This window comes from Micromonospora citrea (genome assembly GCF_900090315.1).
In the GTDB taxonomy this organism is placed as follows: Bacteria; Actinomycetota; Actinomycetes; order Mycobacteriales; family Micromonosporaceae; genus Micromonospora; species Micromonospora citrea.
The window spans coordinates 1,829,912-1,887,313 of sequence record NZ_FMHZ01000002.1; the positions used below are offsets into that span (position 1 = coordinate 1,829,912).

The window sequence follows — 57,402 nt, forward strand, 5'->3', positions numbered from 1 at the left end:
CGCGGCGACCTTGTTCTTCACGACCTTGACCCGGGTGCGGTTGCCGACCACGTCGGTGCCGTCCTTGAGGCTCTCGATGCGGCGCACGTCGAGCCGGACCGAGGCGTAGAACTTCAGCGCCCGACCACCCGTGGTGGTCTCGGGGCTGCCGAACATCACACCGATCTTCTCGCGGAGCTGGTTGATGAAGATCGCCGTGGTGCCGGTGTTGTTGAGCACACCGGTGATCTTCCGCAGCGCCTGGCTCATCAGCCGGGCCTGGAGACCCACGTGGCTGTCGCCCATCTCGCCCTCGATCTCGGCGCGCGGCACCAGGGCGGCCACCGAGTCGATGACGATGATGTCGAGGGCGCCGGAGCGGACCAGCATGTCGGCGATCTCCAGCGCCTGCTCGCCCGTGTCGGGCTGGGAGACCAGCAGGGCGTCGGTGTCGACGCCGAGGGCCTTCGCGTATTCCGGGTCGAGCGCGTGCTCGGCGTCGACGAAGGCGGCGATGCCGCCGGCCCGCTGCGCGTTGGCCACGGCGTGCAGCGCGACAGTGGTCTTACCGCTGGACTCCGGACCGTAGATCTCGACGACCCGGCCCCGGGGCAGGCCGCCCACGCCGAGCGCCACGTCGAGGGCGATGGAACCGGTGGGGATCACCGCGGTCTGGATGACCGGGCGCTCACCCAGCCGCATCACCGAACCCTTGCCGAACTGCTTGTCGATCTGAGCGAGAGCAAGGTCGAGTGCCTTCTCCCGGTCGGGCCCTGCGGCCATGTTTGCCACCCCTGCCTTCGCCGGCGTCTTTCCTGAGCTTCGCGTCACGCGGACACGCTAGGCGCTGGGTCCGACAGAAAACCAGCCGACCGGCCGTGAGCTGTGGACGAGCACCCCGCTGTGGACAATAGCCGAACAGGTGTACGAGTCGGCAAGCGACACGCGGAAGCGACGAAACGGCTGCTCAGCGTAGTCGCGCGGGCACTCTGTCGGGATAGGCGGCGCAGACCGCCCGCCACACGACGTGCGCCTGCTCACCCGAGGCCAGCGCCTGCTCGACGGTCCGCCCGCCGAGCTGGGAGAGCACCTGGTCGCGGGCGATACTGGCCGCGTAGGCGGAGCCGAACGCCTCCTCCAGCCGGGACCAGAAGTCGGTCAGCCGCACGTGATCATTCCTCCTCGTCCGGTGCGCCCGCCGGCACCGGCCGCAACGCTAGCGCCACCAGGGGCACCGCCGCGAGCGCCGCGAGCAGGGCGAGCACCGGATAACCCGCCACCTCCATGACAAACCCGCTGAGCGCCCCCGCGCCGGCGCCCGCCAACCCCATGGTCAGGTCGGACAGCCCCTGCACGCTCGGCCGGATGCCCACCGGCACCGACTCCGACAGCAGGGTGGAACCGGCCACCATGGTCCCCGACCAGCCCAGTCCGAGCAGGAACAACCCGATCGAGAGCCGGGTCGTGTGGTGCCCGGCGGTGCCGGCGACCGCGCACGCCACCAGCAGCAGCCCGACGCCGCCGAGGATCACCGCCCGGCGGCCGAACCGGTCCGTGAGCCAGCCGGCCACCGGGGCGAGGGCGTACATGCCGGCGATGTGCAGGCTCAGCACGAGGCCGACCACCCGCAGCACGTCGGCGTCGGCGTGCCACTCGTGCAGGCGCACCGGCGTCATCACCATCACCGCGACCATCACCAGGTGCCCGACCGCCACCGCGGCGATGCCCAGCCTGGCGGCCGGGCGCGCGCGTACCACCGACCAGGCGGCCCGCATGCCCGCGCCGCGCCGGCCGGTCGACGCGGGCGTGGCGACGGCGTCCGGCGGCGGGGTGCCGGCGGGAACTGCGTCCGGCGCGACGGCGACGGCGGCGTCCGGCGGCGGCGCGGCCGGCGGAGCGACGGCCGCCGCCAGCCGGCGCGCGGTGAGCAGCGGGTCGGGCCGCAGCAGCGCCAGGATCACCACGGCGGCCAGCCCCAGCGCGACGGCGCTGAACGCGAACGGACCGGCCAGCGTCGGCAGGCCCCAGCCGCTGGTGGTGCGATCCGCGATGGACGCGAAGTTCGGGGCGGCGACCGCGCCGATGGTGGTGGCCCAGACGATCAGCGAGAGCTGGCGGCCCCGGCGCGCCGGCTCGGCGAGGTCCACCGCGGTGTAGCGGGCCTGGAGGCTGGCCGCGCTGCCGCCGCCGAACAGGAGCATGCCGAGGAAGAGCAGCGGAACCCAGCGGGTGGCGGCGGCCAGGACCACCAGGCCGCCCCCGACCGCGCCGGCCAGGTAGGCCACCACCAGGCCGGGCCGCCGACCGTGGCCGTTCATGATCCGGGTGACCGGTACGGCGAGCAGCGCACCGCCCACGACGGCGGCGCTGGTGACCAGGCCGGCCACGGCGGTGCCGGCGATGTCGGCGGCGAGCAGCGCCCCGACGGCCACCCCGACCGTCACGCCGATCCCGCCGACGATCTGGGTCACGAAGAGCAGCCGCAGGGTACGCCGCTGGATCGGCGCGACGTCGGGCGCGGTCTGTGGCGCGGCCAGGTCGGTGGCCATCGGCGGCTCCTCCGTAGGTAAGGGGCGGGTGCCCGTTCCATCCTTGCGCACCGGCTCGGCCGCCCCGCAGCCGGTGCGCTACAGGCCGAGGCCGCGGCCGATGATCTCCTTCATGATCTCGGTGGTGCCGCCGTAGATCGTCTGCACCCGCCCGTCCAGCCAGGCCTTCGCCACCGGGTACTCCAGCATGTAGCCGTAGCCGCCGTGCAGTTGCACGCAGCGGTCGGCGACCCGGTTCTGCAGCTCGGTGGTCCACCACTTCGCCTTGGCGGCGTCGGTGACCGAGAGCCGGCCGGCGTTGTACTCGGCGACGCAGTGGTTGACGAAGGTGCGCGCGATGGTGATCTCGGTGTCCAGCTCGGCCAGGAGGAAGCGGTTGTGCTGGAACGCCCCGATCGGCCGCCCGAACGCCTCCCGGGTGCGGGCGTGGTCGAGGGTGAGCGTGAGCAGCCGCTCGCAGGCGGCCACCGCGGCGACCGCGATGCTGAGCCGCTCCCTCGGCAGGTTGGCCATCAGGTGGTAGAAGCCCTGGTTCTCGGTGCCGACGAGGTTCTCCGCCGGCACCCGGCAGTCGGAGAAGAACAGCTCCGCGGTGTCGTTGGCCTTCAGGCCGACCTTGGCCAGCCGCCGGCCCCGGGAGAAGCCGGGCGTACCGGCCTCCACCGCCACCAGGCTCACCCCGTGCGCACCCCGGTCCGGCGCGGTACGGACGACCACGACCACCAGGTCGGCCAGCTCCCCGTTGGTGATGAAGGTCTTCTGGCCGTTGAGCACCCAGCTGTCGCCGTCGCGGACCGCGCTCGTACGGATGCCGGCGAGGTCGGAGCCGGCGCCGGGCTCGCTCATCGCGATCGCTGTGACCAGGTCGCCGGCGCAGAACCCGGGCAGCCAGCGCTCGCGCTGCTCCTGGGTGGTCAGCTCGGTCAGGTACGGCGCCACCACGTCGTTGTGCAGGCCGAAGCCGAGCCCGGTGCAGCCGGCGGCGACGATCTCCTCGTCCAGCACCGCGTTGAACCGGAAGTCCCGCTGCCCGCCGCCGCCGTGCTCCGGGTCGACGTCCATGCCCAGCAGGCCGGCCGCCCCGGCCCGGCGCCACACCTCGCGGTCGACGATCCCGTCGGCCTCCCAGCGCTCGTGGTGGGGCACGGCCTCCCGGTTCAGGAACTCGCGGCACAGCGCGCGGAAGTCCTCGTGGTCGCGCTCGTAGAGATGCTGCTCCATGGCGGCCAGTGTGGCACCGCCCACCCGCCCTGCCCAGGGCCCGTCGGGCAGCCTCGCCCCGGGCTGCCCGACGGCTCCCCGCCAGGGCCGACAGCTCAGACGCCCGTGCCGACAGCTCAGGCCCGGAGCCGACAGCTCAGGCCCGGAGCCGACAGCTCAGGCCCGGAGCCGACAGCTCAGGCCCGGAGCCGACAGCTCAGGCCCGGAGCCGGCAGCTCAGGCCGGCGACTCGGCCCCCGGGGCCGGCGGGCTCAACTCCACCAGGCGGCGTCGGTGATCGGGAGGAAGCCGAGGGACTCGTAGAGCGGCCGACCGGCCCGGGCCGCGGTCAGCGTGACCGGCAGGCCGGCCAGGTGCGCGAGCGCGCCGTGCAGCAGGGCCCGCCCCACGCCGCGCGAGCGGTGCTCGGGCAGGGTCGTCATCCAGTAGATCCCGCCGACGCCCCCGCCGGTCACGGTCAGGCAGGCGCCGGCCGGTGCGTCGCCGGCGCGGGCGAGGAGGAAGCGTACGCCCGGCCGGTCCAGCAGGCTGACGGGGAACGCCTCGCCGGGCCGGCGCGGTTGCAGCGCGCCCAGCGGGAAGCCGCGGACCACCACGTCCTCGACGGCCGCGAGCTGCTCGGCGGTCGTGACGGCGGTGACCGTCGCAGGCGGCGCGGGGGCCGGGACGGGACGGCGGATCATGACCGGCAGCGGGCGGGGGGTCAGCCCGGCCCACGTCAGGTCCACGGTGCCGAACGGGTCCTCCACGGTCAGCCGGCCCGGCAGCCGTCGACGGACCAGCCCGGCCAGCGCGGCCAGCTCGTCCGGCCCGGGATCGGGGCCGAGCATGAGGACCCGCAGGCCGGTGCGCGCGCTGCCGTCGACGACGAGGTGGCCGGGACGGCGGATCACGTCGTGGCCGCGGGCCTCGCCCAGCGCGGTCCAGAGCGCCGCCGCGTTGCGGGTCGCCAGGTGGAGATCGGAGGTCGCCAGGTGCAGGTCGGAAGCGGTCATGCGGCCACGCTAGGCATCGCCCTTGGCCCGCCTGAAGGTCCGATTCCCGTCGCCGGGAGCGGGCCACTCGACGCAGCCGCCACACCGTGGCGGAATCCGGTCGCCGCGCGTCGCGTGGTACGCCCACGAGGCCCACCGGTACCGGACGCCGTCGCACGGCGGGCGGATCGTCGCCGAGGCCGGCCACGGCAGGATCACGACCGGCGGCCGGCGGCCCCACCGTCGAGGGCGCGGGCGGCCACGGTGAGGTCGGCGACCAGCCCTTCGTACGCCTGGTCCTGGTTGTCGGCGCGGAGCACGGCGGACGGGTGGATGGTGGCCAGCAGACGGGCCGGCGGCGCGTCGGCCACGGTGCCCTTCGCGTCCACCGGCACCCGCCGGAAGTCCTCCGGATGCTGGGCCGACGCCGGCCAGGGCAGCAACTCGCCGCGCTGCCGGGTGACCCGGAACGCCGGCCCGAGCAGCGCCTTGGCCGCCGTCGCGCCGAGCGCCACCACGACCTCGGGGCGCAACTGGGCGAACTCGGCCACCAGCCAGGGCCGGCAGGCGGTCACGTGCACCCGGTCCGGGGTCTGGTGGATGCGCCGCCTGCCGCGCAGCTCGAACCTGAAGTGCTTGACGGCGTTCGTCAGGTAGATGTGTCGCGGGTCGAGCCCGGCGTCGTCGACCGCCCTGCGCAGCAGCCGGCCGGCGGGGCCGACGAACGGCAGGCCCTTCTGGTCCTCCATGTCGCCGGGCTGCTCGCCGACGAAGACCACCCGGGCGTCGGCGTCGCCCCGGCCGAACACGGTCTGCGACGCGTCCCGGTAGAGCTCGCAGCCGCGGCAGCCGCCGGCGGCGGCGCGCAGGTCGTCGAGGGTGTCGGCCTGCGGCGGGATGAACTGCTGCGCGCCCGGCGCGGTCTCGGTCTGCTCGGCCATGGCGACTGTTCTACCCCGTCCGCCGCCGGGCACGCGCGGGGACCCGCCGCGACGCCCCGCCCCGGGGCACACCGAGGGCCGGCAACCGCCGGCGATCGACGGCCCGCCGCCCCGGGGGCCAGTTCCACCAGGCCGGTGCGGGCCAGCGGCCTCACGCAGTGAAGCCGCCCGGCGGGCCGGGCCGGACCGCCCGGGCCACCGCCTCGGCCAGCGCCGGGATCTCCGCCGCGTCGAGCGGGCTGACGGTGATCCGCAGCCCGGGCGGGCCGGCGATCCGGTAGAGCGCGCCGGGGGCGACCGCCCAGCCGGCGTCGCGCAGCGCGGTCAGCGCGCTGGTCTCGTCGGCCACCGGCAGCCAGACGTTGATGCCGCTGCGCCCGTGGGCGGCGAGGCCGTGGCCGGCGAGCGCGTCGAGCAGGGCCGCGCGCCGCAGCTCGTAGCTGGTGGCCGCGTCGTCCACCAGCCGGGCCGCGGCGGGGTCGCGCCACAACGACAGGACAAGCCGTTGCAGCACCGTGGAGACCCAGCCGGCGCCGACCCGGGCGCGGCCCGCCACCCGGGCCACCGTGGTCTCGTCCCCGACCAGCACGGCAAGCCGCAGGTCGGGCCCGAGGGGCTTGCTCACCGAGCGGACGAAGGCCCACGCCGGGGTCGCTCCGGCGAGCGGATGCAGCGGTACGCGGGCCAGCTCGGCGGCGTGGTCGTCCTCGATCAGCAGCAGATCGGACCGGCCGGCGAGCAGTACGCGCAGCTCCTCGGCCCGGCCGGCGGAGACGGCCGCCCCGGTGGGGTTCTGCGCCCGGCTGGTCACGATCAGCGCCCGCGCGCCGGCGGCGAGGGCGGCCCCGACCCCGCCGACGAGGGGGCCGTCGTCGTCGACCGGCACGCCGATCGGCCGCAGCCCCAGTGCGGCGACCAGGTCGAGCAGGTTGGCCCAGCCCGGATCCTCGACCGCGACCGCGTCGCCGGGGCGCAGGTGCGCGCCGAGCAGGCGCTCGATGCCGTCCAGCGCGCCGCCGGTGAGGGTGAGTTCCGCCGCCGGCACGCCGTCGGCGGCCAGCCGCTCGCGGGCGGCCTCGGCCAGCTCGGGCAGCACCCCGGCGGCGGAGTAGCCGACGGGCGGGCCGGCGTCGGCGGCGAGGCCCGCCAGATGCGCGCCCAGCGGCGGCAACAGCCGCGCGTCCGGCTCGCCCAGGGAGAGGTCGCGCAGGCCGGGGGCGGGCGGCGGGCGCAGCGCGGAGCGGCGGGCCGCCACCGGCGGGCGGGGCCGGACCCGGGTGCCGTGCCGGCCGGCGGTCACCACCAGGCCCCGCTGGCGCAGCTCCTGATAGGCCCGGGCGACGGTGGCCGGGCTGACCGTGAGCTGGGCGGCGAGCGCGCGCACCGCCGGCAGGGCGGCGCCGGGTGGCAGGGCGGCGGAACGGATGCCCGACTCGATGCTGGCCGAAATCTCGACGGCCGTCGTGCCGGTGACCTGATAGCGTTCTGACACAATTCAGGGATTGTACTAGAACAAAGGCGGGAGCATGTACGCACGCACCGAACGGACCACCGCCAGCCGCTCCCGGGACCGGATGAGCTACGACGCCGACGCCGCGCACGCGGTCCTCGACGAGGCGTACGACTGCGCGCTCGGGTTCACCGTCGACGGCGAGCCCCGGGTGCTGCCCACCCTGCACGTGCGCGTCGACGACACCCTCTACCTGCACGGCTCCACCGGGAGCCGGCCGCTGCTCGCCGCCCGGGGCGAGGGGCTGCCGGTCTGCGTCGCGGTGACGCTGCTCGACGGCCTCGTCTACGGCCGCTCGCAGTTCCACCACAGCGCCAACTACCGGTCGGTGGTCGCGCACGGCACCGCGCGCCTCGTCACCGACGAGCAGGAGAAGGCGCGGGTGCTCACCGCCCTGGTGGAGAAGGTCGGCGCCGGACGCAGCGGCGACAGCCGGCCGCCGAGCCGCAGGGAGCTGGCCGAGACCGCCGTGCTGGCCCTGCCGCTGCGCGAGGTCTCCGTCCGCGCCCGCACCGGCGGCGTACGCGACGAGGAGGCCGACCTCGCCCTGCCGCACTGGGCCGGGGTGGTGCCGCTGCGACTCACCCGAGGGCTGCCCGAGCCGGACGCCGGGGTGACCGCGCCGGTGCCGGCGTACCTGCGGTCGGCCCGCCCGCCGTGGCTCGACCCGGCGGCGCTGCGCGGTGAGCACGTGGTGCTGGAGCCGCTCGACCTCGCGCACGCCGACGAGTTGCACTCGGCGACCGCCGACCCGGAGGTCTGGCGGCACCTGGGCAACGCCATGCCGGTCGACCCCGCCGGCACCGCCGAGGTGGTCGCCGCCGCCCTGGCCGCCCATCGGCGCGGCGAGCGGGTGCCCTGGGTGCAGCGCTGCGCCGTCACCGGCGCCGTCGTCGGCACCACCTCCTACTACGAGGTGGACCCGGAACGCCGGTCGGTGGCGATCGGCTACACGTTCCTCGGCCGGCCCTGGTGGCGCACCGGGATCAACACCGAGGCGAAGCTGCTGCTGCTCACGCGGGCCTTCGACGAGCTGGGGGCGGTGCGGGTGGTGTGGCACACCGACATCCGCAACGAGCGCTCGCAGCGGGCCATCGAGCGCCTCGGCGCGACCCGCGAGGGCGTGCTGCGGATGCACAGGCGGCGCCCGGACGGCTCGTGGCGGGACACCGTGCAGTATTCGATGACCGTCGACGAGTGGCCGAACGCACAGGTCGCGCTGCGGGAAAGGCTTCGCCGGACGGCACCGGCGACCCGATGATGGCGGGCGTGCTGGGAATCACCGACATCTGGACGTACGTGCTGGGCACCGTGGCGATCATCCTGCTGCCGGGGCCCAACTCCCTCTTCGTGCTCTCCACCGCCGCGCAACGGGGCGTCGCCGCCGGTTACCGGGCCGCCGGTGGGGTCTTCGTCGGCGACGGGGTGCTGATGTTCCTCTCCGCCGCCGGGGTGGCGTCGCTGCTCAAGGCGTACCCGCCGCTCTTCCTGGTGATCAAGTACGCCGGCGCCGCGTACCTCGGCTATGTGGGCCTGACGATGCTGCGCGGGGCCTGGCGGCGCTGGCGCGACCGCAACGACCCGACCACGCCGCGGCTGATCGACGCCGCGGAGCCGGCGGCGATGCGCAGCCCGTTCCGCAAGGCGCTGGTGATCAGCCTGCTCAACCCGAAGGCGATCCTCTTCTTCGTCTCGTTCTTCATCCAGTTCGTCGACCCGGGCTACGCGTGGCCGGCGCTGTCGTTCCTGCTGCTCGGGCTGATCGCCCAGGTCACCAGCGCGCTCTACCTGACCGCGCTGATCTTCGCCGGTACGTTCCTGGCGGCGCAGTTCCGTCGGCGTCGCCGCCTCGCCGCCGGCGCCACCACCGGCGTCGCCGCCCTCTTCCTCGGCTTCAGCCTCAAGCTCGCCACCGCCACAGTCTGACCCAAACCCTCCCCCTCCCCCCTTCCCCCACCCGCCCCGTCCCGCCCGTCCCGCTCGGCTCCGCGATCTTGCAGCTTCTGCCCCCGTTATGGGGTGAAAGCCCGAAATGCCGGGGCAGAAGGTGCAAGATCGCCGTGAAGGTGGGGTGAGGGCGGGTGGGGAGGGGCGGTGCGGGGCGGGTGGGGGTCAGGTGCCGTCGCCGCCGCCGGAGCCGCCGATGCCGGCTCCGCCGGCGGTGCCGCCGAGCCCGAAGCCGGGGCGGACGGGCTGGTCGGGCGGGCGGCTGACGTGCGCCGACTCGGAGATGGTGGCGGACCAGTCGGCGTGCGCGGCGGCCGTCGCGTGCCGGTTGATGGCCTCGCGCAGCCAGCCGTCCACCGTCGCCACCCAGTCCCGCTTCTCCGCGTCCACGTGCCAGATCCGGAAGCGGCTGATGCTCTGGTGGGTGATCCCGGCCAGGGCCAGGCGGCGATCCGCCCAGAAGATGACCTCCAGCCCCGCCGGGTTGGCGACGAAGACGACCTCCAACTCGGTGATCGGCCCGGCGTAGAGCGGCGCCACCCAGAATCCGAGCCGCTGGTGCAGGGGCAGGGTCTGCTCCACCCCCGGCAGCCGGGCGTCGACCAACCCGGCCTGGCGCATGCTGAAGCCCAGCGTGTCCAGGGCGGCCAGGACGTGGGCCTGGGTGGGCAGCGGGTGCACGAAGACCGGCACCATCGCGCCCTGGTCGAGCTGCGGTTCGATTGCCACCTCGGTACGCAGCCCCATCCGCAGGCTGAGCAGGGGCACCCCGCCGAAGACGGTCACCGGGGTCTCCCACGGCAACGGGAACTCGAACGGGATCGAGCGGCCGCGCCCCGCCCGCAGCACGAAGCCGTCGGCGACGGTGGCCTGGTGGAACTGCACCAGGCGGCGGGGCGCCTCCGGGTCGTCCGGCTCGGCCGTGGTGACCAGGCCGAGTCGCACGTGCAGCACCGGCACGTCGGCCGAGCCGGCGACGACCGTGACCCGGCCGGGCAACCGCAGCCCGGGGCGGGTGCTGGGATTGGCCAGGGCGGTCCGGACGGACAGCCCGGTCCACCCGGACTCCGGTGACACCCCGGTCAGCCGCACCCGCTCTCCCCCGTCGTCTCCGCCCCGCCCGGACCAGCACGGGACGAGGTCCGCGCGGACCCGCCGTGGCCGACTCCGCGCGGACCCGCCGTGGCCGACTCCGCGCGGACCGCCTTCGACGGGCACCATCCGGCGGCCCCGCGGACCCGTTCCGAGCGGGCTCCGCCCGCGTCCGGCGTGGCGGATCCGTCCAGGACCAGCCTGGCGGACCGGGCGGGCGTCCGTGCGGCACTTCGGCGAAGTACCGCACGGACGCCGACGGCTCACCTCATGCGCCGGCCGCGCGGCACCGGGTCGGTCTCGTCGTCGAACTCGCCGATGACCTCCTCCAACAGGTCCTCCAGCGCGACGAAGCCGATCGGCCGGGTCGGCCCGCCGCCGTTGCGGACGAGGGCGAGCTGGGACTGCCGGGCACGCATCGCCGCCACCGCGTCGGTCACCGTGGCGGAGGCGGGCAGGGTGAAGGCGTTGGTCATCAGGTCGCCGGCGGTGGCCGTACGACCCGTGGTGGTGGCCCGCACCGCCTCCCGGACGTGGACGAGGCCGCAGACGTCGCCGCTCGCGTCCAGCACGGCCAGCCGCGACCGGCCGCTGTCCCGACTGACCTGCTCGATCCGGGCGGCGTCCTCGTCGCGGCGGACCGTCACCATCTGGTGGAACGGCTCCATCACCTGCGCCACCGTGGTGCCCTGGAGTTCCAGCATGCTGGTCAGCATCTCGTGCTGCTCGGCCCCGAGCAGGCCGTGCTCACGGGACTGCTCCAGCAGGATGCGCAGCTCGTCGGGGCCGTGCACCTGGGCGAGCTGGTCCTGCGGGTTGACCTTGACCAGCCGCAGCATCGCGTTGGCCAGCGCGTTCATCACCGACAGCACCGGCCGGGCGACCCGCGCGAAGGCGCGGAACGGCAACGCCAGCAGCATCGCCGAGCGCTCCGCGTCGGTGATCGCCCATGACTTCGGCGCCATCTCGCCGACCACCAGGTGCAGGAAGGTGACCACGCTGAGCGCGAAGACCAGCGCGATCGCGTGGCTCGCCGCGTCCGGCAGCCCGACCGCGTGCAGCAGCGGGCTGAGCAGGTGCTCGATCGCCGGCTCGGCGAGCGCGCCGAGCCCCAGCGTGCACAGCGTGATGCCGAGCTGGGCGCCGGCGAGCATCAGCGACAGCTCGCGCACCCCGTCCAGCGCGGCCCGGGCGGCCCGACCGCCCCCGGCGGCCGCCTGCTCCAGCCGGTAGCGCTTGCTGGCCACCAGGGCGAACTCGGCGGCCACGAAGAATCCGTTCAGCGCCAGCAGGATCACCGACGTGAACAGGGCGATGCCGGGACTCACGCGGACACCTCCCCCGGCCCGGCGATCCGCAGCCGGACCGAGTCGGCGACGTGCCGGTCGACGGCCAGCACCTCGACCAGGGCGCGCGGCTCGACCGAGCCGTCCTCGCCGTCGGCGGGCAGGCTGATCTCCAGCCGGTCGCCGACCTCGGGCACCCGGCCCAGCTCCCGCATGACCAGGCCGGAGAGGGTGTCGTACTCCGGGCCCTCGGGCAGCGCGATGCCGGTGCTGTCGGCGACCTCGTCGATGCGCCAGCGGGCCGGCACCACCCAGGAGCCGTCGTCCTGCCGGGCGGGGGCCCGCTCCGGCGGGTCGTCCTCGTCGCGGATCGGGCCGACCAGCTCCTCGGCGATGTCCTCCAGCGTGATCACGCCGGCGAAGCCGCCGTACTCGTCGACCACGCAGGCGAGCTGTCGGTGGCCGGACCGGAGCCGGTCCAGCACCGTCGGCAGCGGCAGCGTCTCGGGTACCAGCAGCGGCGGGCCGGCGACCGCGCTGACCGGGGTGGTCGCGCGAAGCTCCGGGGGCACCCCGAGCACGTCGGCGATGCCGATGACGCCGACCAGGTCGTCGACGCCCTCCGCCCCGCGTACGGGGAAGCGGCTCTTGCCGGTGTCCAGCAGCTCGACCACCCGGCTGACCGGCTCGTGCGCGCGTACGGTGTGCACGTCGACGCGGGGCACCATGGCCTCGCCGGCGGTCAGCTCGCGGAAGTCGAGCCCTCGGTCGAGCAGCGTGGACATCTCGGCGCTCAGGTGCCCCTCCTGGCGGGACTCGGCGATGATCTGCTCGAGGTCCTGCGGGGTGGCGCCGCTGGGCAGCTCCTCGATCGGCTCGATGCCGACGCGGCGGAGCAGCCGCACGGCGGCCCGGTCGAAGAGCTTGATCAGCGGGCCGGCCACCTTGAGGTAGACCAGGGTGGAGCGGCTCAGCGCCTTGGCGAGGGGTTCGGGCCGGGCGATGGCGAGGTTCTTCGGCGCCAGCTCGCCCAGGACCATCTGGACCACCGTGGCGATGACCAGGGCCAGGGCGACCGAGAACGGCAGGCTGACCGCCTTGGAGACGCCGGCCACGCCGAGCAGCTCGGCCAGCCCGGCGCCGAGGAACGGCTCGGCGACGTAACCGACCAGCAGGGCGGTGACGGTGATGCCGAGCTGCGCGCCGGAGAGCATGAACGAGAGCCGCCCGGTCACCTCCAGCGCCCGGGCGGCGGCCTTGTCGCCGTCGTCGGCGAGCTGCTTGAGCCGGCCCCGGTCCACGGCGACGTAGCCGAACTCCTGGGCCACGAAGTATCCCGTGGCGGCGGTGAGGACGATGATGAGAAGAAGACCGACGACGATCAACACGGGTCGCTCAGGGCTCCCGGGGTCGTCGGGGTCGGGAATCGCCGGGCACGACCCGGCTGGCTACTGCTGCCCTCCTGGGCAGAAGAGTCGATCATGCAGCCATTTTATCCGCGCCGGCTGTATGCCCGCTGAGGGTGCGCCGAAGGCCCCCTGTCGTCCGGTTCACCGGCCTGGACAGGGGGCCGCGCCGGCTCAGCTCTGGGTGATCTTCACGTCGTCCACGGCCGCCTCGACGAGGCTGGCCCCGCTCGCGTCGGCGGCGTCGACCACGATCCGTACGGTCTGCCCGCGCAGGGCGGAGACGTCGACGGCGGTGTTCTGCCATGCCGCCGCCCGGTTGCTGGCCGCGCCGGTCGCGTTCAGCGCCGTGACGGTGCTGGTCCCGACCACCCGCACGCGCAGGTAGTCGGCGCTGCTGGCGTTGTTCAGGTGCGCCAGGTACCAGGAGAGGGAGAGGTTGAGCGTGCCGGTCGACGGCAGCGTGATCGCCGGCGACTGGATGGTGCTCACCCCGCCGTCGAGGTCGTACGCGCCGGCGCCGCTGCCGGCGAGCGGCCCGGTGACCAGGTCGTAGCTGCCGCTGACCGTCGTACCGAGCTGGGTGGTCACGCCCGAGCTGCTGGTGGCCGCGGGATCGCCGCGTTCCCACCGGCCGACGGTGGCGGTGTCGGTGCCGGCCGGGTTGGCGGTCCACCCCGTCGCCGTCTCGAAGTTGTCGCTCCACACCGTGGTGCCCGGCGGGGTGCCGGTGCCGGCGAGCGCCCACACCGTGTACGCGATCGCGTCGGCGTTGCGGTCCAGCGCCGTGTCGTTGATGTTGGTGATGGTGTCGCAGGAGCGGTGGTAGCACGGGTCGAACGCCTGGCCGGCCGTGCCGCCCCAGAGCGAGGCGTGGGTGCTGGACTTGATGCCCTCGGCGCCGGTGAAGGTGCCGCCGGCCGGGATGCCGACGCTGATGAAGGGCCCGTAGTCGCTGCGGCCGTCGAAGTCGGTGCCCCGGGTCGGCACGCCGATCGAGGTGAAGTACGTCTGGATGGTCTGCTCGATCTGGGCTGAGCCGACGGGGCCGGGCCCGGAGCCGACGCCGTCGGAGTTGTCGCCGTCGTAGACGAAGTAGCCGGCGTTGGGCGAGCCGACCATGTCGAAGTTGAGGTACTGCTTGATCTTGCTGCGCTCGGTCGACGGCAGGTTGTTCACGTAGTACTGCGAGCCCCGCAGCCCCAGTTCCTCCGCGCCCCACCAGGCGAAGCGCAGGTGCTTGGTGGGGGTGAAGCCGCTGCGCGCCACGGCGAGCGCGGTCTCCAGGATCGCGGCCGAGCCGGAGCCGTTGTCGTTGATGCCGGGGCCGGAGGAGACGCTGTCCAGGTGCGCCCCGGTCATCACCACCTGGTTGGTGTCCCCGCCCGGCCAGTCGGCGATCAGGTTGTAGCCGGTGGCGCCGTTGTAGGTGAACGACTGCACCACGGTGCTGAACCCGGCCGCGTCGAGCTGCCCCTTCACGTAGTTGACCGAGGCGAGGTAACCGGGACGGCCGTGCGCCCGGTTGCCGCCGTTGGCGGTGGCGATCGACTGGAACTGGGACAGGTGGGCCTTCACGTTGGCCAACGGGACGTCCGGCGCCGCGGCGTTCGCCGCCGGTGCGGCGGCGGGGGCGGCGACCCGGACGGTGGCGGTGGGCGCGGCGGTCGCCGAGGAGGCGGTCACGACCGTCGCCGCCGCCACGGCCAGCGCGGCCAGCCAGGCGGATCGGGGGGTGGGGGTTCTCATGGGTCCTCCGGGTGGGGTGGGTCCGGCTCCGCCGGGTGGGCGGTCGCCGAGGGACGGCCATTGATCGATGACCATCACTGGCGAAAGAGTGCAGCGAAGTGGACCCGCCGGCAATACGCAAGACTCAGATTCGCCGCATTCCCCGAATTGGGACGCCCGCCCGGGCCGCGCCGCCCGAACGGCCGGCCCTGCTCAGTGGTCGACCTGCGCAGCAGTCGGCCTGCTCGGCTGTCGAGCTGCGCAATGGTCGACCTGCTCAGCGGTCGGCGAGCTCGTCGGCGTCGAGCAGCTCCGGATCCACCCGGCCGGCACGGTAGGCGGCCCGACCGATCATCTGCGCCGCCACCGGCGCGGTGGCCAGCTGGAAGATCCCGACCAGGGCCAGCATGCCCAGGTCGGCCGGGTTACGCAGGCGCAGCGCCACGCCGACCAGCAGGAGCAGCACCCCGAGCACCTGCGGCTTGGTGGCCGCGTGCATCCGGTCCAGCGTCGTCGGGAAGCGCAGCACCCCGACCCCGGCGGCGAGGCTCAGCAGCGCGCCGGCCACCAGGCAGCCGGCGCCGACCCAGTCCGCGACCGTGCCGAGCATCACGCCTCCTCGTCCTCGCGGGCGGCGAAGCGGACCAGCGCCACCGAGCCGACGAAACCGAGCAGGGAGAGCACCACCAGCACCGGCAGGGTCGTGGCGTGCCGGTTGACCGCCGCCTCGGCGCCGACCGCGCCGACCATGGTGGCGAGCAGCATGTCGGCGGCGACCACGCGGTCGATCAGGGACGGCCCCCGGTAGAGCCGGATCAGCGCCAGCAGGGCGGTCACCGAGAACAGGCCGGTGAGGACGACGGCGAGGAAGGCGGTCACGATCCGGGTCCCCTCTCGACGGGATCGGCCTCCACCCGGCGCAGCTCCGCCGCGGAGCCGATCACCCGCACGATCCGCCGCTCGACGGCGAGGATCCGCTCCCGGCTGCCGGTCAGGTCCTGCGGGCCGTGGACGTCGAGCACGTGCACGTAGAGGATCCCGGCGTCCCGGTCCGCCTCGACGATCAGCGTGCCCGGCACGAGCGAGACCGCCTCGGCGGTGAGCGCCAGGTTGAGGTCGGTACGCACCCGCAGGGGGACCGCGATGATCGCGCCGCGCGGCAGGTAGCCCGGCTGCACGGCGATCCGGGCGACGTGCGCGCTGGCGCTGACCAGTTCCCCGACGAACCGCGCCAGGAAGACCAGCAGCGCCCAGGGCCGCAGCCGTCCGCCGAAGCTGACCGGCGGCAGCGGGAAGAACAGCAGCACCGCCCCGGCCACCAGCATCCCCCCGGCCAGGTTGCCCCAGGAGAAGTCGCCCCAGAGCAGGTTCCACACCAGCACCAGCCAGCCGAGGGCGATCACCTGGTCGCGCCACCGCGCCACCCGACCGGGCGGCGACGCGGCCGGTTCCGGGCTCACGGCGCGCCGCCGGGCAGCACGGAGCGGATGTAGGGGGTGCGGGCACGCAGGTCGACGGCCGCGTCGGCGGTGACGTCGAAGAGCGGCCCGGCGACGACGGTCAGCGCCAGCCCGAGCGCCACCAGCGCGACCGTCGCGCCGACCATCAGCCCGGGCAGCCGCACCACCGGCTCGGCGGTGGCCAGTCGCGGGGCGCGCCAGAAGGCGATGTTCCACACCCGGGACGCCACGTAGAGGGTGAGCAGGCTGGTCGCCGTCCCCGCCGCGACCAGCGCGCCGGGCAGCGGGCCTCCGGCCGCCACCCCGGCCTGGAGCAGGCCGAGCTTGCCGAGGAACCCGGAGAACGGCGGCACGCCCGCGAGGTTCATGGCCGGCACGAAGAAGAGGACCCCGAGCAGGGGCGCCACCCGGGCCAGCCCGCCGAGCCGACGCAGGTCGGTGCTGCCGGACCGCTCCTCGACCAGCCCGGCGACCAGGAACAGCGTGGTCTGGATGGTGATGTGGTGCACCACGTAGAAGATCGCGCCGGAGAGCCCGGCCACGGTGCTCAGCGCCACCCCGAAGATCATGTAACCGATGTGGCTGACCAGGGTGAACGAGAAGAGCCGCTTCATGTCGGACTGGGCCACCGCGCCGAGGATGCCCACCACCATGGTCAGCCCTGCCACCACCATCAGCAGCCCGGCGACCTGCCCGTCGGGGAAGAGCAGTGTCTCGGTCCGGATGATCGCGTAGACGCCGACCTTGGTGAGCAGGCCGGCGAAGACCGCCGTGACCGGGGCCGGCGCGGTCGGGTAGCTGTCCGGCAGCCAGGCGGAGAGCGGGAAGACCGCCGCCTTGATGCCGAAGGCGAGCAGCAGCGTCAGCTCCAGAGCCAGCCGTACGCCGTCCGGCAGCGCGTCCAGCCGGTGCGCGAGCTGGGCCATGTTGAGCGTGCCGGTGGCCGCGTACACCAGGCCCGTCGCGGTGAGGAATAGCATCGAGGACAGGAGGCTGACCACCACGTACGTCGAGCCGGTGCGGATCCGCGTCTCGGTGCCGCCGAGGGTGATCAGGACGAAGCTCGCGGCCAGCAGGATCTCGAAGCCGACGAAGAGGTTGAACAGGTCGCCGGCGAGGAACGCGTTCGTCACGCCGGCGGTCAGCACCAGGTAGGTCGGGTGGTAGATGGTCACCGGGACGGTCTCGCCGAAGTCCCCCTGGCCCTGGCCGACGGAGTAGAGCAGCACGCAGAGGGTCACCGCCGAGGAGACCACCAGCATCAACGCGGCCAACTGGTCGGCGACCAGCACGATGCCCACCGGCGCCGGCCAGCCGCCGACCTGCACCACCACGGGCCCGTGCCGGTACGCCTGCACCAGCAGCAGCACCGCGATCACCACCGTGGCGGCCAGGCAGGTCACGCTGACGGTGCGCTGCAGGTGGGGCCACCGGGCCAGCAGCAGGGTCAACGCCGCGCCCAGCAGCGGCACCACCACCGGCAGCGGCACGAGCGCGCTCACCGGGCGGCCCGTTCGGCGTACCCGGTCATCCGGGACCGTCCCCGGGCCGGAGCCGGCGCGGCAGCTGGGGGTCGACCTGTTCGGGGTCGGCGTCCGCGCCCTCGCCGCCGAGGTCGGCGGTGGCCGGCTCGTTGCGCTCGGCCGCCCGCCTGACCTGCCGGTCCTCGATGTCGTCGGGCACCTCGTCGTCGCCGGTCAGGTACCAGCTGCGATAGCTCACCGCCAGCAGGAACGCGGTCAGCCCGAAGGTGATCACGATGGCGGTGAGGATCATGGCCTGCGGCAGCGCGTCGCTGAGCCGGCCGGCGGGCGCGACCCCGACCACCGGCGCGGCGCCCGCCCGCCCACCCATCAGGATGAGGGCGTTGACCCCGTTGCCGAGCAGGATGACGCCGAGCAGGATCCGGGTCAGGCTGCGCTCCAGCAGCAGCACGACCCCGCAGCCGAAGAGCACCCCGACGGCGACGACCAGGACCAGGGTCGGCCCCTCCACGCCCGGCCTCACGTCCGCCTCCCCTTCCGGTCGACGCGCAGCCCGCCGCCGGAGCCGCCGGCCGCCTCGATGTGCCGGTCCACCTCGGCGCCGAGACTGCGCAGGATGTCCAGCACCAGCCCGACCACGACGAGATAGACCCCGACGTCGAAGAAGAGAGAGGTGACCAGGTAGAACTCGCCGATCAGCGGCAGCCACAGGTCGACCCGGGCGCTCTCCAGCACGGACCCGCCCGCGAGCAGCGCGATCGCGCCGGTGCCGACCGAGACGAGGAGGCCGGCGCCGAGCACCGTGCCCGCGCCGACCGGCGCGGCCTCGGCCAACTCGTCCCGGCCGCCGGCCAGGTAGCGCACGACCAGCGCCAGGCCCGCCACCAGGCCGCCGGCGAAGCCCCCGCCCGGCGCGTTGTGGCCGGAGAAGAGCAGGAACAGGGAGAACACCACCACGGTGTGGAAGATCAGCCGGGTGACCACCTCCAGCACGATGGAGCGGCGCCGCTCGTGCAGGGTCACGCCGCCGCGCAGCCAGACCGGGCGGCCCGGCCGGTGCGGCCGGGCCGACGGCAACGGCCGGCGCGGGCGCGGCTCGGTCCGCGACCGCTGGAAGACCAGGCTGGCCACGCCGGTCGCGGCCACCACCAGCACCGCCAGCTCCCCCATCGTGTCCCACGCGCGGATGTCGACCAGGGTCACGTTGACCACGTTGCGGCCGTACCCCTGGGTGACCGCCAGGTCCGGGAACGCCTCGGAGATGGTGGGCGCCCGGCGGGCCGCCGCCGCGGTCAGCGCCAGCCCGGCCGCCACCACGCCGGCCGCCACGCCGATCGCCCGGCGCACCCAGCGGCGGCGGCGCGGGCGCGCCGAGAAGCGCTCGGGCAGCCGGCGCAGCACCAGCACGAACACCGCGATGGTGGCGGTCTCGACGAGGAACTGGGTCAGCGCCAGGTCCGGCGCGCCGTAGAGGACGAAGAGCATCGCGCTGCCGTAGCCGGTCATCCCCACCAGCAGCATCGCCGTCAGCCGCCGGCGGGCGCCCACCGCGAGCACCGCCGCCACGGCGATCACCGCCACCACCACGACCTGCAGCGGGTTGTCCCACGCGTCGATCCGGTCCCGCCAGGGCCGGGTGGCCAGCATCGCCCCGCCGGGCAGCACCGTGAGGGTGAGCAGGATGACCCCGAGATACTGGGGCAGGGAACCGCGCTGGGTGACGCTGGTGACCTCGATGGCCAGCCGGTCGAACCGGCTGATCACCCACTCGTATCCCTGGTTGCCGCTGACCGGGACGTGCAGCCGGGCCAGCACCGGGGCGAGCGGGCCGCGCAGCGCGAACAGCGCCCCGCCGCCGGCCACGGCGAGGGCGGAGAGGCCCAGCGCGGGGGTGAGGCCGTGCCACAGCGCCAGGTGCCCGCCGACCGTGCCGAAGAGTTCGGCGTACGGGCTGAACAGGTCGTCGAGGAGCCCGGCGGCCGGGCCGGCGACCAGCCCGAGGACGGCGAGCAGGGCCGGCGGGACGAGCATCGGCGCGGCGATCCGGCCCACGCCGGTCGGCTCCACCCCCGGCCGGGTGGCGAACGCGCCCCAGACGAACCGGGCGCTGTAGGCGACGGTGAGCGCGGTGCCGGCCACCAGCCCGGCGAGCACCCAGGGCCGGTCGGTGAAGGCGGCCAGCACGGCCTCCTTGGCGACGAAACCGACCAGCGGCGGCAGGCCGGCCATCGACGCGGCGGCGAGCACCGCGACGGTCGCGAGCAGCGGCGCCCGCCGGCCCAGGCCGGACAGTTCCCGCAGGTCGCGGGTGTCGGCGCCGTGGTCGACGATGCCGACGACGAGGAACAGCGCCGCCTTGAACAGGGCGTGGGCCAGCAGCATGGCCGCGCCGGCCAGGGCGGCGTCCGGGGTGCCCGCGCCGACGACCACCGCGAGCAGGCCGAGCTGGCTGACCGTGCCGTACGCCAGCAGCAGCTTCAGGTCGGTCTGACGCAGCGCCGCCCAACCGCCGGCGAGCATGGTCGCGAGGCCGGCGACCACCACCACCGGCCGCCACGGGCCGACCGCCGCCAGCACCGGGGCGAGCAGCCCGATCAGGTACACGCCGGCCTTCACCATCGCCGCGGCGTGCAGGTACGCGCTCACCGGCGTGGGGGCCGCCATCGCGACCGGCAGCCAGGAGCTGAACGGCAGCACCGCCGACTTGGACAGCGCCCCGGCGAGGATCAGCAGCACCGCCGTGACCAGGTACGCCCCGCCCGGCAGCGGGCCGGCGGCGATCTCGGACCACCGGTAGCCGCCGGCGTGGTCGCCGAGCATGATGAACCCGACCAGCATGGCGAGCCCGCCGAGGGTGGTCACGGTCAACGCCTGGGCGGCCGCCCAGCGGCTGGCGCGCCGCTCCGTGCTGTGCCCGATCAGCAGGTACGAGAAGATCGTGGTCAGCTCCCAGCAGACGTAGAGCAGCAGCAGGTCGTCGGCGAGGACCAGGCCGAGCATCGCCCCCGCGAAGGCCACCAGGACGGCCGCGAAGCGGGCCAGCCCGGCCGACCCGGGGGCGAAGTAGCGGGCGCTGTAGACGAGCACCAGCGCGCCGACGCCGCCGACCAGCAGGGTCATCAGCCAGGACAGGGTGGTCAGCCGCAGCGCCAGGTCGAGCCCGAGCTGCCGGATCCACGGGTACGTCTCGACCACCGCCCCGCCGTCGCGGACGGCGGGCGTGCGGGCCAGCGCCCAGCCGGCGGCAGCGGCCGGCGCCAGCGCGAGCGGGTAGCAGGCGCGCGGACCCCACCACCGCACCAGCAGCGGCGCCACGAGGGCCGCCACGAGGTGGAGGATCAGCAGTACGAGCACCCGCACTCCCGGTCGAGGTGGCAGCGGCGCGCGCCGGAACGGGCCGGCGCCTAGCTGCGATCAGACGCCAGATGACCGCCCGGCGGGCCGTTTTGCGGGAATTCGTCCGTTCACCGGCCGACCCGATCTCGCGGTGCGGCGCGGTCAGCCGACGGCGACGTCGGCGGCGGGCACAGCGGTCGGGCGCGGTCAGCCGACGCCGACGTCGGCGGTAGGGACGGCGGGCTCCCGGGCGGGGCGCTCCCGGCGGGCCTCCACCAGCAGGTCGGGGCGGCCGAGCTGGAGCACGACCTTGTTGACCACCCGCTGGGCGGCGGCGAGGGACCGCACCGAAAGCAACCGGCCACGGCTCTCCCGGCGCAGCACGAAGTAGTGCACCGCGGCGCGGACCTGGCCCCGGTCGGCGGCGCTGGACTGGGCGGTGGAGACGACCAGCTCGCGCAGCACGGCCGCGAGCCGCTCGGCCAGCTCCAGCTCCGCGCCGGCCAGGCCGGCGCGGACGGCGGCGAGATGGCTGTCGACCTTGCGGATGAGCACGTCGGTGCCGGGCTCGAAGCTCCGCTGCTCGACGGTCATCCGATCCCTCCACCCCGGCCGACTCCGAGTGAAGTTACTTTATGTTGCGCGCCGCAAGCAAGCAGTTAAGTAAGACTTAACGCATTCAACGGCACAACCATCGCGTATGGACCAGGACCGGACACAGTAAGCGTCCGCCAGCGGCCGGATGTCACACCGTCGGGGCAGGATGGATGGCGTGACGGATGCGATGGCGGGTTTCGGCGCGGCCACCCGGGAGTGGTTCACCGCCGCCTTCGCCGCGCCCACCGCTGCCCAGGTCGGCGCCTGGAAGTCGGTCGCCGCCGGCCGCAACGCGCTGGTGGTGGCGCCGACCGGCTCCGGCAAGACCCTGGCGGCCTTCCTCTGGTCGCTCGACCGGCTGGCCCGCGAGCCCGCCCCCGCCGACCGCCGGCACCGCTGCCGCGTGCTATACGTCAGCCCGCTCAAGGCGCTCGCGGTCGACGTCGAGCGCAACCTGCGCGCCCCGCTCGCCGGGATCCGGCAGGCCGCCAGCCGGCTCGGCATCGCCCCGCCGGAGATCACGGTGGGGATGCGCACGGGCGACACCCCGGCCGACGAGCGGCGCGCGTTCGCCCGCACCCCGCCCGACATCCTCATCACCACGCCCGAGTCGCTGTTCCTGCTGCTCACCTCCGCCGCCCGCGACTCCCTGCGCGGCGTCGAGACGGTGATCGTCGACGAGGTGCACGCGGTGGCCGGCACCAAGCGCGGGGCCCACCTCGCGCTCTCCCTCGAGCGCCTCGACGAGCTGCTGCCCGCCCCCGCCCAGCGGATCGGCCTGTCCGCCACGGTCCGGCCGGTCGACGCGTGCGCCCGCTTCCTCGGCGGCGCCCGGCCCGTCGACGTCGTGGCGCCGCCCACGGCCAAGACGATCGAGGTCAGCGTCCAGGTCCCGGTGGAGGACATGACCCGCCTCGACGAGCAGGAGCCGCCGGAGGACGATCTCGGCGGGCTCGGGCCGCGCCGGGCGTCGATCTGGCCGGCGGTGGAGGAGCGGGTCCTCGCCCTGATCCGCGCGCACCGCTCGACCATCGTCTTCACCAACTCGCGCCGCTCGGCCGAGCGGCTCTGCGCCCGGCTCAACGAGCTGGCCGCCGAGGAGCCGACCGGCCCTGGCGGGAACGACGCGCCGGCCCGGGGCGCCGCCGAGCCGGGTGGCCCCGGTCCCGCCGCCGGGGCACCGGGAGGTCCCGGCCCGGTGCGGCGGACGCCGGCGGAGATGATGGCCCAGGCGGGCGGGGCGGCCGGCGCGCCGCCGGTGATCGCCCGCGCTCACCACGGCAGCGTGTCGCGGGAGGAACGCAGGCACATCGAGGAGGCGCTCAAGTCCGGCCAGTTGCCCGCCGTGGTGGCCACCTCCAGCCTGGAGCTGGGCATCGACATGGGCGCGGTAGACCTGGTGGTGCAGATCGAGGCGCCGCCCAGCGTGGCGGCCGGGCTGCAGCGGGTGGGCCGGGCCGGGCACCAGGTCGGCGCGGTCTCGCGGGGTGTGGTCTTCCCGAAGCACCGGGGCGACCTGCTCTCCTGCACGGTGGTGGCCGAGCGGATGGGCGGCGGCGCCATCGAGGAGCTGCACTACCCGCGCAACCCGCTCGACGTGCTGGCCCAGCAGGTCGTCGCCATGGTCGCGCTGGAGCCGTGGCAGGTCGGCGACCTGGCCGCCGTGGTCCGCCGGGCGGCGCCCTTCGCGGAGCTGCCCGACTCGGCGCTGCACGCCGTGCTCGACATGCTCTCCGGCCGCTACCCGTCCACCGCCTTCGCCGAGTTGCGGCCCCGGCTGGTCTGGGACCGCGCCACCGACACCCTCACCGGACGGCCCGGCGCCCAGCGCCTCGCGGTGACCAGCGGCGGCACCATCCCCGACCGAGGGCTCTTCGGCGTCTTCCTGGCCGGCGCCGAACGGGCCGCCCGGGTCGGCGAGCTGGACGAGGAGATGGTCTACGAGTCGCGGGTCGGCGACGTGTTCCTGCTCGGCTCGTCCTCCTGGCGGATCGAGGAGATCACGCCCGACCGGGTGCTGGTCTCCCCCGCCCCGGGGCAGGCGGCGAAGATGCCGTTCTGGAAGGGCGACCAGCTCGGCCGCCCCGTCGAGCTGGGTCGCGCCATCGGCGCACGGGTGCGGGCCCTGCTGCGGCAGGACGACGAGGCCGCGGTCGCCGCGCTGCGGGCCGGTGGGCTCGACGACTGGGCCGCCGGCAACCTGATGGCCTACCTGCGCGAGCAGCGCGCCGCCACCCGGTCCCTGCCCGACGACCGCACGGTGGTGGTCGAGCGCTTCCGCGACGAGCTGGGCGACTGGCGGCTGGCCGTGCACAGCGTGCTCGGCGCCCGGGTCAACGGGCCCTGGGCGCTGGCGATCGGGCGCCGGCTCGCCGAGCGCTACGGGGTGGACGCCCAGGTGATGCCCTCCGACGACGGGATCGTCGTCCGCCTGCCGGACACCGCCGACGAGCCGCCGGGCGCCGACGTGGTGGTCTTCGAGCCGGAGGAGGTCGCCCAACTCGTCGAGGAGTCCGTCGGCACCTCCGCGCTCTTCGCGTCCCGGTTCCGGGAGTGCGCCGCCCGGTCGCTGCTGCTGCCCCGCCGCGACCCGCGCCGCCGCCAGCCGCTGTGGCAGCAGCGCCAGCGAGCCGCCCAGCTGCTCGACGTCGCCCGCGAGTACGCGGACTTCCCGGTCACCCTGGAGGCCGCCCGGGAGTGCCTCCAGGACGTCTTCGACCAGCCGGCGCTGGCCGAGCTGATGCGCGACCTGGCCGCCCGCAGGGTGCGCCTGGTCGAGGTCGAGACGGCCCAGCCGTCGCCGTTCGCCCGGTCGCTGCTGTTCGGCTACGTCGGTGCCTTCCTCTACGAGGGCGACGCCCCGCTGGCCGAGCGTCGGGCCGCCGCGCTCGCGCTGGACTCGGCCCTGCTCGGCGAGCTGCTCGGCCGCGTCGACCTGCGGGAGCTGCTCGACCCGGCGGTGCTGGCCGAGACCGGGCGGCAGCTGCGCTGGCTGACCGAGCAGCGCCGCCCGCGCGACGCGGAGGACGTGGTCGAGCTGCTGCGCGTGGTCGGCGACCTCTCCGAGGCCGAGCTGGCCGAGCGGGGCGCGCCCGTGCGGTGGTTGACCGAGCTGGCGGCCGCCCGCCGGGTGCTGCGGGTGCGCATCGCCGGCGAGGAGCGCTGGGTCGGCGTCGAGGACGCGGCCCGGCTGCGCGACGCCCTCGGCGTGGCCATGCCGGTCGGGGTCGCCGAGGCCCACCTCGCGCCGGTCGCCGACCCGCTCGGCGACCTCGTCGCCCGCTACGCGCGTACGCACGGCCCGTTCGCGGCCGCCAGCTGCGCCGCCCGCTTCGGGCTCGGGGTGGCGGTGGTCGAGCAGGCGCTGCGCCGGCTCGCCGCCTCCGGGCGCATCGTCTCCGGCGAGTTCACCCCCGACACGGCCGGCACCCAGTGGTGCGACGCCGAGGTGCTGCGTCTGCTGCGCCGCCGGTCCCTCGCCGCCCTGCGCCGGGAGATCGAGCCGGTGCCGCCCCGCGCGCTGGCCGCGTTCCTGCCCCGCTGGCAGCAGGTCGGCTCGTCGGCGCGCGGGGTGGAGGCGCTGGCCGCCGCCGTCGAGCAGTTGCAGGGGGCGGCGGTGCCGGCGTCGGCCCTGGAACGCCTCGTGCTGCCCGGCCGGGTCGCCGACTATTCTCCCGCCCAGCTCGACGAGCTGTGCGCCAGCGGCGAGGTGGTGTGGGCCGGCTCCGGGGCGATCTCCGGCGGGGACGGCTGGGTCACCCTCGCGTACGCGGACGTGGCTCCGCTGCTGCTGCCCCCGCCCGACGAGGCACTCGCCCGCACCCCGCTGCACGACGCGGTGCTCGACGCCCTCGGCGACGGGCAGGCGCTGTTCTTCCGGTCGCTGTCCGACCGGGTGGGCTCGACCGACGACGCCGCGCTGACCGCCGCCCTCTGGGACCTGGTCTGGGCCGGTCACCTGACCAACGACACGCTGGCCCCGCTGCGGGCGGTGCTCGGGGGCGGCGGGGCGCACCGGTCCCGCCCGGCCGCCCCGCGCACCCGCTACCGCCGGCCCGGGCGGGTGGCCCTGCCGACCCGCGGCGGCCCGCCGACCGTCGCCGGCCGCTGGTCCCGCCTGCCGGAGCGCGACACCGACCCGACGCGCCGCGCCGCGGCCCTGGCCGACGTGCTGCTCGAACGGCACGGCGTGGTGACCCGGGGGGCGGTCGTGGCCGAGCAGGTGGCCGGCGGCTTCGCCGCGGTCTATCCGGTGCTCTCCGCGCTGGAGGAGCGCGGCGCCGCCCGCCGGGGCTACTTCGTCGAAGGGCTGGGCGCGGCGCAGTTCGCGGTGCCGGGCGCGGTGGACCGGATCCGGGCGCTGGCGGAGCCGGCCGACGGCGGCCGGGGTCGCGGCGGGCCCACCCTGGTGCTCGCCGCGACCGACCCGGCCAACCCGTACGGCGCGGCGCTGCCCTGGCCGGAACGGGTGGTCGACTCCGGCGACGGGGCGGCCCCCGCGACCGGGCACCGGGCGGGGCGCAAGGCCGGCGCCCTGGTGGTGCTGGTCGCCGGCGACCTGGTGCTCTACGTCGAGCGCGGCGGGCGGACCATCCTCTCCTTCACCGACGACACCGACACGCTGGCGGCGGCCGGCAAGGCGCTCGCCGACGCGGTCCACTCCGGGGCGCTGGGGGCCATGTCGGTGGAGCGGGCCGACGGCGAGGCGGTGGGCGCCTCGCCGCTGCGCGACGCGCTCACCGCGGCCGGTTTCCGGGCCACCCCACGCGGCCTGCGCCTGCGCGGCTGACCGCTGCCGCGCGAGCCCCACGAACGGGTGACCGGACGGAGTGCCGGCCGCCGCCGACGGCGGGCCCGGCGCCGCCCGCGACCCGGTGGCCGATGCGGGAAGGACCGCGACCGATCGGTGGCCGACCCGGCGTCCCGGGCCAGGCGTGCCCCTCGGGGGTCGGCCGGCGAAAAGGCCGCAGCAACCGGCCGGGACCCGCCTGTGCTCCCGCCGTCAGCGCAGGCCGGTGAGGACCTTCTCGTACCTGGCCCGGTCCGCCGCCGGGGTCCTGGCCTCCAGGTAGTTGAGCACCACGGCGCCGTGCCGGAAGGACTGGCCGCCCCAGGTCTCCGCGACGTCGCTGGCGCTCGAGGGGTCGGGGAAGACGTAGACGGTGACGGCGTCGGTGGCGATCAGCTCGGAGCAGCCCAGGCCGAGCCCGTCCGGCCCGCAGTCGACGGACCGGTCGCGCGGGTTCGGCACCTTCAGCCCCGCGGCCCGGAACGCGTCGACGACCTGCCGGGCGCCCGGCGTACCGGTCGGCCGGACGGGCAGTTGGACCGGCGGCGGGCTGGCGGGTCGGCGCTCGGGGGCACTCGGCCCGGCCGGGCCCGTCGGCGGGGCGGCGGGCGTCGTGGCCGTCGACGGCGCACCGGTGCCGCCCGGGGCGCCGCCGGGGACCGACGCCGGGGCCGCCGGCGACGCCGAGGCGGCCGGTGTCGCGGCGCGCGGGGACTCCGCCGCGTCGTCGCCGCAGGCGGCGGTGAGGGCGGCGGCGATCACGAGAACCGCGACGGCGGACAGGTTCCGGTTGGTCACCCCTGGCAGTCTGCCCAACCCGGTCCCGTACCGGCCAGTGGCCGGTCGGCCACCGCGCTGTCCCATATCCGGCAGCGCCCGGCGACCCGGAGTCGCGGATGCCGGCGCGCCGCCGCGCCGGTACGATCCCGACCCGGTCGACGAGGGGAGCCGACGATGACCGGGGTGGCCGTCCGCCCGGCCCGGGCCGGGGACCGCGCGGCGGTCGACGCGCTGCACGACCGCGAGTGGGGCGGCCCGTACGTCGTCGCCCACGACACCCGCCACGACCTGCGTACGCTGCCCACGCTGGTGGCGGTCGACGGCGCCGGCGCGGTGGTCGGCGCGCTGGCCCACCACGGCGACGGCGACGGGCTGGAGGTGGTCAGCCTGGTCGCGGCGACGCCCGGCGCAGGCGTCGGCACCGCGCTGCTGGCGGCCGCCGCCGACGTGGCCCGGACCGAGGGGCGGGCCCGGATGTGGCTCGTCACGACCAACGACAACCTGCGGGCGCTGCGGTTCTACCAGCGGCGCGGGCTGCGGCTGGCGCGGGTGGACCGCGGCGCGGTGGACCGGGCCCGCCGGCTGAAGCCGACCATCCCCGTCGTCGGCGAGGACGGCATCCCCCTGCACGACGAGCTGATCCTCGAACTGCGGCTCACCGCCGGCGGCTAACCTGCCGGGCATGGACCGCACCCCCTGGATCTCGTTCACCACCGACTACGGTCTCGTCGACGGCTTCGTGGCCGCCTGCCACGGGGTGATCGCCCGGCTGGCGCCGGCCGCCCGGGTGATCGACGTGACCCACCTGGTCCCGCCGGCCGACGTGCGCCGGGGCGCGGCGGTGCTGGCGCAGACCGTGCCCCACCTGCCCGAGGGCGTCCACGTGGCGGTGGTCGACCCCGGTGTCGGCACCGCCCGCCGGGGCGTCGCGCTGGCCGCGCCGCGCGGGCTGCTGGTGGGGCCGGACAACGGGCTGCTCGTCGACGCCGCCGAGGCGCTCGGCGGGGTGACCGCGGCCGTCGAACTGACCGCCCCGGAGTGGCTCGCGCCCGAGGTGTCCGGCACGTTCCACGGCCGGGACGTCTTCGCACCGGTGGCCGCGCGGCTCGCGCTCGGCGCGCCGCTGTCCGACGCCGGCCCGGCGGTGGCCCCGGAGAGCCTCGTCCGGCTGCCGGCGCCGGTGGTCCGGCCGGAGCCGGCCGGGTTCACCGCCGAGGTGCTGACCGTGGACCACTTCGGCAACGTGCAACTGGCCGCGCCGGCCCGCCTGCTGGCGCCGCTGCCGGCCCTGGTGCGGGTGCGGCCGGAGCCCGGGCCGGGAGCCGGCCGCGAGGCCGTGCACGGCCGCACCTTCGGCGACGCCCCGGCGGGCGGGCTGGTGGTGCACGCCGACTCCGCCGGCCGGGTCGCCGTGGCGGTCAACGGCGGCCGGGCGGTCGACCTGCTCTCGGTGACGCCGGGCGACCTGCTGCGGGTCGCGACCGGCTGACCGCCGGGCCACAGCGGCCCGACCCGGCGGAGCCGGCGGGCGTCAGCAGGGCGGCACCGTGCCGCCGTAGACCGCCGAGACGTACGCGTGGCTGACGTACTGCCCACCGGCGAGGCGGTTCCACCGGCTGGTGGTGCGATACGGGCCGGCGACGGTCTGCCCGGTCACGTGGCACTGGATGGGCACGTTGGCGTACCGGGCGGCCAGCCCGCGCACCGCGTACGCCGTGCTCGCGCCGGCGCGGACGTTGAGCGGGCCGTCGCCGACCACGCCGCGCGGGCCCGACCCGGTCCACAGGTACGCGACGTCGACCCAAGCGTTGGTGCCGAGCTGCAACCCGTCCCAGAAGGTGCCGTCGGCCAGGTCGATGCCGGCCGGGTTCAGCACCACCCGGCCGAACTGGTCCCGCCCGCCGTTGTAGCCGTACTGGTAGGCGGCCTGCGCCTGGGGCTGGCCCTGCGGGAGGTCCTTCCAGTTCTCCCGCACCGCGCTGAGGTTCCAGTAGTCGTCCCGGGTGTTCCACGGGCCCACGTCCCAGACCGGCGCGTACTCGCAGCGGCTGCCGCTGGTGGTGCACACCCGGACGGTGTAGTCGCCGGTGTCGCGCGGGGCCAGGCCGCGCCGGGACGGCAGCGCGACGAAATGGTCCCGGGGCACGATGGTGTGCCCGTTGGCGGTCGTCTCACCGACCAGGCCGATCCGGGTCGCGTACACCCGGAAGGTGAGGCCGGGGGTGGCGGCGGAGACGGCGGCGGCGGTGTCGGCGGTGAGCCGCACGGCGCGCACCTCGGCGGTGACGCCGGGCCGGCGCGTGTCGAGCACCACCCTGGCCTGCACCCGGGTCACCGGGCGGTCGAAGACGGCCGCGTCGCCCGTGACGGCACGCCACTCGGTCCAGCCGCCCGCCCACCAGCCCCGCACCTCGGCGTCGACGCTCGCGCCGGCGGCAACCCGGGCGGTGATCTGGGCGCGGACCCGGTTGGCGGGCCGCGCCAGGGTGCGGGGCGCGGCGAGGAGCATTCCCTCCGCCACCGGGCCACGGGGCGGGCGGCCGGCGCTCGGGCGGGGGTCGGCCAGGCGGAGCCCGGCACGGGTGTACCGGACGTTGACGTCGTCGGCGTCGACGCGGGAGAGGTCGGTGGCCCACCGCTCGCCCCGGGGAGCGGCGAGCGCGGGGGCCGGGGCGGGCAGCACGGCGGCGGCGAGGACGGCGGTCAGGGCGGCGGCGGGGATCCGACTTTGAGGCATTTTCATGGCGATTCTCCTCAGAACTCCCTGATCCTGCTCTTGTCGGGAGATCAATGGGAACCTCCATACAAATAGCGACACATGCGAATACCGCTCGGGCGAGGGAGGATGGACGGGTGCCCGAAGGCGACACCGTCTGGAACACCGCCCGCGTCCTGCACCGCGCGCTGGCGGGCGCCCGCCTGACCGGCAGCGACTTCCGGGTGCCGCGGCTCGCCGCGACCGACCTCACCGGCTGGACGGTGCGGGAGTCGGCCAGCCGGGGCAAGCACCTGCTGCTCCGCCTCGCCGCCCCGGACGAGGCCCGCTGGACGCTGCACTCGCACCTGCGGATGGAGGGCGCCTGGCGGGCGTACGCGCCGGGGGAACGCTGGACGGCCCGCCCGGCGCACCTGATCCGGGCGGTGCTGCGCGCCGCGCAGGGGGTGGCCGTCGGCTACCACCTGCACGAGCTGGCGCTGGTGCCGACCGCCGAGGAGGGCTCGCTGGTCGGCCACCTCGGCCCCGACCTGCTCGGCGCGGACTGGGACCCGGCCGAGGCGGTGCGCCGGCTCGCCGCCCACCCGGACGCCACCATCGGCGAGGCGCTGCTCGACCAACGCAACCTGGCCGGCGTCGGCAACCTCTACAAGTGCGAGGTCCTCTTCCTGCGCGGCGTCTCGCCGTGGACGCCGGTGCGCGCGGTGCCGGACCTCGCCGGCACGGTCGCGCTGGCGCAGCGGCTCCTCGCGGCCAACCGGGGCCGCTGGACGCAGAGCACCACCGGGTCGCTGCACCGGGGGCAGACCAGCTACGTCTACGGGCGGCGCGCCCAGCCCTGCCGTCGCTGCGGCGCCGCGATCCGCAAGGAGGAACTGGGCGAGCGGGTCACCTACTGGTGCCCCGTCTGCCAGCCGGAACGTCCGGCCGACTGACGACGGTCGGCCGGCGGCCGAGGCGCCGCGGGCCCGGCCGGCTGACGGCGACGCCCAGCGCCCGAGGCGCGGCAGGCCCCGGCGTCCGTCGCGGCGGGCCAACGACGACCGGCGCCGCAGGCCCCGACAACCGGCGCCGCAGGCCCTGACAACCGGCGCCGCGGGCCCCGACGACCGGCGCGGCGGGCCCCGACGACCGGCGCGGCGGGCCCCGACGACCGGCCTCCGTCGGCCGGCGTGTCGGGCGGGACACTCCGCTGCCGCGCCGGGAAGTCGGGTCTCCGCCACAGATAGGGACGATTGGGTACTTCCTAACCCCGCCGCCGCGTCGCATGCTGCGGTTGACTCCTCACGCATCGTCAGCGACGCGCGAGGGCCGCCACGCCGCCGTGGCCGCCCGCGCGCCCGGACCGGGGAGAGCCATGGACCTGTTCCGCAGACTCCGGATCCCGTGGGCGGAGCGGGCGGAAGCCCGCACCGGGGACGACGCCGCCGACGGGCCCCGGCCGGCGGGGCCCGTCCCCTCGGCCCGCCGCCCCGAGGAGCCGGTCCCGGCGCCGGCCAGCCTCGACCCGGCCGCCGTGCCGCGCTGTTTCGGCCCGGTGCCGAACTACGCCCGCAGCCCGCTGCCGGTCGTCGGGGCCGACGGCCGGGTCGTACCCGGCACGGGCATACGGAAGTTCGTCGACGCGCTGCCCGGCCTCGGCACGCTCGGGCGCACCCAGCTCGGCGGGCACCTTCCCGTGGCGGTGCCGGACACCATCAGCTACCCGGGCTGCGACTACTACGAGATCGTCCTGGAGCAGTACGCGCAGCGGCTGCACCGGGACCTGCCGGCGACCCGGCTGCGCGGCTACCGGCAGCTCAACCTCGGCACGGACGCCAACGGGCACAACACCGTCGTGCCGGCGGGACGCCCCTGGCACCTCGGCCCGGTCGTCCTGGCCCGCCGGGGCCGCCCGGTGCGGATCAAGTTCATCAACCAGCTCCCCACCGGGCGGGCCGGAGAGCTGTTCCTGCCGGTCGACCCGACCGTCGAGGGCGCGGGGACGGGCCCTCTCGACGGTCCCGCGCCCTACCCGCAGAACCGGGCGGTGCTGCGCCTGGCGGGCGCGCACACCGGCTGGATCAGCGCCGGCAACCCCTGGCAGTGGGTGACCCCGGCCGGCGAGATCACGCCGTACCCGAGCGGGGTCGGCCTCACCCACGTCCCCGACATGCCGCCGCCCGGCGCGGGCGCCACCACGCTCTACTATCCCAACGAGCAGAGCGGCCGGCTGTGCTGGTTCCACGACAACACCGTCGGCCTGGCCCGGCTGACCGTCTACTCCGGCCAGCTCGCGCTCTTCCTGCTCACCGACCCGGCCGAGGAGGAACTCGTCGCCGACGGCGTGCTCCCCGCCGACCAGTCGCCCCTGGTGATCGAGGACAAGACCTTCGTGCCGGACGACACCCAGCTCGCCGGGGAGGACCCGACCTGGGACCGGGACCGCTGGGGCTCCCGGGGCAGCCTCTGGCACCCGCACGTCTACCAGCCCCGGCAGAACCCGCACCGGGCGGACGGGACGAACCCGACCGGCCGCTGGGACTACGGCCCGTGGTCGCGTACGGCGGAGGAGGCCGGGCCCCGGGAGCAGCGCGGGACGCCCGAGGCCGCCCCGGTGCCGAACCCGCACCACGACCCGGTCGCCGACCCCGACGAGCCGCCGCTGGCGCCGGGCGTGCCGCACCCGTCGGCGGTGCCGGACGCGTTCGGCGACACCATGCTCGTCAACGGCATCGCGTACCCGTACCTGGAGGTCGAGCCGAGGACGTACCGGTTCCGGATCCTCAACGCCTGCCTGGACCGCGCCCTGAACCTCCAGCTATACCGGGCCCGCTCGGACGGGCCGATGTGGGACGCGGAGGGCGACCTGGTCGACGCGGACGCCGGCGAGGTCCCGATCGGGGAGGCGGTCCGGGCGCCGGGCCGACCGGCGGACTGGCCCACGGACGGTCGGGAGGGCGGCGTGCCGGACCCGCGCGCCGCCGGGCCGGAACTGATCCAGATCGGCAACGAGTGCGGCCTGCTTCCCGCGCCGGTGGTGGTGCCCAACCAGCCTGTCGGCTACCGGTACGACCGGCGCGACCCGACCGTGCTCAACGTCGACGCGCACGCGCTGCTGCTCGCCCCGGGGGAGGTCGCCGACGTGCTGGTGGACTTCTCCGCCGTCCCGCCCGGCGCCACGCTGATCCTCTACAACGACTGCCCGGCCCCGCTGCCCGGCTTCGACCCGCGCGCCGACCACCACACGGACGCCCCGGACCGCACCACCGAGGGCGGCGCGCCGCCCACCCGCCCCGGGTACGGGCCGAACACCCGCACCCTGCTCCAGTTCCGGGTCGCCGGCACCCCGGCCGCCCCGTACGACCTGGCCCGGCTGCGCGACCGGCTGCCCCGCGCGTACGCGGCCAGCCAGCGTCCGCCGATCGTGCCGCAGGCGGCGTACGACCCGGCGTTCGGCACCCGGACCGGCCGGGAGACCGTCGTCCCGGTGCACGCCACCACGGTCAGCTTCGTCCCGACCGCCGGCGCCGCCCCCGTGCTGCTGCCGATCGAGGTCAAGGCGGTGCAGCAGGTCTTCGAACCGGAGCACGGGCGGCTGGTGGGCCGGCTGGGTGTGGGCCACCCGCAGGCCGGGCCGCTCTCCCCCGCCACCCTGCCGCTCGGCCCCACCGACCCGGCGACGGAGGTGCTGCACGTCAGCGACCCGGCCGTCGGCGTGAGCGCGTCCGCCGACGGCACCCAGCTCTGGCGGATCCGCGGCAACAGCCGGCAGACCCAGCCGGTGCGCTTCGCCGGCTGCGACGTGCAACTGGTCAACCGGGTCGGCTGGGACGGCGCCACCCGCGCGCCGCACCCCGCCGAGCGGGGCTGGAAGCAGGTCGTCCGGGTCAACCCCAGGGAGGACGTGATCGTCGCCCTGCGGCCGGTCGCGCCGCCCCTGCCGTTCAAGATCGGCGACAGCGTACGGCTGCTCGACCCGGCCCGGCCGGCCGGCGCCCGCACCGGCTCGACCCCGGTCAGCCCGGTCGACGGCCGACCGGCGGTGGTGGTCAACCAGCTCGTCAACCTGGGTTGGGAATACCACTGGCACAGCCAGCTCGCCGGCCAGCGCGACCAGGGCATGACCCGGCCGCTGGTGCTGCGGGTCTCCCCGCGGGCGCCGACCGGGCTGACCGCGACCCCGGCCCCCGGCTCGGCGACCGCGCTGCCGGCGATCGCGCTGGCCTGGACGGGCAACGGCAGCCGCCCGGCGCCCACCAGTCACCTGCTGCAGCGGGCCACCGACGCCGCCTTCACGCAGGGCCTCACCTCGATCACCGTGGCGGCCACGGCGACCCGCTACACCGACGCCACCGTCACGCCCGGGGTGACGTACCACTACCGGATCCGGGCGGAGAACGCGGTGAGCTGCTCCACCTGGTCCAACAGCGTGCCGGCGTCGGTGCAGCTCGCCGCGCCGGCCGGGCTGACCGCGGCGATCCCGCCGGCCGCGCCGCTGCGGATCGCGCTGCGCTGGGCCAACCGCTCCTTCGCCACCGGCATCGACGTGCAGCGGGCCACCAACCCGACCTTCAGCAGCGGGCCGGGCACGACCGCGATCGGGGTCGGCGACAACCACCTCGACGCGGCGGTCGCGCCGGACACCACGTACTACTACCGGGTGCGAACCACCTATCTCGGGGCCGCCTCCCCCTGGTCGACGGTCGGCCGGGTGACCACCCCGCCGGCCCCAGGCCTGCCCACGGGGGTGACCGCCACCGCCACGGCCCCCGGGCCGGACACGGCGACGGTGATCCTCGGCTGGTCGGCGAGCACCCCCGCCGGCCCGGGCGCCGGATTCATCGTGCAGCGGGCGCTGGACCCGGCGTTCGCGCGGGAGGTGGCCACCTTCACCGTCACCGGCCGCGGATTCACCAACACCGGTCTGGCCCGCGGCGTGACCTACCACTACCGCATCCGGTCGTTCAACGTCGTCGGCAGCTCGCCGTTCACCGGCCCGGTGCCGGTCACCACGCCGCCCTGATCAGGGGGTACGCAGCGGCGTGCCGACCCCGCGCAGCTCGGACAGCGCCCCGGCCACGCCGTGCAGCAGGTCGGTCGCCTCGGTCAGCCGGGAGGCGGCCGGGTGGTCGGCGTCGGGGCGGGCGTCCTCGGCGACGTAGCCGGCGGCGGCCACGACCAGCCGCTCGTACGCGGCGACGCCCTGCTCCAGCTGCCCGGTCAACGTCCGGTGCGCCTCGGCCAGCGGCGGCCGGGCGGCGGCCGGGGCGACCCGCAGCGCGCGTTCGACGCTGGCCACCTTGGCGGCGAGGTCCCGCAGCGAGCGGTCGGCCTCGGCGGCCTCCAGCAGGGCGGGCTCGGCCAGCCCGGTCAGCCGGCCGGTCATTCCGGCGAGGGTGAGGGCGGCCCGGTCCAGCCGGGCCCACGGCTCGGCGGCGCTGGTGCCGCGCAGCGCCATCCGGGAGCGGACGCGGCGCACCTCGGCCAGCACGCCGGGGCCGACGGGGAGGCGCTCCACGGCGGCGACCAGGCGGGCGCGGGAGCGCGCGGCGGCCTCGGCCGGGTCGAGCTCCGGCGGCGCCGGCCGGGCGGCCAACGCCCGCAGGTCGATCCAGCGCCAGGCGGCGAGCACCAGCGCGCCGCCCGCCCCGGCCGCCCAGGCCGCGTCGGGCAGCCCGAGCCCGGCGTACGGGGTCAGCACGGCGGCGGCGCCGCCGAGGCCGCCGGCCGTGACGCTCCACCGGCGGGCGGACCGCCGCAGCCGGCCCAGCTGCCGGAAGTACCGCGTGCGCTCGTCTGCCACTGCTGCCTCCTCGACCTGGCCGCTCAGCCGGCGGCCGTGGTGTCCCCGGTGCCGCGTTCCCGGCCCATGCTGGCCCGGATCTCCTCCAGCCGGGCGGCAGCCGCCGGGTCGGCGGCCGGCGCGGCGGGTCGGGCCTGCTCCACGCCCGGCCGCTCCTGCTTGGCGCCGAGCTGCTCGCCGGCCATGCTCGACCGGATCTGTTCCAGCCGGGCGGAGCCGGCCGAGTCGAGGGTCGCCTTCTGGATCTCCAGCATCCGGCCCTCGACGGAGTTGCCGGCCAGCTCGGCGCGACCCATCGCGGTGGCGTAGCGCTGCTCGATGCGGTCGCGCACCTCGTCGAGGGAGGGCGTGTTGGCGGGCGCGGTCAGCGCCGACATCGACTCCAGCGAGCGGGCCACGCTCTCCTGCATCTTGGCCTGCTCGAGCTGGCTGAGCAGCTTGGTGCGCTCGGCGAGCTTCTGCTGGAGGATCATGGAATTGTTCTCGACGGCCCGGCGGGCCTGGGCGGCGGCGCCCAGCGCCTGGTCGTGCAGGGTCTTCAGGTCCTCGGTGGCCTGCTCGGCGGAGACCAGCTGGGTGGCGAGGGTCTGCGCGGACTGCTCGTAGCGGGTGGCCTCGGCCTCGTCGCCCTTGGCGCGGGCCTGGTCGGCGAGGACGAGGGCCTGACGCGCGTTGGCCTGGAGGCGCTCGACCTCCGACATCTGGCGGGACAGCTTCATCTCCAGCTGGCGCTGGTTGCCGATCACGGCGGCGGCCTGCTGGACGAGCGCCTGGTGCTGGCGCTGGGCCTCCTCGATGGCCTGCTGGATCTGCACCTTGGGGTCGGCGTGCTCGTCGATCTTGGCGCCGAAGAGCGCCATCAGGTACTTCCAACCCTTGACGAACGGGTTCGCCATCTCCGCGGTATCCCCTCAGTAGCGTCGCTCCGCCTCGATCCGGCCGGGCGGAACCGGCAGACTCCGGCACGGCCGTGACTCCATCGTCCCAGCCGGAGGCCACCAGGGCATCCGTACCGGCCAGCGGAGCGAGCGCCGATGCCGTCCGCGATCAACCCTACGCGGCGGCCGCCACCGCGACCACGGACGCGGGTGGAGGGGCGGGGTCAGGCGGCGCAGACCACGTCGCGGTCGCCCCCGCGGACCCGCGAGGTGCGCAGGGTGGCCTTGAGGGGCGAATCCTGGCGGACCTGGACGGCGACCTTGCCGTCGGTGCTGACCTGGTGCACGCCCCGGCCGGTGGCCTTGCGCACCGCCACGGGCGTGGTGTCGACCGGCTCGTCCTGCACCGGCACGAGCACGCCCGGCATCTGCTCGGCGAGCGCGACCGTGTCGCTGACCTCGCGCAGCAGCTCGGACAGGCGCGCGCCGAGCGCGTCGCAGATGGCCGCCAGCAGCTCGCTGGACGGCTCCTTCTGGCCGCGCTCGATCTCGGAGAGGTAGCCGAGGCTGACGTTGGCGGCGGAGGAGACCTCGCGCAGGGTGCGGTGCTGCCCCTGCCGGCGCGCCCGCAGTGCGTCACCGATAACCCGGCGTAGCAGGACCATTCGCACCTCCCCTGAGGGACACCACTGTTCCGCACGGCCGGTCGACCCGTCGCGCCGGCCCGACCGTCGGAGCCTTCCCGCAACCGTACCCGTTGCGGGCCCCGCCGACATCCCACCCCGCCTCCCGGATTGCGGAGTCTGTTCAGCGCGGGAATCCGGCCGGCGCCGCCCGGGGTGCGGGTCGGCTCCGCTGGCGGCGCCGGGTCGGGTCAGCGCCGCTCGGCGCCCGCGGTGTCGGCCCGCCCGCCGTCGGGCTCGGCGTCGCCGGCGTCGGGCTCGGCGTCGTGGATGCGCTCAGCGTCGCCGGCGTCGGGCTCGGCGTCGTGACTGCGCTCGGCGTCGCCGGCGTCGTGACTGCGCTCGGCGTCGCCGGCGTCGGGCTCGGCGTCGTGGATGCGCTCGGCGAGCAGCCGCAACGCCTCGATGACCGCCGCCGAGCGGATGTGGTCACGGCCGCCGTCGAGGTCGAGCTCGCGGACGTCGGTGCCGTCGGGCCCGGCCACCGCCACGTAGACCAGCCCGACCGGCTTGCCGTCCTGCGGCTCCGGGCCGGCCACCCCCGTGGTGGCCAGGCCCCAGTCGGCCCCGCAGCGCCGCCGCCCGCCCTCGGCGAGGGCCACCGCCACGTCCGGGTCGACCGGCCCCCGGTCGGTCAGCAGATCCTCCGGCACGCCGGCGAGCTGCGACTTCAGCTCGGTGGCGTAGACCACCAGCCCGCCCCGGTAGATCCCGCTCACCCCGGCGATCTCCACGATCGAGGCGGCCAGCAGCCCGCCGGTCAGGGACTCGACCGTGGCCAGGGTCTGGTGCCGCTCGGCCAGGCTGTGCACCACGCCCGCCGCCGGGCTTCCCACCGGCCGCGCGCCGGCCGCGTCGCTCTCCATGTGCCAGATCCTTCCCCCGCCCCGTGGGCCCTACTCATCCTCCCCGAACCGATCTGACCACCGGGGCGGGTCAGGCGGCGGGGCGGCGCAGGCGGAGGGCCTGGGCGACGTAGTCGAAGCCCGTGACCACCGTCACCCCGACGGCCGCCGCCATGATCCACGGGCCGACGGCGGCCAGGGCGTCCGGCATCGGCCACAGGTACCAGACGATCGCGAGGATCTGCAGCGCCGTCTTGATCTTGCCGCCCCGACTGGCCGCGATCACCCCGCGCCGGATCACCCAGAACCGCAGCGCGGTGATGCCCAGCTCGCGGGCGAGGATCACCGCCGTCACCCACCAGGGCAGCCGGTCGTACCAGGAGAGCAGCAGCAGCGCGGCGCCGGTGAGCGCCTTGTCGGCGATCGGGTCGGCGACCTTGCCGACCGACGTGACCAGGGCGAACCGGCGGGCGATCCAGCCGTCGACCAGGTCGGTCGCCGACGCGACGGCGAAGATCAGACACGCGGCCGTCTGCCAGCCGGCGTGGTGCATCCCCGAGACGACCACGGTCACCGCGAAGACCGGCACCAGGACCAGCCGCAGCGCGGTCAGCGCGTTGGCCGCGTTCAGCACGGGCACCCGGGCCACCACCGGCGCGGGCGTCGAGTCCGCCGCCCCGGTCACCGCCGGGCCCCGCCCCGGCCTCCGTGGCGCACCAGGCACTCCACCACGCGGCTCCCCCGCTCCGTCCGGGCCCGCCGTCACCGTGTTGCGCCGGGCGCAGCCGAGATCATCTCATCCGGCACCGCGACGAGGTCCACGCCTTCGGTCGCCGTGACCGTCGCGCGCACCAGGTCGCCGGGGCGCAGCGCGGCCAGATCCACCCCGCCGCCGGACGGGGCGACGAGGGTGGTCGAGCCGTCGACCTCGGGGGCCTGGTGGGCCGCCCGCCCCTCCACCACGCCGTCGGCGACGGAGTCGACCAGCACCTCGACGGTGGAGCCGAGCCGCTCCTCGGCCCGCTGCGAGCAGAGCTCGTCGGCGAGGGAGCTGAGCCTGTCGTACCGACGCTTCACGGTGGCGGCGGAGACCTTGCCGGACAGGCCGGCGGCCTCCGTGCCGTCCTCGTCGCTGTAGTCGAAGACGCCGATCGCGTCGAGCCGCGCCTCGGTCAGGAACCGGACCAGCTCCTCGTAGTCGGCCCGGGACTCGCCGGGGAAGCCGACGATGAAGTTGCTCCGCGCGCCGGCCTCCGGCGCCAGCGCCCGGGCGCTCGCCAGCAGCTCCAGGAAGCGATCGGTGGAGCCGAAGCGGCGCATCCGACGCAGCACGGGCTCGCTGGAGTGCTGGAACGACAGGTCGAAGTAGGGCGCCACGCCGGGCGTGGTGGCGATCGCCTCGACCAGGCCGGGCCGGGTCTCGGCCGGCTGGAGGTAGCTCGCGCGCACCCGGACGATGCCGTCGATCGCGGCGAGCTGCGGCAGCAGCTTCTCCAGCGCGCGGGGATCGCCCAGATCCTTGCCGTACGAGGTGGAGTTCTCGCTGACCAGCACCAGCTCGCGTACGCCGGTCCTGGCCAGCCACTCCGCCTCGGCGAGCAGCTCGTCGGGCGTACGCGAGACGAAGGCGCCGCGGAAGGCGGGGATGGCGCAGAACGCGCAGCGGCGGTCGCAGCCGCTGGCGAGCTTCAGCGACGCGACCGGGCCGGTGTCGAGCCGGCGGCGCAGCACCTGGCGCAGGTGCGCCGGGGTGTGCTCGTCGGTCTCGGTGACGCCCCGCGTCGGGGTGCCGTGGCCGGGCAGCGACACCGCGCGGTCCCGCCGGGACACCGGGGTGAGCGGCAGCAGCTCGCGCCGGTCGCGCGGGGTGTGCGCGCCGATCCGCTCGCCGGCGACCACGGCGTCCAGCCGGGCGGCGATCTCCGGGTAGTCGTCGAAGCTGAGCACCGCCTGCGCCTCGGGGAGGCTGTCGGCCAGCTCGCGACCGTACCGCTCGGCCATGCAGCCGGCGGCGACCACCTTGGCGCCGGTGTCGGCGGCGGCCAGCAGCGTCTGGATCGAATCCTGCTTCGCCTTCTCCACGAAGCCGCAGGTGTTGACGACCACCACGTCGGCGCCCTCGCCGTCGGTGGTGACCTGCCAGCCGTCGGCGTGCAGCCGGGCGGCCAGCTCCTCCGAGTCGACCTCGTTGCGGGCGCAGCCGAGCGTCAGCAGGGCGACACGACGACCGTCGGCGGACGACAGCTCCGGATCGCGGCGCGGCGCCAGACGTGCCGAGCTGGAGTTGTCGGAAGGGGAGGTGGCAGACACCATCCGAGGGTACCGGGCCGCCCGCGACCCCCCACGCACGCCCGGGCCGGGCGGACGGGCACGTTGGTGACGGATCCGGCAGCGGACGGGCCCCTCCCCGCGCGCCCGGCGGCGGGGGTGACGGACGCCACGCCGGTTCAGACGGTCGTGGCGGCGACCCGGACCAGACGGTCGAGCAGGAAGACCTCCGTGCCGGCCAGGCCGGTGGAGCAGAAGACCGAGATCCCGTCCGCGCCGGTCCGGCCGGGCGCCGCGCCCGCCAGCACCGCGCCCAGGTCGCGCAGCCGTCCGGCGTACGCGGGCAGCGCCGCGAGCATCGGCGGCTCGTACGCGGCGGCCTGGGCCGGCGAGTCCGTGACCAGGAGGTCGGCGGCGTCCAGCAGGTCCGGGCCGAACTCGTGCCGGTCGACCTGCTTGAAGCCGACCGCGTTGACGTGGGTGCCCGGGGCGAGGTCGGCGGCGTCGAGCACCGGGGTGGCGCTGGTGGTGGCGAGCACCACGACGTCGCGGTCGGCCACGGCGGCCCGGGCCGAGTCCACGGCCCGCGCCGGCACGCCCAACTCGGCCCGGACCCGGGCCGCGAACGCCTCCCGCCGGGCGGCCGAGCGGCTGTGCACGGTCACCTCCTCCAGCGGCCGGACGGCGGCGGCGGCCCAGACCTGGGTCCACGCCTGCCGGCCCGAGCCGAGCACCCCCAGGGTGGCGGCGTCCGGGCGGGCCAGGGCGTCCACGGCGGCCCCGCCGAGCCCGCCGGTACGCCGGGAGCCCAGCTCCTCCCCCACGGCCACCGCCCGGACCGCCCCGGTGCGCCCGTCGTGCAGCACCACCACCTGCTCGCTCTCCGGGTGCCCGAAGGTGTCGTACGAGCGGAAGCCGTACCACTCGCCGGTGAGGTGCCCGGCGGTGAGCACCATCCGGCCCCCGCCCAGCGGCGCGGCGGCCCGGGGCGGGGCCACGAGGCGGCCGGCGTACGCGGCGAGCATGGCGTCCCGCATGGCCGCCACCGTGGTGGGGGCGTCCAGCGCGGCGGCGACGTCGGCGTCGGAGAAGAGCAGCGGCATACGTCCATACTGCAAGCTGAAGTGAAGTTGAGGTCAACGGAGGGTGGTCGGGTTCACGCCGCGCGCCGCCGGCCGGTGCTAGCGTCGGTGACGGCGGCCCGAGGGCCGTCCCGGACGAGTCGAGGGCGTACCCGGTCAGGCTAAGACGCCCCGAGGTGGTACGACCGACTCGTCCCGGCCCCGGTGGTCCGGGCGCTACCGCAGAGGTGATCTTCATGGCCTGGATCGTGCTGGTGATCTCCGGACTCCTGGAGACGGCGTGGGCGATCGCCCTCGACCGCAGCGCCGGCTTCAGCCGGCCCGTCCCGTCGGTGGTCTTCGTGGTGACGCTGGTGCTCAGCATGGCGGGGCTCGCGTACGCGCTGCGCGAGATCCCCGTCGGCACCGGCTACGCGGTCTGGGTCGGCATCGGCGCGGTCGGCACCGCCCTGGTCGGGATGCTCGCGCTGAACGAGCCGGCCAACCTGCCCCGGATCGCCTGCCTGCTGCTGGTGGTCGCCGGGGTCGTCGGGCTCAAGATCTTCCACTGAGCACCGTCCGGCGAGGGGGACGCGCCGGGCCGTCCCGCGCCGAGGCGTGACGAACGGCCACAGTGGGTAGATGTCGGCCTGGCAACGCAGGCTCTCACCCACCGGAGGCAGACATGGCCGACATGCACACCACCGCCCGCCCGCGCAGCGGCGCCGCCCGCATCTGCACCATCCTGGGCTTCGTCTTCGCGGTCATCGCGATCCTGTTCCTGCCGCCGCTGTTCGGCCTCGCCGGCCTGATCCTCGGGATCGTCGGCGCCGTGCTCGGCGACAAGCCGCTGGGATGGTACGCCGCCGTCGCCAGCGTGGCGGGGGCGATCCTCGGCATGGTCATCGGCGCCGCCCTCTACAACTCCTGACCGCCGCTCCCCCGCGGTGACGGGCCCGCCGGATCCCGGCGGGCCCGTTTCGCATCCGCGCGCCCGTTGCCATCCGGCGCGCCCGTTCGCGTCCGGCGGGCGCGTTCGCGTCCGGCGGGCGCGGGCGGTCCGGTCGGAGTCGGCCCCTACTCGTCTCCGCCGCGCAGGCCGACCAGGACCTCCTCCAACTCGTCCGGCTTGACCAGCACGTCGCGCGCCTTGGAGCCCTCGGACGGGCCCACGACGCCCCGGGTCTCCATCAGGTCCATCAGGCGCCCGGCCTTGGCGAAGCCGACCCGCAGCTTGCGCTGGAGCATCGACGTCGAGCCGAACTGCGAGGTCACCACCAGCTCGACCGCCTGCACCAGCAGGTCGAGGTCGTCGCCGATCTCCTCGTCGATCTTCTTCTTGCCGGCGTCCGGCGCGACGAGCACGTCCGGGCGGAACTCCGGCTCGCGCTGGTCCTTGCAGAACTTCACCACGTCGGCGATCTCGCGCTCGGTCACCCAGGCGCCCTGGATCCGGATCGGCTTCGACGCGCCCATCGGCAGGAACAGGCCGTCGCCCCGGCCGAGCAGCTTCTCCGCGCCCGGCTGGTCGAGGATGACCCGCGAGTCGGCCAGCGACGAGGTGGCGAACGCCAGCCGGGACGGCACGTTCGCCTTGATCAGGCCGGTGACCACGTCGACCGAGGGGCGCTGGGTGGCCAGCACCAGGTGGATGCCGGCCGCGCGGGCGAGCTGGGTGATCCGGACGACCGAGTCCTCCACGTCGCGCGGGGCGACCATCATCAGGTCGGCCAGCTCGTCCACGATCACCAGCAGGTACGGGTACGGCCGCATCTCCCGCTCGCTGCCGGGCGGCGCCTTGATCTCGCCGTTGCGCACCTTGCGGTTGAAGTCGTCGATGTGCCGCACGCCGTTGGCCGCGAGGTCGTCGTAGCGCATGTCCATCTCGCGCACGACCCACTCCAGCGAGTCGGCGGCCTTCTTGGCGTTGGTCACGATCGGGGTGACCAGGTGCGGGATGCCCTCGTAGCCGGTCATCTCGACCCGCTTCGGGTCGATCAGCAGCAGCCGCACCTCGTCCGGGGTGGCCCGGGTGAGGATGGAAACCAGCAGCGAGTTGAGGCAGGAGGACTTGCCCGCGCCGGTGGCGCCGGCGATGAGGATGTGCGGCATCTTGGCGAGGTTGGCCACCACGTAGCCGCCCTCGATGTCCTTGCCGAGCGCCACCACCATCGGGTGGTGGTCGCTGGTGGCGGCCCGGGAGCGCAGCACGTCGCCGAGCGCCACGTTCTCCGGGTCGGTGTTCGGGATCTCCACGCCGACCGCGCTCTTGCCCGGGATCGGGCTGAGGATCCGCACGTCCGGCGACTTCACCGCGTACGCGATGTTGCGGGAGAGCTGGGTGATCCGCTCGACCTTGACGCCCGGCCCCAGCTCGACCTCGTAGCGGGTGACGGTCGGCCCCCGGGTGAAGCCGGTGACCTCGGCGTCCACCCCGAACTGGTCGAAGACCCCGGTGAGAGCGGCGATCACCTCGTCGTTGGCCTTGCTGCGGGTCTTCGGCGCGGCGCCGCTGCTGAGCATGTTGGCCGGCGGCAGCGTGTAGTCACCGGAGAGACCGGTGAGCGCGAGCTGCTCGGCGCGGGTGGGCGCGGGAGAGTGCTCCGGCGGATCGACCGGCTTGCGGCTGGCGGGCACCTTCGACGGCGGCTTCCGGGGCAGGACCAGGGTCTCCTGGAGGTCCATCCCGTCGAGGTCGTCGTCGAACTCCGCCGGGTCCGGCGGCGGCGCCGCCCGCTTCGTCGCGCGCTTGCGGGCAGGCTTCACCGGCGCCGCTTCCGCCTCCTCGGCGGCCGGCGGGGCGACGAGGGTGCCGGCCAGCAGGCCGAGCCGCTCCGGGACCTTGTTGATCGGCGTCGCGGTGACCACCAGCAGGCCGAAGACCAGCAGCAGGAGCAGCAGCGGCACGGCGACCCAGGCGGTGACCGCCCGTTCCAGCAGGCTGCCCACGCCCGCACCGACCAGGCCGCCGGCGAAGTCGCGCTGGACGGCGTCGACCGGGTCCTGTCCGATGTGCAGCATCGCGGCGGTGGCGACCAGCATCGAGCCCCAGCCGACCAGCCCTCGGCCGCGGTGCTCCGGGTCCGCGGGCTCGCGCATGAGCCGCCAGGCGCCGATCATCAGCAGCACCGGCACCACGATGGCGATCGCGCCGAGGAAGAGCCGGACGGTGTCGGCGAGCTGCTCGCCGACCGGGCCGGCGCCGGAGAACCAGATGGCCACCGCGCTGAGCAGGGCGAGGCCGAAGACCAGCAGGCCGGCGCCGTCGCGGCGGTGCTCCGGGTCGAGCCCCTTGGCCGAGGCGGCCTGCCGGCCGGCGGCGCGGAACGCCCAGCCGACGCCGTGCGCCAGCCCCATCCACAGTGCGCCGACCGCCCGCCCGACGAGGAGCCCCGGGCCCGGCCGCGCCGCGGGCCGCCGCCGGGGGGTCGCCCGGGCGGCCTTCTTCGCCGGCTGACGGGCACGGCTGTTCGTGGTGCCACGCGGCGACGCGCCGCGCCGCCGGCTCGCCTGAGAGGTACGGCCCGCCATAGCATCAACTTAACGGCGCGACCCGGCAGATCGCCGCTTTTCCGGGTCGTGTCCGCGCGTCGCAGCGCGGAACCCGCCGCGTCACGTGATATCTGCCTCAGGAGGGATGCCCCCATGGCGTCGCCGGGTACCGAGGACGGTTCGGACGGTCCCCTGGCCGGGCACCCGGGGGCGCTGCGGCCGTTGACCGGTGAGCTGATCGCGGCCGTGCTGCGCAGCCGGGGCTACGCGGTCCAGGCCGACGCCGACGGCGACCTGGTCGGTCGCTGGGCCGACAGCCTGATCTGGTTCCTGCGGCCGGGCGCCGCCGGTGAGCTGCTCCAGGTCCGCACCCTCGCCGCGCCGACGTTCCCCATCGAGTACGTCCCGGCGCTGCACGCCTTCTGCAACGCGTGGAACCACGACCGGCTCTGGCCGAAGGCGTTCGTGCACGTGGAGGACGACGGGCGGGCCCGGGTCTGCGGCGAGGTCATCACCGACCTGGAGCGCGGGGTCACCCCGCACCAGCTCGACCAGTTGCTCGACTGCGGCATCGCCACCGGCTGTCAGCTCGCCACCGAGGTCGCCCGGCTCCCCGGCGGGGTCGTGGCGTGACGGGTCGCGGCGGTGAACCGGCCGGCCGCCGGCTGGATCCGTTCGGGTCCGTCGGCCGGTGGGGCGGGCGCCGGCGCGGCGGGGGCAGCCGCGACGCGGCGCTCGCCGAGGCGCTCGCCGACGCCCGCGACGCGCCGGACGGCGAGGCGAGGTGCGCGGAGCTGGAACGGATCGCCGCGCACGCCGACGCCGCCGGCGACGACCGGTCCGCCGTCGAGGCCCGGCTCGCGCTCATCGAGGCCTACCTGTTGCACGGGGAGCGGTGGCGGCTCGTCGAACCGGTGCGCCGCTGCCTCGCCGCCGTCGACCGCCGCCCCGACCTGCTGCCCGGCCCGGACGCCGGGCTGCTGCTGCGTTACCAGCGCTACGCCGTGGAGGCCCTGCTCGGCAGCCCGCGGGTCGGGCTGGACCAGGCCCGCTCCATGCTGGACGACCTCGCCGCCCGGGCCGCCCGCCTCCCCGGCCCGCCCGGCGTGGACGACGCCGCCGGCCCGGCCGGCGCGGCCGGCCCCCGCGATGCGCCCGGTCCCGCGTCGCCGACCGGCCCGGCGCGCCCGACCGCCTCGGGTGGCACGACCGCCTCGAGCAGCACGACCGGCCCGGGCAGCACGACCGGCCCGGGCAGCACGACCGGCCCGGGCAGCACGACCGGCCCGGGCAGCACGACCGGCCCGGGCAGCACGACCGGCCCGGGCAGCACGACCGGCCCGGGCAGCACGACCGGCCCGGGCAGCACGACCGGCCCGGGCAGCACGGCCGAGCCGGGCAGCACGGCCGGCCCGGGCGGCGACGTGGAGGTCGTCGCCGAGCTGCGCTGCCGGATCGCCGACCACGTCGGCGACGAGCCCACCGCCCGGGAGTGGTTCGCCCGGTGGTCGGCGGCCGGGGCGGGACCGGCCGGCGGCTGCCCGGGCTGCGCGCCGGCCCGCCGGGCGGAACTGCTCGCCGGGTGGGGCGACCCCGGGGCGGCGCTGGACGCGCTGGCGGAGGCGCCCGACGGCGCGGGCGGCTGCACCGAGCAGCCCGAACGGTCGCTGGCCGCCGGGCTGCTGCCCTGGCTGCGGGCCGGGCAGCCGGAGCGGGCGGCCGAGGCGCACGTGCGGGCGTACCGGCGGCACCGGCGGGAGCCGTCCGCCTTTCCGTACCTCGCCGCGCACCTGCGGTGGTGCGCGCTGGGCGGGTACCCCGCCCGGGGGCTGGACATCCTCGCCGAGCAACTGCCCCGGCTGGACCGGCCGCACGACGACCTCTCCGCGATGGAGTTCGCCGCCGCCGGCGCGCTGGTGTGCGCGCTCGCCGTCGAGGCGGGGCTGGGCGGGCGGACGGTGCACCGACCGGGGTACGCCGGCCGGCCGGCGGCCGACCTCGACGTGGCCGCGCTCGGCGCCGCCCTGCTCGGGCTGGCCACCGGGCTGGCCGGCAGCTTCGACGCCCGCAACGGCACCGGGCACCAGTCGGGCCGGATCGCGTCCTGGCTGGCCGAGCGTCCGCTCGCCACGCCGGTGCCGCTGCCGCCCGACGACGCGCCGGGCGACGACCCCGGCGGCCCGGCCGACGACGGCACGCCCGACGACGGGGAGCCCCGCCCGCTCAGCCTGGAGATGATCACGGCCGCCCTGGACCGGCGCGGGGACCGCTACGCCGTGGACGCCACCGGCACGGTGGTCGGCCGGTGGGGCGAGGCGTTGATCCAGTTCCGGCAGGCCGGCGAGCGGGGCGAGATCCTGCGGGCGCGCTCGGTGGCGAGCCGCCGGCTGCCCGCCGACCGGCTGGCCGAGGCGTACGCGTTCTGCAACGCCTGGAACCACGACCGGCTGCTGCCGAAGGCGTACGTGCACGACCTCGGGGGCGAGCTGGTGCTGGCCGGCGACGTCAGCACCGACCTGGCGCACGGGGTCGCGCCGGCCCAGCTCACGGTCCTGCTCGACGCGGCCGTCGACACCGGCGTCGCGTACGCCGAGGCGGTGGCGGCGCTGCCCTGAGCGGGCCGGCGCGGCCGCCCGCCGGCGAGGTCCGGAACCCGCCGGACGATCTCCGCCCGCCCTGATGGACTCGTCGCCATGACGACGACGCAGCAGCAGCACGCCGCCGAACTCCTGCACTCCCTGCACCGCCCCGGCTCCCCGCTCGTCCTGCCCAACGCCTGGGACGCGGCCGGCGCCCGGATCGTGGCCGACTGCGGGGCGGCGGCGGTCGCCACCACCAGCGCCGGCGTCTCGTGGAGCCTGGGTGCCCCGGACGGCGACGAACTGGACCGGGAGCGGGCCCTGGCGGTGGTCGCCCGCGTCGCCGCCGCCGTCACCGTCCCGGTCACCGCCGACATCGAGAGCGGGTACGCCGCCGACCCCGCAGGGGTCGGCCGCACCGTGACCGGCGTGCTGACCGCCGGCGCGGTCGGCGTGAACATCGAGGACGCCGCGCCGGCCGGGACGGCCCCGTTGCGCCCCGTCGACGAGCAGTGCGCCCGGATCCGGGCCGCCCGGAAGGCCGCCGACGCGGCGGGCGTACGACTCTTCGTCAACGCCCGCACCGACGTGTTCCTGCGGGCCGCCGGCGACCCGGCGGACCGGCTGGCCGAGACGCTGCGCCGGGCGTCGGCGTACCGGGCGGCGGGCGCGGACGGCGTCTTCGTGCCGGGTGTCGTCGACACCGGGACCATCGCCGCGCTGGTCGACGGGATCGACGGGCCGGTCAACGTGCTCGTCGGGCCGGGCGCGCCGCCCGTCGCCACGCTGGCCGGGCTCGGGGTGGCCCGGGTCAGCCTCGGCTCGGCGCTCGCCGAGGCCGCGTACGGGCTGGTCCGCCGGGCCGCCACGGAGGCGCTGCGCTCCGGGTCGTACGACTCGCTCGCCGGCGCGATCGGCTACGGCGAGCTGAACGCGCTGCTGGCCTGAACCGGCCGGCCCGGCGAAGCGCCGGCGCCCGACCGGGCCAGGCGACGCGCGTCGCCCGGGCCGTCGGCGAGCGGCCGGGCCCGCCCCGCGAACGCGCCGCCGGTCGCGGGGCGGGCCGCGCTGTCCGCCATTCGACACCGGCGCAACCCGGCCCCCCGGTCGGGTGTGGTCTCTGCGTCACCCGCACCTATCCCGGGAGTAACCGATGACCACCCACCCGCTGCGCGCCGGCGCCGCCGTCGCCGTCGCCCTGCTGGCCCTGCCCGCCCTCGCCCCGGCCGCGTCGGCGCACGCACCCACGCCCAACCCGACCACCGCGCCGCCCGCCGGGACGCCGACCGTCATCGCCCGGGCGGACCACGTGTTCCTCAAGGGCGACCCGTGGCACCCGTCGGCGCCCCTGGAGGCCGCCGTCATCAACCAGGGCACGTCGGCGGCGAGGGGCTCCTTCGTGCTGCGCCTGCCGGCCGGGGTGGGCCTCGCCTCGGGCGAGGACTGCCGCGCCGACGCCGCGGCGGCCCGCACGTGGGTCTGCGGCGGGGCCGAGGTGCCGGCCGGCGGCCGCCGGACGTACCGGCTGCGGCTCACGGCGACGGCCGCCGAGCCGGTCTTCGGTGTGCAGGCGTGGGGATCGGTGGCCGGCCGGGACGCCGCCGGTGTCACCGACCGGCCCACCGACTTCCGGATCGACTGGCCGGACCGCACGTCCCTGCGGCTGCGGGCCACCGCCACGCCGATCGTCGACGGGAAGGTGACGCTGACGGCCCGGGTGACCAACACCGGCGCCTTCTCCATCGGCGGCTACGCGCTGAACGTGGTCACCCCCGACGGCGTGCGGGTCACCGGGCCCGCCTGCTCGGACAGCGGCCGGATGGACGGCGCGGGCTGCGAGATCCCGCGCCCCGACGTGCTCGGGGAGGACGCCACGGACACCGTGCGGGTGCGCCTCGCGGTGAGCGGCGACGCGCCGACCGTCCGGCTGTTCCTCGCCCCCACCAACCGCTACACCAACGAGGACACCTCGGTCACCCTGCGGCTCACGGCGGACGGCGGCTCCACCGCTTCCCCGTCGGCCGACCCGAACCGCACGGCCACGCCGACGCCGTCCGCCGCCGGCGGCACCGAGCTGCCCCGCACCGGGCCGGCCGGCGCCGCGTACGCCCTGGTCGGCGCGGCCCTGCTGGCCCTCGGGGCCGGCCTGCTGCTGCTCCGTCGCCGCCTCGTTCGGGGCTGAGCGGGCGGCCCGGGCCGGTCGCCGACGTGCACGGGGATGTCGGCGACCGCCCGGACCGGTCCGCGCCCGGCCCCGGACGCGGCGACGCCCGCCGGCACCTGCGGGTGCGGGCGGGCGTCGGTCGCGCGGTCAGACCTCGACGACGGTGGGCACGATCATGGGCCGGCGCCGGTACGCGTCGTTCACCCAGCGCCCCACGGTGCGCCGGACGATCTGCTGGAGCTGGTGCGGGTCGGTGATGCCGTCGGCCGCCGCCCGGTTCAGCGCCTCGGTGACCAGCGGAATCACCGGGTTGAACGCCTCCGGGTCCTCGGAGAAGCCCTTCGCCGACAGGGTCGGGCCGGCGACCACCTTGCCGGTGACCGAGTCGACGACCACGGTCGTGGCGATGAAGCCGCCGTCGCCGAGGATCCGCCGCTCGGTGAGCAGCGACTCGCTGACGTCGCCGACGGCGAGGCCGTCGACGTAGACGTAGCGGCTCTTCACGTGCCCGACCAGGCTGGCCCGGCCCTCGACGAGGTCGACGACGTCGCCGTCCTCGCAGAGCACCACCCGGTCGGGGGCGACGCCGGACTCGATGCCGAGCCGGGCGTGCGCGCGCAGGTGCCGCCACTCGCCGTGCACCGGCATCAGGTTGCTCGGGCGCACCACGTTGAGCAGGTAGAGCAGCTCGCCGGCCGGGGCGTGGCCCGAGACGTGCACCTTGGCGACGTCCTTGTGCACCACCACGGCGCCGGCGCGGGCCAGCCGGTTGATCACCCGGTAGACCGAGGTCTCGTTGCCCGGCACCAGCGACGAGGCGAGCACCACGGTGTCGCCGGGGGCGATGGTGATGTGCCGGTGGTCGCCGCTGGCCATCCGGCCGAGGGCGCTCATCGGCTCGCCCTGGGAACCCGTGGACATCAGCACGATCTGCTCGGGCGGCAGCGTCGTCGCCTCCTCGATCCCGATGACCAGGCCGGCCGGGATGTTGAGCAGGCCGAGGTCGCGGGCGATGCCCATGTTGCGCACCATCGAGCGGCCGATCAGGGCGACCTTGCGGCCGTGCTCGGCGGCGGAGTCGAAGACCTGCTGCACCCGGTGCACGTGCGAGGCGAACGAGGCGACGATGATCCGCCCCTTGGCCTTCGCGAAGATCGAGTCCAGCACCGGCCCGATCTCCCGCTCGGGGGTGACGAAGCCGGGGATCTCCGCGTTGGTGGAGTCCGACAGCAGCAGGTCGACGCCCTCGGCGCCGAGCCGGGCGAAGCCGGCCAGGTCGGTGATCCGGCCGTCCAGCGGGAGCTGGTCCATCTTGAAGTCGCCGGTGTGCAGCACCAGGCCGGCCGGCGTGCGGATGGCCACCGCGAGGGCGTCCGGGATCGAGTGGTTGACCGCGAAGAACTCGCACTCGAACGGGCCGAGCCGCTCCCGGCCGCCCTCCCGCACGGTCAGCGTGTAGGGCTGGATCCGCCGCTCGGCGAGCTTCGCCTCGACCAGGGCGAGGGTGAACTGCGAACCCACCAGCGGGATGTCGGGCTTGTGGGCGAGCAGGTAGGGCACCGCGCCGATGTGGTCCTCGTGGCCGTGGGTGAGCACGATCGCCTGCACGTCGTCGAGCCGGTCCAGGATCGGGCCGAAGTCCGGCAGGATCAGGTCGACGCCGGGCTGCTCCACGTCGGGGAAGAGCACCCCGCAGTCGACGACGAGCAGCTTGCCGTCGTACTCGAAGACGGTCATGTTGCGGCCGATGGCGCCGAGCCCGCCGAGCGGGATGATCCGCAGCCCACCCTCCGGCAGCGGCGGGGGCAGTTCCGCCTCGATGTGCGCCTCGGTCACGCGTCCACCTCATTCTGCGGCGCCGTCACCCGGCGCCCATCGTGTCGTTCGGTCATTCGGGAAGTTCCAGGCCCGCCGCCGCGCAGTCGGCGCGGAGCTGGGCGATCTCGTCGTCGGTCGCGTCGACCAGCGGCGGGCGCACCGGCCCGGCGGGCATCCCGGCGGCGGCCAGGCCCGCCTTCACCAGGATCACGCCCTGGGTACGGAAGATGCCGGTGAACAGCGGCAGCAGCCGCCGGTGCAGGCCGAGCGCGGTGCCGGTGTCGCCGGAGTCGTACGCCTCGATCATCCGCCGGGTGAGCGCGCCGGTGAAGTGGGTCGAGGTGCCGACCACGCCGACGGCGCCCACTGCCAGCGCGGGCAGGGTGAGCGAGTCCTCGCCGCTGTAGAAGGCGAGGTTCGTCCGGCTGGTGACCCAGCTCGTGGCGGTCAGGTCGCCCTTGGCGTCCTTCACCGCGACGATCCGCCCGTGCTCGGCCAGCCGCACCATCGTCTCGGTGTCGATCGGCACGCCGGAGCGGTGCGGGATGTCGTAGAGCATCACCGGCAGGCCGGTGGCGTCCGCGACGGCGGTGAAGTGGCGCAGCAGGCCGCTCTGCGGCGGCTTGTTGTAGTAGGGGGTGACCACGAGCAGCCCGTGCGCGCCGGCCTTCTCGGCGGCGGCGGCCAGCTCGATGGTGTGCCGGGTGTCGTTGGTGCCGACCCCGGCCACGACCTTGGCGCGGTCGCCGACGGCCTCCGCCACGGCCCGGATCAGGTGCTCCTTCTCGACGTCGGTGGTGGTCGGCGACTCACCGGTGGTGCCGTTGACCACCAGCGCGTCGTTGCCCTGCTCGTCGACCAGGTGGCTGGCGAGGCGCGCGGCGCCGTCGAGGTCGAGCGAACCGTCGGCGGTGAACGGGGTCACCATGGCCGTGAGCACTCGCCCGAAGGGGCGGGACACCGCCCGGGCGGGGGTGTCAGGGTGGTCGTGCGTCATGCCACCAACCTAGCGGACGGCCACCGGCACCCCACGAGGGAAGGGCTCAGGACTCACTCGCCGTGCGGGCTGGCGGCCACCTCGGTGCCGTCGGGCAGCGTCGAGATGACGAAGTCGGCGAAGACGTTCGGGGCGACCCCCTGGAGCTGCCGCAGGCACTCCACCGCCAGCTCGCGGATCTCCACGTCGGCGTGCTCGGTGGCCCGCATGGCGATGAAGTGCCGCCAGGCCCGGTAGTTGCCGGTGACCACGATCCGGGTCTCGGTGGCGTTGGGCAGCACGGCGCGCGCCGCCTGACGGGCCTGCTTGCGCCGCAGCGTGGCGTTCTCCACGTCGGCGAAGCGCTGCTCCAGCCCCGCGAGCAGCTCGTTGTACGCCCGGACGCTCGCCTCGGCCGCCTCCACGAACTTCTTGTGCAGCTCGGGGTCGTCGGCGATCACCCGGGGCTCGACCATGGCGGCGTCCCGCTCCGGCACGTACCGCTGGGAGAGCTGCGAGTACGAGAAGTGCCGGTGCCGGATCAGCTCGTGGGTGAACGAGCGAGACACCCCGCTGAAGTAGAAGCTGACCGAGCCGTGCTCCAGCACGCTGAGGTGCCCGACCTCGAGGATGTGCGCGAGGTAGCCGGCGTTGGTGGCCGTGGCCGGGTTCGGCTTCTTCCAGCTCTGGTAACAGGCCCGGCCGGCGAACTCGGCGAGGGCCTGGCCGCCCTCCGCGTCGGTCGACCACGGCACGTCGTCCGGGGCCTCGAAGTGGGTCCACGCGATGAGCTTGACCTGTGGCTGCACCATGTCCGGCATTCCTGGGACTGTAGCGGCGGCGCCCCGGGCCACCCAAGCCAGGCTCGCCGGGTGCAACGTCGGTCACCAGGCGCACGGACGGCACCGGCGGGCGGATCACGGTCGCCCCGGCCGGTGGGTGGGGTGACAGCAGGGTTCGTAGTGCCCTTTCGAGCTGAGTCGTCTACGACATCACGCACGCCGACGGTCGGCCCCGGCGCTGGCGGCCGGCGGCACCACGTCGCACGGGCAGTCGGGCGGCGGGACCGGCCACGCAGGCGGTCGGCGGCGCATGCCGCCACGCAGACAGTCAGCGACGCATGCCGCCACGCATGCGGTCTGCCGGAGGGCCTCCACGTCGGCGGGACGTGCACCGGGTCGCCCTCACGCGCCGGCCGGGGCGACCGGCAAGACCGCCCAGGGCGTACGCCGAACGGGTGCGTCACCGCCGGGATGCCGGACATGCGCACCGCCGGTAGCCCACGGGGAGGCGTGGCTGCTGATGTCGTAGACGACTCAGTTCGAAAGGGCACGTGTGGCGATCGGTCACCGGGCGGACGGACGGCAGCCGCGCCCCGATCGCGGTTGGCCCCGCAGAGCGCGCGGGCACGCCGGGCAGCGAAGCCCGGGCACGCCGGGCAGCGAAGCCCGGGCGCGCCGGGCAGCGAAGCGGGCGGGGCACGCGGGCAGGCAGGGCAGGCAGGGCACGCAGGACACACCGGGCAGCGGGGCACGCGGGGCACGCGAGGCAGCGGGGTCGCCGGGCAGCGGGTGCGCCGGGCAGCGGGGTCGCGGGCAACTGCAGGTTGTCAGGCGCGACCGGCCGGTGTGGCGCGGGCGTCGGGCCAGGCGCCAACGCCAGGCGGCAGGCGTCGACGCCGGGCCGGGCGCGGGGCGAGGGTCAGACGTAGAGGGAGGTGAAGGGCGCCCAGGGGAGGTTGCGCAGCACCGAGAAGGCCAGCCAGGCGACGAGGAAGCCGCCGAGCGCCTTCGAGCTGAGCCGCAGCTCGGGCAGCTTCCACCCGAACGCCTGCCTCCCCGCCCAGGCGACGAAGAAGTAGGCCAGGAAGGGCAGCGCGAAGACGAAGAGGAAGTGGTGCCGGGCGGCGGCCGGCAGGTCGGCGTGCAGCACGTACCAGAGCGCCCGGGTGCCGCCGCAGCCCGGGCAGTCCAGCCCCGTGGTCAGCTTCAGCAGGCAGGTCGGCGCGGCGTCCGGCGCGGAGCGGGTGGGATCGCTGAGCAGCGCGTAGCCGATGCCGGCGGCGACGCAGCCGAGCGCGGCCAGCGGCACCGCCCAGCGAGGCGAGCGGTCGTAGAGCCGGACGACGAAGCGGGTGAGCCGGTCCGGCTCAGCCACGGGATAGGGCGGCACCGGGTAGGGCGACGCCGGATGCTGCGACGCCTGGTGGGGCGGCACCTGACCCGCCGGCCAGCCGCCCACCGGCGGGACCAGCGACCCCGCGGGCGGGACCAGCGACCCCGCGGGCGGGACCAGCGACCCCGCGGGCGGGACCGGGAAACCCTCGGGCGGGGCGTCCACCCCGCCGCCCTGCGGATGCGGCTGCGGGGCCGGCCCGTCGACGCTCGTCACGTCGCTCACCGTACACCGCCCACGCCCACCAGCGCGGCGGCCAGTGGCCCCGCCAGGTCGCCGGCGGCGGGCGGCGCCACCGCGTCGAGGCCGAGCCAGCCGGCGAGGCGGTGCAGCTCGGCGGCGAGCGCCAGCGCGGTCTCGCCCGGATCGGCGCCCGGCTCGAGCCAGGCGGCCGGCACCAGCAGCACGCCGGCCTTCCGGTCGGCCTTCAGGTCGACCCGGGCGGTGAACCGCTCCCCCTGAAGGAAGGGCAGCACGTAGTAACCGTAGACGCGCTGCGGCGCTGGCACGTAGATCTCGATGCGGTAGCTGAAGTCGAAGAGCCGCTCGGCGCGGGCCCGCTCCCAGACCAGCGGGTCGAACGGGCTGACCAGCGTGTTGCCGCGCACCCAGCGGGGCAGCCGCGCCCCGGCGTGCAGCCAGGCGGGCCGCTGCCAGCCCTGCACGGCGACCGGCAGCAGCTCGCCAACCTCGACCAGCTCGGCGATCGCCTGCCGGGCGCCGGCCACCGGCAGCCGAAAGTAGTCGCGCAGCTCCGGCTCGGCGGCCACCCCGAGGGACCGCGCGGCGATGCTCACGAGCGCGCGGTGAGCCTCCGCGTCGGTCGGCGTGGGCGCGTCGAGCACGGCGGCCGGCAGCACCCGCTCGGGCAGGTCGTAGCGGCGGGCGAACGAGGTGGTGCGCTCGGCGGCGGTCACCTCGCCGGCCCAGAAGAGGAACTCCAGCGCCCGCTTCACCGCCGACCAGTTCCACCCCCAGTTGCCGGTCTCCCGGGGCGCGTCGTGCTCGATCTCGGCGGCGGTCAGCGGCCCGCGGGCGGCCACCTCGTCGCGGACCCAGGCGACCAGCCCGGGCTGCTCCTCGGCGATCCGGCGCATCCCGCCCCAGGAATCCGAGCGGGACCGGGCCATCCGCCAGCGCAGCGCCGGGTGCAGCCCCACGGGGACCAGCGACGCCTCGTGCCCCCAGTATTCGAACAGCTCCCGTGGGCGGCGGTAGGCCGCGGTGTCGAGCAGGGCCGTCGGGTAGGGCCCGAGGCGGCTGTAGAGCGGCAGGTAGTGCGCGCGTTGCAGCACGTTCACCGAGTCCATCTGGATGAGCCCGACCCGGTCGAGCACCCGGCGCAGGTGCCGGCGGGTGGGCGCGCCGGTGGGCGCGGGGTCGGCGAAGCCCTGGGCGGCCAGCGCGACGCGGCGTGCCTGGGCGAGCGAGAGGAATTCCGGTGCGGCCATCGTCGGGCACCCTAATCCACGCGTACGACACCGGAGCGGACGCTGGACCGATCGCCCGCCGCGGCATAGAACAGACACATGCTCACGATCCGGCACGAGGAGCCCGAGGACGCCGAGGCGGTCGCCCGGGTGCACATCCACGGGTGGCAGGCCGGCTACGCCGGGTTCATGCCCGACGAGGTGCTGCGGCGGCTCAACGTGACGGCGTGGGCGCAGCGCCGGCGGGATGTCGGCACCGCCGACCCCGAGCACCCGTTCACCACCCTCATCGCCGAGGTCGACGGGGCCCCCGCGGGGTTCGTCACGTTCGGGCCGTACCGCAACAACCAGGACCGGGACGACCTCGACCCCACCCTGGGCGAGGTGCTGGGGATGTACGTCGAGCCGGCGCACTGGGGCGACGGCACCGCGCGGGCGCTGCTGGCGGCGGCCCGCGCCGGCCTGGCCGCGCGGGGCTGGTCCGAATACCGCGTCTGGGTGCTGGCGGACAACCACCGGGCCCGCCGGTTCTACGAGCGGGCCGGGCTGTCACCCGACGGTGAGCGGTCGACCTACCCGGTGCCCCTGGCCGGCGGGGCTGCGCCGGTCGTGCTGGTCGAGCTGCGGTACGCCGGCCGCGTCGACGGCTGACCCGGCGGGCGTCGCCCGGCGACCGGTCCGGCCGTCGCCGCCCGGGCCACGGCTGATCCGGCCGTCGCCGCCGGAGCGGCGGATGGGCAGGAACGCCAGCAGCGCCAGGCTGATCCAGACGTACGTGTTGCTGCCGAGGAAGCCGTCGAGGCCGGTGAAGTCCTTCTCCCACGCCCAGACGATGCGGCTGATCAGGAAGCCGTACCCGACGATGGCGGCGCCCAGCAGCGCGCGGCGCCGACGCCCGCCGGCGGGCGCGGCCATGCCGTTGTCCACCAGCAGGATCAGCGCGGGCAGCAGCCAGACCAGGTGGTGCACCCAGGTGACCGGGCTGACCAGGCACATCACCGCGCCGGTCAGCGCCAGGCCGGTCGCCTCGTCGCCGGCGACCACGGCGGCCCGGGAGCGCCACGCCCACAGCGCCAGCGTGGCGAGCACCAGCGCCAGCCAGGCCAGGGTGCTCGGGTGCTCCGGGTTCAGCCGGGCCACCACGCCGCGCAGCGACTGGTTGGAGACGAACGCCAGCTCGCCCACCCGGCCGGTGTTCCACAGCGCCTCGGTCCAGAACTCCCGCGAGGCGTCGGGGAAGAGCGCGGCGGCCAGCAGCGTCGCCCCGGCCGCAGCGGCCATCGAGGTGACCGCGGCCCGCCAGCGCCGGGTGACCAGCAGGTAGACGATGAAGATGCCCGGGGTCAGCTTGATCGCGGTGGCCAGGCCGATGCCGACACCGGCCCAGCGGCTGCCGGCCGGCAGCAGCCGGAGCAGGTCGACCGCGACCAGGAAGAGCAGCAGCATGTTGACC

General features: G+C 75.7%; 47 protein-coding genes, 1 pseudogene and 1 riboswitch (2 of these 49 only partly in view). Of the genes and pseudogenes, 14 read left to right on the plus strand and 34 right to left on the minus strand.

Annotated elements, in window-relative coordinates; all coding sequences use genetic code 11:
* From recA to GA0070606_RS08480, 7 genes are all read right to left on the minus strand, one after another.
* Positions 1–762, minus strand: the 5' portion of a protein-coding gene (gene recA / locus GA0070606_RS08450; protein WP_088995380.1) for a recombinase RecA. It extends 285 nt beyond the left edge of the window; the window shows 762 of its 1,047 coding nt (coding positions 1–762); the start codon lies at positions 760–762; its stop codon lies off the left edge, out of view.
* 184 nt (positions 763–946) lie between these two features.
* A complete protein-coding gene (locus tag GA0070606_RS08455) occupies positions 947–1,147 on the minus strand; it encodes a DUF3046 domain-containing protein (protein WP_091096555.1) in 201 nt (66 codons plus the stop codon).
* A gap of 4 nt (positions 1,148–1,151) precedes the next feature.
* Entirely contained in the window at positions 1,152–2,528 is a 1,377-nt protein-coding gene (locus GA0070606_RS08460) for an MFS transporter (RefSeq protein WP_091096557.1), read from the minus strand.
* Positions 2,529–2,606: 78 nt separating this feature from the next.
* Positions 2,607–3,749, minus strand: coding sequence for an acyl-CoA dehydrogenase family protein (locus GA0070606_RS08465; protein WP_091107478.1), 1,143 nt, complete (start codon positions 3,747–3,749; stop codon positions 2,607–2,609).
* Positions 3,750–4,000: 251 nt separating this feature from the next.
* A complete protein-coding gene (locus tag GA0070606_RS08470) occupies positions 4,001–4,744 on the minus strand; it encodes a GNAT family N-acetyltransferase (RefSeq protein WP_091096559.1) in 744 nt (247 codons plus the stop codon).
* 194 nt (positions 4,745–4,938) lie between these two features.
* A complete protein-coding gene (locus tag GA0070606_RS08475) occupies positions 4,939–5,664 on the minus strand; it encodes a UdgX family uracil-DNA binding protein (protein ID WP_091096561.1) in 726 nt (241 codons plus the stop codon).
* 151 nt (positions 5,665–5,815) lie between these two features.
* Complete coding sequence (locus GA0070606_RS08480; RefSeq protein WP_091096563.1) at positions 5,816–7,156, minus strand: aminotransferase class I/II-fold pyridoxal phosphate-dependent enzyme; 1,341 nt, start codon at positions 7,154–7,156, stop codon at positions 5,816–5,818.
* 34 nt (positions 7,157–7,190) lie between these two features.
* Here GA0070606_RS08480 and GA0070606_RS08485 point away from each other — a divergent pair, with 34 nt between their 5' ends.
* Entirely contained in the window at positions 7,191–8,435 is a 1,245-nt protein-coding gene (locus tag GA0070606_RS08485; protein ID WP_091096565.1) for a bifunctional pyridoxamine 5'-phosphate oxidase family protein/GNAT family N-acetyltransferase, read from the plus strand.
* Positions 8,432–9,100: a leucine efflux protein LeuE gene (gene leuE / locus GA0070606_RS08490; RefSeq protein ID WP_091096566.1), complete on the plus strand. Its 669-nt coding sequence runs from the start codon at positions 8,432–8,434 to the stop codon at positions 9,098–9,100. Before GA0070606_RS08485 ends, leuE begins: the two co-directional genes overlap by 4 nt.
* A 186-nt stretch (positions 9,101–9,286) precedes the next feature.
* Here the strand turns inward: leuE and GA0070606_RS08495 are convergent, their stop codons facing one another.
* The 11 genes from GA0070606_RS08495 to GA0070606_RS08545 all read right to left on the minus strand — a co-directional run bounded on the left by GA0070606_RS08495 (position 9,287) and on the right by GA0070606_RS08545 (position 21,507).
* Positions 9,287–10,213 (minus strand): sporulation protein, encoded by a 927-nt coding sequence (locus GA0070606_RS08495; RefSeq protein ID WP_091096569.1) that lies wholly within the window; start codon positions 10,211–10,213, stop codon positions 9,287–9,289.
* A gap of 263 nt (positions 10,214–10,476) precedes the next feature.
* Positions 10,477–11,541 (minus strand): hemolysin family protein, encoded by a 1,065-nt coding sequence (locus GA0070606_RS08500; RefSeq protein WP_091096571.1) that lies wholly within the window; start codon positions 11,539–11,541, stop codon positions 10,477–10,479.
* Complete coding sequence (locus GA0070606_RS08505; RefSeq protein ID WP_091096572.1) at positions 11,538–12,887, minus strand: hemolysin family protein; 1,350 nt, start codon at positions 12,885–12,887, stop codon at positions 11,538–11,540. Before GA0070606_RS08505 ends, GA0070606_RS08500 begins: the two co-directional genes overlap by 4 nt.
* 192 nt (positions 12,888–13,079) lie before the next feature.
* Positions 13,080–14,654, minus strand: a complete 1,575-nt coding sequence (locus tag GA0070606_RS08510; RefSeq protein ID WP_091096574.1) for a M28 family metallopeptidase — start codon at positions 14,652–14,654, stop codon at positions 13,080–13,082.
* Between the two features lie 256 nt (positions 14,655–14,910).
* A complete protein-coding gene (mnhG, locus tag GA0070606_RS08515) occupies positions 14,911–15,243 on the minus strand; it encodes a monovalent cation/H(+) antiporter subunit G (protein WP_091096576.1) in 333 nt (110 codons plus the stop codon).
* Positions 15,243–15,512: an MrpF/PhaF family protein gene (locus tag GA0070606_RS08520; protein WP_091096578.1), complete on the minus strand. Its 270-nt coding sequence runs from the start codon at positions 15,510–15,512 to the stop codon at positions 15,243–15,245. The genes mnhG and GA0070606_RS08520 overlap by 1 nt, the downstream gene beginning before the upstream one ends.
* Positions 15,509–16,093, minus strand: coding sequence for a Na+/H+ antiporter subunit E (locus GA0070606_RS08525; RefSeq protein WP_091096580.1), 585 nt, complete (start codon positions 16,091–16,093; stop codon positions 15,509–15,511). Before GA0070606_RS08525 ends, GA0070606_RS08520 begins: the two co-directional genes overlap by 4 nt.
* Positions 16,090–17,595 (minus strand): Na+/H+ antiporter subunit D, encoded by a 1,506-nt coding sequence (locus GA0070606_RS08530; RefSeq protein WP_091096582.1) that lies wholly within the window; start codon positions 17,593–17,595, stop codon positions 16,090–16,092. Before GA0070606_RS08530 ends, GA0070606_RS08525 begins: the two co-directional genes overlap by 4 nt.
* Positions 17,596–17,620: 25 nt before the next feature.
* Positions 17,621–18,100 carry a Na(+)/H(+) antiporter subunit C gene (locus tag GA0070606_RS08535; protein WP_245724616.1) on the minus strand — a complete coding sequence of 160 codons (480 nt, stop codon included), beginning with the start codon at positions 18,098–18,100 and terminating at the stop codon, positions 17,621–17,623.
* Positions 18,097–20,931 carry a Na+/H+ antiporter subunit A gene (locus tag GA0070606_RS08540; RefSeq protein ID WP_091107482.1) on the minus strand — a complete coding sequence of 945 codons (2,835 nt, stop codon included), beginning with the start codon at positions 20,929–20,931 and terminating at the stop codon, positions 18,097–18,099. Before GA0070606_RS08540 ends, GA0070606_RS08535 begins: the two co-directional genes overlap by 4 nt.
* A gap of 189 nt (positions 20,932–21,120) precedes the next feature.
* Positions 21,121–21,507: a hypothetical protein gene (locus tag GA0070606_RS08545; protein WP_091096584.1), complete on the minus strand. Its 387-nt coding sequence runs from the start codon at positions 21,505–21,507 to the stop codon at positions 21,121–21,123.
* A 169-nt stretch (positions 21,508–21,676) separates the two neighbouring features.
* On the opposite strand from GA0070606_RS08545, the gene GA0070606_RS08550 reads away from it, so the two are divergent.
* Positions 21,677–26,299, plus strand: coding sequence for an ATP-dependent helicase (locus GA0070606_RS08550; RefSeq protein ID WP_091096586.1), 4,623 nt, complete (start codon positions 21,677–21,679; stop codon positions 26,297–26,299).
* A gap of 213 nt (positions 26,300–26,512) precedes the next feature.
* On the opposite strand, the gene GA0070606_RS08555 is transcribed toward GA0070606_RS08550, so the two are convergent.
* Positions 26,513–27,097, minus strand: a complete 585-nt coding sequence (locus tag GA0070606_RS08555; protein WP_091096588.1) for a hypothetical protein — start codon at positions 27,095–27,097, stop codon at positions 26,513–26,515.
* A gap of 156 nt (positions 27,098–27,253) precedes the next feature.
* On the opposite strand from GA0070606_RS08555, the gene GA0070606_RS08560 reads away from it, so the two are divergent.
* Positions 27,254–27,751, plus strand: coding sequence for a GNAT family N-acetyltransferase (locus tag GA0070606_RS08560; protein WP_091096590.1), 498 nt, complete (start codon positions 27,254–27,256; stop codon positions 27,749–27,751).
* Positions 27,752–27,761: 10 nt separating this feature from the next.
* A complete protein-coding gene (locus tag GA0070606_RS08565) occupies positions 27,762–28,568 on the plus strand; it encodes an SAM hydrolase/SAM-dependent halogenase family protein (RefSeq protein ID WP_091096592.1) in 807 nt (268 codons plus the stop codon).
* A gap of 42 nt (positions 28,569–28,610) precedes the next feature.
* Here GA0070606_RS08565 and GA0070606_RS08570 read toward each other — a convergent pair whose 3' ends face one another.
* Entirely contained in the window at positions 28,611–29,822 is a 1,212-nt protein-coding gene (locus GA0070606_RS08570) for a hypothetical protein (RefSeq protein WP_091096594.1), read from the minus strand.
* A gap of 110 nt (positions 29,823–29,932) precedes the next feature.
* On the opposite strand from GA0070606_RS08570, the gene GA0070606_RS08575 reads away from it, so the two are divergent.
* Positions 29,933–30,730 (plus strand): DNA-formamidopyrimidine glycosylase family protein, encoded by a 798-nt coding sequence (locus GA0070606_RS08575; RefSeq protein ID WP_091096596.1) that lies wholly within the window; start codon positions 29,933–29,935, stop codon positions 30,728–30,730.
* A gap of 422 nt (positions 30,731–31,152) precedes the next feature.
* On the plus strand, positions 31,153–34,800 hold the full coding sequence (locus GA0070606_RS08580) for a hypothetical protein (protein ID WP_091096598.1): 3,648 nt from the start codon (positions 31,153–31,155) through the stop codon (positions 34,798–34,800).
* On the opposite strand, the gene pspM is transcribed toward GA0070606_RS08580, so the two are convergent.
* From pspM to GA0070606_RS08615, 7 genes and pseudogenes are all read right to left on the minus strand, one after another.
* Entirely contained in the window at positions 34,801–35,580 is a 780-nt protein-coding gene (gene pspM, locus GA0070606_RS08585) for a phage shock envelope stress response protein PspM (protein WP_091096600.1), read from the minus strand. It abuts the gene before it with no gap.
* Positions 35,581–35,603: 23 nt separating this feature from the next.
* Positions 35,604–36,476 carry a PspA/IM30 family protein gene (locus tag GA0070606_RS08590; RefSeq protein WP_091096602.1) on the minus strand — a complete coding sequence of 291 codons (873 nt, stop codon included), beginning with the start codon at positions 36,474–36,476 and terminating at the stop codon, positions 35,604–35,606.
* Positions 36,477–36,682: 206 nt separating this feature from the next.
* Positions 36,683–37,123 (minus strand): helix-turn-helix domain-containing protein, encoded by a 441-nt coding sequence (locus GA0070606_RS08595; RefSeq protein ID WP_091096604.1) that lies wholly within the window; start codon positions 37,121–37,123, stop codon positions 36,683–36,685.
* A 368-nt stretch (positions 37,124–37,491) separates the two neighbouring features.
* Positions 37,492–38,007 (minus strand): annotated as a pseudogene (locus GA0070606_RS08600) (CinA family protein); the annotation flags it as partial.
* Between the two features lie 70 nt (positions 38,008–38,077).
* Entirely contained in the window at positions 38,078–38,671 is a 594-nt protein-coding gene (pgsA, locus tag GA0070606_RS08605; protein ID WP_091096607.1) for a CDP-diacylglycerol--glycerol-3-phosphate 3-phosphatidyltransferase, read from the minus strand.
* Between the two features lie 77 nt (positions 38,672–38,748).
* Positions 38,749–40,299, minus strand: coding sequence for a 30S ribosomal protein S12 methylthiotransferase RimO (gene rimO / locus GA0070606_RS08610; RefSeq protein WP_245724617.1), 1,551 nt, complete (start codon positions 40,297–40,299; stop codon positions 38,749–38,751).
* Between the two features lie 134 nt (positions 40,300–40,433).
* Positions 40,434–41,357, minus strand: a complete 924-nt coding sequence (locus GA0070606_RS08615) for an ornithine cyclodeaminase family protein (protein ID WP_091096608.1) — start codon at positions 41,355–41,357, stop codon at positions 40,434–40,436.
* An 89-nt stretch (positions 41,358–41,446) separates the two neighbouring features.
* Positions 41,447–41,512, plus strand: a riboswitch (guanidine-III (ykkC-III) riboswitch).
* Positions 41,513–41,572: 60 nt separating this feature from the next.
* Here GA0070606_RS08615 and GA0070606_RS08620 point away from each other — a divergent pair.
* Positions 41,573–41,887 (plus strand): DMT family transporter, encoded by a 315-nt coding sequence (locus GA0070606_RS08620; RefSeq protein WP_091107487.1) that lies wholly within the window; start codon positions 41,573–41,575, stop codon positions 41,885–41,887.
* 113 nt (positions 41,888–42,000) lie between these two features.
* Entirely contained in the window at positions 42,001–42,246 is a 246-nt protein-coding gene (locus GA0070606_RS08625) for a hypothetical protein (protein ID WP_091096610.1), read from the plus strand.
* Positions 42,247–42,392: 146 nt separating this feature from the next.
* Here GA0070606_RS08625 and GA0070606_RS08630 read toward each other — a convergent pair whose 3' ends face one another.
* On the minus strand, positions 42,393–44,846 hold the full coding sequence (locus GA0070606_RS08630; protein ID WP_091096612.1) for a DNA translocase FtsK: 2,454 nt from the start codon (positions 44,844–44,846) through the stop codon (positions 42,393–42,395).
* A 114-nt stretch (positions 44,847–44,960) separates the two neighbouring features.
* Here GA0070606_RS08630 and GA0070606_RS08635 point away from each other — a divergent pair, with 114 nt between their 5' ends.
* From GA0070606_RS08635 to GA0070606_RS08655, 4 genes are all read left to right on the plus strand, one after another.
* Positions 44,961–45,440, plus strand: a complete 480-nt coding sequence (locus GA0070606_RS08635) for a type III secretion system chaperone family protein (RefSeq protein WP_091096615.1) — start codon at positions 44,961–44,963, stop codon at positions 45,438–45,440.
* Positions 45,437–47,422, plus strand: a complete 1,986-nt coding sequence (locus GA0070606_RS33205) for a YbjN domain-containing protein (RefSeq protein WP_245724618.1) — start codon at positions 45,437–45,439, stop codon at positions 47,420–47,422. Before GA0070606_RS08635 ends, GA0070606_RS33205 begins: the two co-directional genes overlap by 4 nt.
* Positions 47,423–47,500: 78 nt before the next feature.
* On the plus strand, positions 47,501–48,334 hold the full coding sequence (locus GA0070606_RS08650) for an isocitrate lyase/PEP mutase family protein (RefSeq protein WP_091096617.1): 834 nt from the start codon (positions 47,501–47,503) through the stop codon (positions 48,332–48,334).
* Between the two features lie 205 nt (positions 48,335–48,539).
* Positions 48,540–49,568 carry an LPXTG cell wall anchor domain-containing protein gene (locus GA0070606_RS08655; RefSeq protein WP_091096619.1) on the plus strand — a complete coding sequence of 343 codons (1,029 nt, stop codon included), beginning with the start codon at positions 48,540–48,542 and terminating at the stop codon, positions 49,566–49,568.
* A gap of 129 nt (positions 49,569–49,697) precedes the next feature.
* Here GA0070606_RS08655 and GA0070606_RS08660 read toward each other — a convergent pair whose 3' ends face one another.
* From GA0070606_RS08660 to GA0070606_RS08680, 5 genes are all read right to left on the minus strand, one after another.
* Positions 49,698–51,386, minus strand: a complete 1,689-nt coding sequence (locus GA0070606_RS08660) for a ribonuclease J (protein WP_091096621.1) — start codon at positions 51,384–51,386, stop codon at positions 49,698–49,700.
* 52 nt (positions 51,387–51,438) lie between these two features.
* On the minus strand, positions 51,439–52,365 hold the full coding sequence (dapA, locus tag GA0070606_RS08665) for a 4-hydroxy-tetrahydrodipicolinate synthase (RefSeq protein WP_091096623.1): 927 nt from the start codon (positions 52,363–52,365) through the stop codon (positions 51,439–51,441).
* Positions 52,366–52,418: 53 nt separating this feature from the next.
* Positions 52,419–53,156, minus strand: coding sequence for an FAD-dependent thymidylate synthase (gene thyX / locus GA0070606_RS08670; RefSeq protein ID WP_091096625.1), 738 nt, complete (start codon positions 53,154–53,156; stop codon positions 52,419–52,421).
* Between the two features lie 889 nt (positions 53,157–54,045).
* Entirely contained in the window at positions 54,046–54,744 is a 699-nt protein-coding gene (locus GA0070606_RS08675) for a DUF2752 domain-containing protein (RefSeq protein ID WP_425413034.1), read from the minus strand.
* Positions 54,741–55,970, minus strand: coding sequence for a winged helix-turn-helix domain-containing protein (locus GA0070606_RS08680; protein WP_091096627.1), 1,230 nt, complete (start codon positions 55,968–55,970; stop codon positions 54,741–54,743). The genes GA0070606_RS08675 and GA0070606_RS08680 overlap by 4 nt, the downstream gene beginning before the upstream one ends.
* A gap of 78 nt (positions 55,971–56,048) precedes the next feature.
* Here GA0070606_RS08680 and GA0070606_RS08685 point away from each other — a divergent pair, with 78 nt between their 5' ends.
* Positions 56,049–56,600, plus strand: coding sequence for a GNAT family N-acetyltransferase (locus GA0070606_RS08685; RefSeq protein ID WP_091096629.1), 552 nt, complete (start codon positions 56,049–56,051; stop codon positions 56,598–56,600).
* Here the strand turns inward: GA0070606_RS08685 and GA0070606_RS08690 are convergent.
* Positions 56,499–57,402, minus strand: the 3' portion of a protein-coding gene (locus tag GA0070606_RS08690; protein ID WP_091107493.1) for a glycosyltransferase 87 family protein. Its footprint extends 431 nt past the window's final position; 904 of the gene's 1,335 nt are visible here — the last part of the coding sequence; its start codon lies beyond the right edge, outside the window; it ends in the stop codon at positions 56,499–56,501. The genes GA0070606_RS08685 and GA0070606_RS08690 overlap by 102 nt on opposite strands.

Bases quoted from the DNA above. Each gene is read 5' to 3' on its own strand.
- GA0070606_RS08550 (WP_091096586.1), top strand. From the start codon at position 21,677: ATGGATGGCGTGACGGATGCGATGGCGGGTTTCGGCGCGGCCACCCGG.
- leuE (WP_091096566.1), top strand. From the start codon at position 8,432: ATGATGGCGGGCGTGCTGGGAATCACCGACATCTGGACGTACGTGCTG.
- GA0070606_RS08650 (WP_091096617.1), top strand. From the start codon at position 47,501: ATGACGACGACGCAGCAGCAGCACGCCGCCGAACTCCTGCACTCCCTG.
- GA0070606_RS08630 (WP_091096612.1), bottom strand. From the start codon at position 44,846: ATGGCGGGCCGTACCTCTCAGGCGAGCCGGCGGCGCGGCGCGTCGCCG.
- GA0070606_RS08560 (WP_091096590.1), top strand. From the start codon at position 27,254: ATGACCGGGGTGGCCGTCCGCCCGGCCCGGGCCGGGGACCGCGCGGCG.
- GA0070606_RS08655 (WP_091096619.1), top strand. From the start codon at position 48,540: ATGACCACCCACCCGCTGCGCGCCGGCGCCGCCGTCGCCGTCGCCCTG.
- GA0070606_RS08565 (WP_091096592.1), top strand. From the start codon at position 27,762: ATGGACCGCACCCCCTGGATCTCGTTCACCACCGACTACGGTCTCGTC.
- GA0070606_RS08590 (WP_091096602.1), bottom strand. From the start codon at position 36,476: ATGGCGAACCCGTTCGTCAAGGGTTGGAAGTACCTGATGGCGCTCTTC.
- GA0070606_RS08485 (WP_091096565.1), top strand. From the start codon at position 7,191: ATGTACGCACGCACCGAACGGACCACCGCCAGCCGCTCCCGGGACCGG.
- GA0070606_RS08580 (WP_091096598.1), top strand. From the start codon at position 31,153: ATGGACCTGTTCCGCAGACTCCGGATCCCGTGGGCGGAGCGGGCGGAA.
- GA0070606_RS08570 (WP_091096594.1), bottom strand. From the start codon at position 29,822: ATGAAAATGCCTCAAAGTCGGATCCCCGCCGCCGCCCTGACCGCCGTC.
- mnhG (WP_091096576.1), bottom strand. From the start codon at position 15,243: ATGCTCGGCACGGTCGCGGACTGGGTCGGCGCCGGCTGCCTGGTGGCC.
- GA0070606_RS08620 (WP_091107487.1), top strand. From the start codon at position 41,573: ATGGCCTGGATCGTGCTGGTGATCTCCGGACTCCTGGAGACGGCGTGG.
- GA0070606_RS08635 (WP_091096615.1), top strand. From the start codon at position 44,961: ATGGCGTCGCCGGGTACCGAGGACGGTTCGGACGGTCCCCTGGCCGGG.
- rimO (WP_245724617.1), bottom strand. From the start codon at position 40,299: ATGGTGTCTGCCACCTCCCCTTCCGACAACTCCAGCTCGGCACGTCTG.
- GA0070606_RS08510 (WP_091096574.1), bottom strand. From the start codon at position 14,654: ATGAGAACCCCCACCCCCCGATCCGCCTGGCTGGCCGCGCTGGCCGTG.
- GA0070606_RS08685 (WP_091096629.1), top strand. From the start codon at position 56,049: ATGCTCACGATCCGGCACGAGGAGCCCGAGGACGCCGAGGCGGTCGCC.
- GA0070606_RS08545 (WP_091096584.1), bottom strand. From the start codon at position 21,507: ATGACCGTCGAGCAGCGGAGCTTCGAGCCCGGCACCGACGTGCTCATC.
- GA0070606_RS08470 (WP_091096559.1), bottom strand. From the start codon at position 4,744: ATGACCGCTTCCGACCTGCACCTGGCGACCTCCGATCTCCACCTGGCG.
- GA0070606_RS08460 (WP_091096557.1), bottom strand. From the start codon at position 2,528: ATGGCCACCGACCTGGCCGCGCCACAGACCGCGCCCGACGTCGCGCCG.
- GA0070606_RS08625 (WP_091096610.1), top strand. From the start codon at position 42,001: ATGGCCGACATGCACACCACCGCCCGCCCGCGCAGCGGCGCCGCCCGC.
- GA0070606_RS08465 (WP_091107478.1), bottom strand. From the start codon at position 3,749: ATGGAGCAGCATCTCTACGAGCGCGACCACGAGGACTTCCGCGCGCTG.
- GA0070606_RS08475 (WP_091096561.1), bottom strand. From the start codon at position 5,664: ATGGCCGAGCAGACCGAGACCGCGCCGGGCGCGCAGCAGTTCATCCCG.
- GA0070606_RS08615 (WP_091096608.1), bottom strand. From the start codon at position 41,357: ATGCCGCTGCTCTTCTCCGACGCCGACGTCGCCGCCGCGCTGGACGCC.
- thyX (WP_091096625.1), bottom strand. From the start codon at position 53,156: ATGGTGCAGCCACAGGTCAAGCTCATCGCGTGGACCCACTTCGAGGCC.
- GA0070606_RS08595 (WP_091096604.1), bottom strand. From the start codon at position 37,123: ATGGTCCTGCTACGCCGGGTTATCGGTGACGCACTGCGGGCGCGCCGG.
- GA0070606_RS08680 (WP_091096627.1), bottom strand. From the start codon at position 55,970: ATGGCCGCACCGGAATTCCTCTCGCTCGCCCAGGCACGCCGCGTCGCG.
- dapA (WP_091096623.1), bottom strand. From the start codon at position 52,365: ATGACGCACGACCACCCTGACACCCCCGCCCGGGCGGTGTCCCGCCCC.